Genomic DNA, 57,671 nt, shown 5'->3' with positions numbered 1-57,671 from the left:
AAATGTCCGATTTTTGTAATACGAGGGTCATTTTTAAGTTTAAAATCTTTTTCCCATTCAGCACGGGCTTCAGGATCATTTGCTAAAAGTTCTTCTAAAACCTCTTTAGAATTTACCACCATAGATCTAAATTTAAGGCAATCAAATGGCTCCCCATTACGCCCAATTCTACTATGACCATAAATTGCATCACCACCATCTCGCTTAATTAAGAAATATAGCGTTAATAATACAGGTGATAACAACAGAATAATCAAAATAGAACAAACGATATCCATTGTTCTTTTTAAAATACGGGAAGATCGTTTAGCTAAATTATTATTCACCCTTAATAAAATCATTTCATAGCTAAATAAAAACGACATATTAGTACTGTATAATGGCAAACCTCTTATGGTAGGGATGACTGATATAGAACGAAACTTATTCAATGCAAGTTTACGCAACCAATGTTCTTGTAAATCGCATTCCTCATTTTCCAATGCAATAATAAATTGAGTATATCTTTGAGAGAATTTTTCTTTAAGATTAAATTCGTCCTCATTTAACACAGGAATATTAAAATGTGAGACTAATTCTTTATTTGATGATATAAAATATTTAATATCTAAACCTAAATAGGTTTCACTTCGTAGTGCAACATAGGCATCTATCGCATTTTTCGCACTACCAATTATAACGGTTTCTTTTAGATACCATTTAGCTTTTATTAAATAAAGTTTAACTGCAATTCTAGTTAGAGGAAATAATATTAAATTAATTAACCATACAGATACGAAAAGATAACGTGAAATATATAATTTGGAAAAAGCCATCACTGACAGCTCAATAATAAAGAATATCAATAATGTTCTTATTATTTCCTTTAGTTCAAACCAAAATGGTTTACGGTAAGTATAATGTCTTAATCGTATAGCAAACCAAGTAACACAAAGAGCGCCTAAAAACAAATGTAAAGAAAATACATCTAGTATTTGCGCATCTGGCAAATACACATTTATATTTCCATAAACTATCTTTAATATATATATAGCCATAAACAAGGAAAAAGAAAATGACAATATATCCGAAATAAGTAATAATAATTTACAAACTAGTTCCTTCTGCCGTCTCATATACCCTACACCTCCAACAAATCAATTATAAATTACAATTAACATCAAATATATCTACTATACCAAAACGTTCTATTAATTTAGAGTGACAATTAGTACCGTAAAAATCTATTTTTTCTTTTGGATATTGTAAAACAGCTGTAGAAAATAATGTAATCACTCGCTCAAAGTCTACTCCCAATAATTCTAAAAGCTCAGCAGGAAGAGCATCTTCAAATATGTAAGTTTGTGGAAATAAAATGCTATAATTCGTTTTTTCTCTAGGATGAGGTTTGATCACTAAAGAGGTTTTATCATATTTTTTAACTATTTTAGAGTATAAATCTACCTTTTCTTCTTCTGTTAAAACTCCATCTTCCGATAGTGGTTGAGTGAATAAAATATGCTTCTTTTGTTTTAAGATAGATAATTTCATATCATCAATATTAAAAAAACTTAATATATAATCTTTTTCCTCTGATGTTTTTTTATTCCAAAGTTCTCTAACATCAACAAAGTCGACCTTATTTTTTATAATATCAGGGATATTCTTTTTCTGTGTAAGATAAATCTTCGTTACATTTTTATATACACCAAAAGTAGGGATAGAAAACAATTTATTTTTCCAGCTACGTTGATATGATTTAGGGTCATAATTTGCCGTACCATCCTCAATCAAGATAAAAGGAAAACGCCTTAAGAAATATTTTGCTCCAATAATATGATCACTTCCATAGACAACTCTATTAACTCTACTCCCCCTATTCAATATAAAAAACGAGTATATATTTAAATAAATCGTCATAAATATACTCTCTATTATACTTTTAGGCTTCTTGACGAAAACAGTTTTCTTTCTATAATTAAGCCACTTAAGTGATTTCAAGTTAAAATCAGCAACAAACAAACCATTTTCAATAGAATCTTTCGGAAGCAACAACAGAATTAATAATAAATTCCTAAAGCCACTAACTATAAATATAAAATTATTTTTAATTACCATTTATCCTACCTATCAAATAACACATTTTTATATGGTATATGAGTATATATTTCCTTATCCTTATGATAAGTATGAATATCTTTATAAAAAATTGAAGAACCATATAATATTAAAAAAATAAAAATAAATGGTTTTAACTTTATATCCTTGCTTAATAACCCCCCAAAATAGATCAAGTAAAAAACAAGAAAAATAGCTGATATTCTACCTGCCAAAACTCCTACATTAGAAAAAATAAAATAGGTTATTGGATAAAACAATATAAGTTGTATAATTTTATCTTGAAATAGATTTCTATAGAACAAGGCTATAGATATAATAATGAATCTCTGTAAATACGCAACAAACCCTATTGTTAGGCTTGGATCATGCTTAATAAAATAATAAAGGTGAACTCTTTTTACTAAAGAGCTATCCCCAAAATATAAAAATAAAAACTCGATAAATTTACCAACCAAATCAAAATAAGAAATCAAAAACGACAATACTATTAATACTATTAGAAATGACACCTTTCTAAAAATTGTAATTCTAACAAGAAAATATAGAGGCAACAACAACAAAGATACCTTATGGAATAGAAAACCAACAAGAACCCAAAAAGAGTATTTATATAAATTCCCATTTAATAAATTTTTAGAGTTATACAGAAATATAACCATAGCCATTGCTTGCCTATATGCTTCTATAGCATAAATCGGAAGTATAAAACAATAAAACAAAAATAACTGAATATTGTAATTTGAATAATTTTTAATACCTTTATATAAAAAATAAAATAGTATAAAATTATAAATAAGTAGAAAAATAGCATAATCTGGAGTAAAGGACTTTATTAACGATTCTAGAAGTAAATAACCCCATTCTATACTATGCTGATTATACAGAAAATAATCTAACGATAGATCCCATATAGGATAAGCATTATCAAATAAATTCTCATACTGAAAATAATCCACTCCAACCCCATATCTTAGGGTAGCTAATAGAAAAACAAAAAAGAAATGGACATTAAATATAATATTTTTTATACGGCTATTATATAAATCAAATATAGAACCTAAAATTAAGAGCAGCAAAATAAAAATATATATACTCATTAATAGTACACCCTACTTCTTAATTTCTTCATTCTTAACAATGTTTTTTCTGATATTGTGTTTCTAGTAATTTTTTTCACTTCATTAAGAACTGTAACTATCTTAAACAAACTACCTTTCATCCTTAATAAATAGAATAAACTCCAAAATATATTTGAAGTAATTCTATATTTGAATGGCATATAACGATTAAGAACAACTAGTTGATTACGATAGCGATAAAAATTTTCTTCTTCTTTTTTCATACGACCATAAGGAGAAACTTTATGATAAATAACAATATCACTTACATATAAAATATCATATCCAGCTTCCAATATTCTAAAAGAGAGGTCTCTTTCTTCACCACCATATTTACCTAAATCATTCGGATAAAGCCCTACTTGATTATAAACATCTTTTCTTATTGCATGACCTGCTCCAATATAGTAATAAGTAAGCATATTCTTAGAAAAATCAAGATTTTTATTACCATGAGGGATTTCATGACGAAGACTTTCTCTTGAATAAAAGTTCTTTATATTAAAAGCCAAAGCTCCAACATTTCTATTTTCAGAAAAGTAACTTTCAACTTTATTAACTAACTGAGTAATATTATCAATTTCAATATCATCGTCTAACGTAATTAATATATCTCCTCTAGATTTTTCAATTAAATAGTTTCTTCCTTCAGCAACACCATAGTTAACTCCATCTTGAAAATAAATAAATCTAATATTAGAATTTGATATTAACTCTTTCACTGCAGCTTCTAAAGCATTACTAGGATTATTATCAAGTAATAGTAATTCTATATCTTCACCTTGATATTGGTTTATACATTTTAAGGTTTCAAATAATTCTTCTTTGCGTCCATAAGTAATGATTATGATTGAAATCATAAAACTCCCCTAAGAAAATCAACGATATTTCATAAAACCATTATAAGCATAATGGATAAAATAATAACAAGATCTAACTACCCCTAACTTCTGATGTTTGTGATAAATATCCCAAGTCCAAACCGCACTTTTTATTTTATTTGAAGATACACTGACACCGCTTCCAATGCGGCAATATGAATCAATAGATGAATGATCTGTTAAAGAATAATTTGTTCGTTTTAAACATTCCAAGAAAAATGCATAATCTTCATGTTTGATATTCTCAAATCGATGATTTCCTATTAAATCTTTTGATAACATCATTGACATTGTTTTAAACTGATTACCTTTTAACAAACAAAAGTAATCTATCTTAGGAGTAACATTGATGGATTTGATAATATTACCTTCTAGATCACAAAAATGATAATTACCATGACTAATTTGGAGATTATTATCAATCATAAATCTTAGTTGATTTTCTAAGTGTTGTTTAGACCAGAAATCATCACTATCTAAGAAAGTAATATAATCACCTGTAGCATTATCTAATCCTACATTTCTAGTCAATGCTGGACCTAAATTATTTTTATTTTTAAATAATTTAATACGAAAATCAAAAAGATATTTGGATATAATATCAACACTTGTATCTTTAGAACAATCATCGATTAAAATTAATTCCCAATTAGTATGAGTCTGTGATAATACTGATTCAATACATTGTTGAATATACTTTTCCGAATTATATACTGGAGTAATAATACTAATTAATGGTTCCATTATCATAACCTCTATTAACTCTTATTGTCACCATATATAAAATAGGTAGCATAGATACAGCTCCGATTATACTCGCATAAGGAATATATTTAACACCAATATCTGTGAAAAACAACAAACACACTAGATATATCATTGTAGATAACACAGAACAAAAAGATATCATTTTATTTTTACCATAGTAAAATAAATAATTTACTAATATAAGATATGGAATAACTAAAATTGAAGATATAAGAAACATAATAAAATAATATTTAACACCTTCAAACTTATCTCCTAGAATCCATAATATCCATTGTTCTGGAATAAAATATGAAATCAATATTGGAAATGGCATTAGGAAAAAAGACAAAAATACTAATTTATGCAGTTTATTTAATGTTAATTTATTCTTTTTTAGGCTATCAAATAAATATGGCACTAGAGCTTTGTTAACTGACATAATAAGAACTGTCAGAATTGTGGCCAATTGAGCACCCATTGCATATAATCCCAACTCACTTTCTGAAAATTTATGGTAGATGAACATACGATCTACTTGCCCCTTAAGAAAGAAACTTACATGGTGAAATAATAAAGGGAAACCAAAGCCAACCAAATAAAGGAAATATTTCTTATATTTTATATAACTCAGTATTTTCCTTGTTTTCATTTCCTTTTTATAAAAGAAATACGAAATTAAGCATACAATGATATTAGCAAATAACATGGCTAATATTCTCTTTTCTACTAAATTAGTATCATAAAACTCTAGCATTATAACTGTTGTAATAGCTAATGCAATTGCTGACATAAATTGAATAACTGTATAAGAGATAGCCTTTTTCTGACATTGCCTAACAGAAAGTTGAACAGATAAAATAGACTGAAATACAGCTATCCAAACAGTATAAAAAAGAATTTCAGAATGAACTAGATAAGCGATAATAGAAAGAAATATTCCTAAGGTAATTGTATAACTATATCCTGTTTTTAAAACCAAATCTAAAGAACGTTTACCATAGAAATAGAAATAGCGAGCGATAGCACCATCTTGACTTAAACCTAACACTATGGCAAATAGTGAGATATAAGTCTGGAAATAACTTAATTCCCCAAACCCTTCTACTCCCAGCTTTCGAGAAAGATAAGGCAATAACAAAAATGGCATTGCCTTTGAGATTAGTTCTCCAATTAAATAAATAGCACTATCTTTGATTGCTTTCATTAATGTTCATTCTTAATTAAATTTTCTGCAATCTGCAGATCTAATGTCGAATCAATATCAATTGAACGATACGTTGGCATTAAATAAAAACGAATAGGCGAAATAAAGAAACATTTTTCTTTTAATAATGATGCAATATTATTAATATAAATCGCACCATTCGCTCGATAGGCTTTAGGTAGCCGTTGGCGTGGAGCCTCAAAATCACGTAGTTCTCGGCAAGGCATAATTTCATCGCCATCCATTGTGAAAGCCTTATATGGATGGTGTTCGCATTCACAGGCTGAAACAACAGATTTACAATGCCCACCTAAGAATATCTCCATGGCATTTCGAATATCTAGTGAGGTTCTTAAAGGACTTGTTGGTTGGAATAAAGCAATAGTCCCATCTTTAATACCTAATTCCAATAAACAATGGATTATTGTATCGATAGTCCGTGTATCACTTTGAGCTAATTCTACCGGGCGTAAAAACGGCATGGCTCCATATTTCTCTGCCTCTAATAATATTTCCTTTCCATCAGAAGTGACAACAATTTGATCAAACACGCCTGATTCTTTGGCGGCTAAAATCGCTCGACCGACTAGGGAAATACCGCCAACAGATTGTAAATTCTTATTTTTAATACCTTGTGAACCTGCTCTAGCAGGAATAATTGCAATTCTAGTCATATTATTTCTTTCTCAAAAAGTTAACCATTAAAACTAAAAAGCTTGATAAAATAAAACCAACAATACAACCAATTAATAAAATTAATGCTTTTTTCGGTTTATCCTTAATCACAGGATAATCAGGCGAACTTAAATAACTAAAGGCATTTAAATTTGCATCTTTCGTTTTTGCTGCTAGTCCATTCAATGCTCTTAATTGTGTTTGAATAGCGAGATATTCAGAAGGATACACAATAGGCTTTGCTTTTTCCATATCAATCTTCGCATTGACATATTGTTCCCCTAACACAAACAACTTAAAATCATCGTCTAATACCATTTCTGCTGAATTGTTTGACTCTGTTTTTGAACTCAATGTTGGTGATAAATCTTTGATGTCAGATTTTTTCATTGTATCCAAGATAACAGTAAGTTTTTCTAATTCAGCAGCTTTTTGATTTTTTAATTCTTCCTCTATTTTTTTAAGGGAAAATTCTAAATCAGCAATCTTTTGAGTTACCATCACATTGAAATCGTGTAACTGAGATTGACTTGCTTTAGCATTGATATGCTCAATAAATAATTTCAATGTATTTTGGGCTAATTCAGGGGTTTCTGCACTAAAACCAAAACGTTTACCGATGGCATTAGGATCTTTCTTAGGATCTGGAGTAGAAATACTAATATTTTCTCTTGCTAATATATTTAGTATTCTACGCTGAGCTTGTGTATCTTTACCTTCAGATAGTTGTTTATAAACTTCTGTTTGCACTAACATTCTTTCTCTTTCATCTAAAGAAAGAGAGAATCGCCCAAACTTTTCATATAATTCATCCGATAATTTATTGACATCTAGTTGGTTATCTATGATTCGTTCATATTCTTTTCGTAAGGCTAAATAACTGCCCATATCTGTTATGCTAGGTTTAATGATTTCAGTTCTTGATGTCCATTGCTCTTTCGCCGTAAACGCATAGGCTGCGGCTAATGCAGTACAAACAAAAGTTGATAAGATAATCCACCATTTTTTGTCCCATAACATTCTAATTAACTCAAGTAAATCAATCTCATCATTATTTACTTTTTCAGACATAAGTTCCTCACATAAAAAGACAATATCATTGATTTCAATTATACGTTCCTACCCCATACTATGCAAACATAAAAATATCTAAAACCAACTGCACTTTCAACCTAAAAACACTTTATTTTGTGAATTAGATTCCAAATTCATGACCACAAATTTGTTTTCTTTGTCGTTATGGATATGCTCAAGAAAAGCAAGGAGAGATTGACGATGAAATGGCTTAATATTATTTTTCTGAATATCCTATTTGTGCTTACCAGCTATGCAAGTTTGCCTGATTTAATGCTTGTTTCTACTTATCAAAACCAAGATTTATCTGGTTGGGTAATGAGTGAGAAATTAGATGGAGTGAGAGGTTATTGGGACGGTAAGCACTTGTACACACGCAATAAAAAGCAATTATTTCCACCGCACTATTTCACCAAGTACTTTCCCTCTTTTGCCATTGATGGTGAGCTGTTCAGTGAACGAAATCAATTCGAGAAAATCTCGTCTATTGTGCGTTCACAAAACGATACAGGTTGGGAAAATTTAACTTTACATGTGTTTGACGTCCCTCACGCAGATGGCAATTTATTTGAACGTTTAAAAACATTAGAAGATTATTTAGCCCAACATCCCATGCCTTATATAAAAATTATTCCACAAATTCCGATTAAAAATTCACAACAAGTGCAAGAATTTTTAAAAAACATAGAAGAAATGAAAGGTGAAGGCGTCATTTTGCGAGATCCACAAGCAGCTTATGAGTGGGGAATTCGCAGTCATAAAATTTTAAAATTAAAGACCGCACTTGATGAAGAATGTACGGTGGTTGCTCATCATAAAGGAAAAGGACAATTTGAAAATTTTATGGGATCACTCACTTGTGAAAATCATCGAGGTCAATTCAAAATTGGCTCTGGATTTAATTTAGCAGAAAAAAAAACGCCACCAGCTATTGGCTCCATCATTACATATAAATATCGAGGATTAACTAAAGATGGAAAACCGCGTTTTGCAACCTATTGGCGAGAAAGAAAATAACTTAATTCCCTCTTCTTATAAGAAATTTCACAAGGAGCAAACATGAAAAAATGTATTTGTTTTATGTTGTTACTGGCGCTTAGTGTAATATCAGGTTGTGTAACCCAACCGACACTGATGTTTGGTGATACTAGTCAGCGTCAGCTCAGTATCACTGAAGTGAAAAAGTTGCACAATGGCAGTTACATTAGTTTACAAGGCTATATTGTTGAGCAACTGAATCATCAAGAATATCAATTCAAGGATCTTACTGAAGATAAGATTAAAATTGAAATTGCAGACCATGTATGGAATGGGTTATCGGTAAGCTATAAAGATAAAATTAACATTCGAGGTAAACTAGATAAATCATTTGGCATAAGCGAAATTGATGTTTTGCACATTGAAAAAGTACAATAGATACTCATAAAAGTGCGGTGTAAAATTCAGTGATTTTACACCGCACTTTGCTTTATTCTTCCAAGACCACTTTGCCAATAAAGCCTAGGTTACGATGACGTTGTGCGTAATCTATGCCATATCCAACAACAAATTCATCTGGAATTGGGAATCCAATCCAATTAACTGGCACTTCCACTTCTCGACGAGATGGCTTGTCCAATAAAGTACAAATCGCTAAGCTGGCTGGCTCACGTAACAATAAAATTTGGCGAACTTTTTCTAAGGTATATCCTGTATCAATAATATCTTCTACGATAAGAACATGCTCATTTTTAATATCGCCTTCCAGATCCTGACTGATTTTGACATCATGATTTGTTGTCATGCCTGTGCCATAACTTGAAGTTGTCATAAACTCAATTTCAACAGACAATTTAATTTCTCTTACCAAATCTGCCATAAACATAAATGAACCACGCAACAAGCCAACGACAATTAACTTATCTATTTGTTTTTGTTGGTAATAGGTTGTAATTTCTTGTCCTAGTGCCTGAATTCGCTCTTTGACATCTTGTTCTGAAATAAGGACATCAACATGATGTTTTTTCATAATAATTCCTTTGTGTTAAAAAAGTAGTGCAATCATAACAAAAAAAGACCGAAGTTGTAACACTTCGGTCTTTTATACCCTAACGAATCTACTTTCTACCCTACCTGTTTAGCTATCTACGCCCTAACAGATGGGAGCATTTTAATTGAAATGGAATAATTTTGTCAATAAGAATTATTCTCATTTAAATTAATTACCTGAAATTTTCATTTCTTCTAATAAAATTGAGCCTGTTTGAATGTTAGAACGATGTTCAATATCATCGCCGACTGCAACTATGTTGCGTAACATGGATTTTAAATTGCCCGCAATGGTAATTTCGGAAACAGGGTATTGGATTTTGCCATTCTCAACCCAGAAACCTGAGGCACCACGACTATAATCGCCTGTCACCATATTAATACTCTGCCCCATCAAATCAGTCACTAACAGTCCAGTTCCCATTTGTCGTAAAAGTGCGGTTAAATTTCCTTGAGAATTTGGTTTCACCAGCCAGTTATGAATTCCACCCGCATGCCCCGTTGTTTGCATCCCCAATTTTTTAGCACTGTAACTCGTTAATAAATAGGTTTGCAAAATACCTTGCTTGATAATATCTAACGACTTTGTCCGCACGCCTTCACTATCAAATGGAGTGGAGGCTAAACGCCCCAACAAGTGCGGTCTTTCGTTGATTTCAAACCAATCAGGTAACACTTGTTGACCTAATTGATCCAATAAAAAGCTATTTTTACGATACAGGCTGCCACCACTCACTGCCGCCGCTAAATGCCCAATTAATCCTGTTGCAACATCATTTAAAAAGATCACTGGGCTTTGTTGCGTCACGATTTTTTGTGGATTTAAGCGTTTAATAGCTTTCTCTGCGGCATTTTTTCCTACCCATTCAGGCAATTCAAGTTGGTTAAAATTGCGTGAAATACTGTATTCATAATCACTTTCTAACTGTTCATCTTCACCAGCAAGAATAGAACAAGAAATAGAATAACGGCTTGATAAATAGCTTTGTAACATGCCATAGCTGTTGCCATATACGCGGATGCCAGAATGAGAATTAAACGCTGCACCATTGCTATTCACGATACGTTCATCAAATTCCAATGCTGCCGTTTCTGCTTGTAATGCTAATTCAGTCGCACGATCAACATCCACTTCTGTCGGATGATACAAATCTAAATCAGGCGCTCCAAATGCCATTAATTCTTCAGGTGCCAGTCCAGCACAATCATCAGGCGAAGTATAACGTGCTATGGCTAATGCAGCTTCTACTGTATTTTTTATGGCTTCAGGGCTTAAATCTGAAGTAGAGGCATTACCTTTCTGTTGACCTAAATAAACCGAAATACCCAAAGCGCCATCATTGTTAAATTCTACATTTTCAATTTCTTGTAAACGAGTAGAAACCGATAAACCATTGACTTTGGTCACTGCGACTTCTGCTGTTGCCCCTGCTTGCTGAGCAATTTCAACGGCATAACTCACCGCATGACGTAATTCTTGTTCTTGTTGTTTTAAAAGTGCGGTGGAATTCTGTTCAGTTTTCATTATTTACCTTTTTATTCAATCTCATCCAATGTCCTAAGTTTGTGGCATTTTAGCTTATTTGCTACAATGTCGCAAAATTAAGAAACATAGCGCCAAGCAATCAAACAGGATAAAAAATGAAAAAGCGTGGAAAAAAAGTCGACTTAGATTGGACTGATGATCAAGAAGAAATTATTTGGGTAAGTAAAAGTGAAATTAAACGTGATGCGGAAGATTTAAAAAAGTTAGGGGCAAAAATCGTTGAACTGACACAAACGAATTTAGAAAAAATTCCCTTAGATGAAACCCTATTAGATGCCATTAATTTAGCTCGTCGTTCTGAACGTGAAGCAAAACGTCGCCAACTACAATTTATTGGTAAATTGTTGCGTTCTATGGATGTGGAGCCAATCAAAGAAGCGTTAGAAAAAATTGAAAATAAACATAATCAACAACAAGCCATGTTGCATAAATTGGAATTATTGCGAGAGGAATTGATCGAGTACAATAACGAGGATTTAGCGGCTTTTTTTGAGCAATATCCACAAGCAGATCGCCAGCATTTGCGCAATTTGATTCGTTCAGCTAAAAAAGAAAAAGAGCAAAATAAACCAGCAAAAGCCTATCGTGAGATTTTCCAATATTTAAAAGAATTAATCTTAACTGACTAAATAAAATCCCCGCTATTGCGGGGATTTTTTTAATTGGTTAAATAAGCTTTCAACCCAGCCAATTCATTTTTTGCATCTGCCATACCCAAATCATACATTTTTTGAATCATTTTCGGATCTTTTTCCAATCTACTAATATTAATAGTTTGTGAAGGACGAATTACATAAATTTGTTTTTTATTATTGAGATCAATAATTTGTTCTACGGTCTGGTTGTATTCTAAGTAACGATTTTGCCAGCGTTCGATTAGTTTAGGGTATTTTTTATACATTAATTTAAACAACCACATTGAACTTGGTGTTTTGCGATAATCCAAAGGACGAGTTAACACGACAATCACTTTGTCATAGCCTAATTCAAAGCACTTTTGAATGGGAATACTGTCTGAAATACCTCCATCTAAATATTTTTTACCATTGATTTCTACTATTTTCGATACAAAAGGCATCGCCGAAGTCGCTCGGAAATACTCCATTTCCTTGAACACATCTTGAATTTTCACATATTCTGCTTCCCCCGTTTCAACATTCGTCAAAGTAAGCCAAAAATCAGTGTGGGATTGTAAAAAAGCGTCTTGATCAAAAGGGTCTAATTCAAAAGGTAATTGGTAAAAAGCGAAATCGCGATTCACAATATTTCCTGTCGTCAACAAACTATGCAACCCCATATAGCGTTTATCATTCAAATATTGTAGGTTGTAACGCAACACTCGCCCTTGCTGCTTTGAAGGATAATTAATACCAAATAATGCCCCCGCAGACACACCCACTATTCCATCAATATGCACTTGCTGTTGCATAAATACATCAAGCACGCCCGCAGTGAAAATGCCACGCATAGCGCCACCTTCAAGTACTAAACCTACCTTCATGCTGTTCCTCTTTTATTCTTAATAATCAAAAACATCTTCATTTTACACCGCACTTTTGTGTGATCAATATCACAGTTATTACTTTTTATCTTTGTTTTTTTGTTTTAATAAATTAGACTACCAAGGTTAGTCGGGGTGCTATCTACTAAATGGCTGAGATTATACCCGTAAAACCTGATACAGCTAATACTGGCGTAGGGAACTAATTTTTCTTTTTTACCGCTCCATTATTGCGTATCTTTCTTGTCGTTTTAATTAGGAAATTATATGCAGTTCAATTACTTAAATCTTGTTCGCGAACAAAACCCACTTATTCATTGTATCACCAATATTGTTGTCACCAATTTTTCTGCTAACGGTTTACTCGCTTTAGGCGCTTCGCCTTTTATGTCAACCATGCCCGAAGAAGTAGAAGAAATTCAAAATTTTGCAGGAGCATTATTGATTAATATCGGTACGATTAATAAGCTTGATGTTGAAGCAATGATACTCGCGGGTCAAGTAGCAAATAGAACTGGCGTTCCAGTGGTGTTAGATCCTGTTGGAGCAGGAGCAACTACTTATCGTCGTCAAGTCGTACAACAGATTTTAGATAAAGTTAAAGTATCCGCCATTCGAGGCAATGTCAGCGAAGTGGCATTTTTAGCGGGCGTAGAATGGGAAAGCAAAGGCGTTGACGCGGGTCAAGGCGAAGGAAATATTGCAGAAATTGCGCTAGCTGCTGCGCAAAAATATCAATGCATTGTTGCGGTTAGCGGCGAAATTGATTATATCAGCGATGGAAAACAAGTCGCGAAAATTGCCAATGGTACCGATTTATTTCCAAAAGTCACTGGTTCAGGATGTTTGTTAGGCGCTGTTGTTGGTGCTTTCTTAGCTGTAGCAGAAAAAGACGATTATTTTTCAGCTTGTGTTGAGGCTTGCACAACTTATGCTGTCGCTGGCGAATTAGCCGCTGCAGGTTTAACGACCGAAGTAGGTAGTTTCGCAGTAGAGTTTTTAAACAAATTGTCTTGTATCACAACAGAAGACATCACCAAGATTTCAAAGGTAAATTATGAATAATATTCCTCAAGCACTGACAATTGCAGGTTCGGATAGCGGCGGAGGCGCTGGTATTCAAGCGGATTTAAAAACCTTCCAAATGCGCAATGTGTTTGGTACAAGTGCAATTACGGCCATTACCATACAAAATACCATGGGCGTTTTTGGAATTGCGCCCATTCCCCTTGATGCAATTGCCGCACAAATTCGTGTAGTTGCCGAAGATTTCAATATCAATGCGGTAAAAATCGGTATGTTAGGCAATGCTGAAATTATTGAAACAGTGGCACAAAGTTTGGATACTCACAACTTTCCAGTAGTTGTGCTCGATCCTGTTATGGTAGCGAAAGGCTCAGAGCCTTTATTAGAAAAACAAGCGATTCAAGCGCTAAAACAATATATGCTACCCAAAGCACATGTGCTGACACCAAATTTACCTGAAGCTGAAGCATTAACAGGTATTAAAATTCATGATCACAAAAGCGCAGAAAAAGCCGCTCGTTTATTACAAGAGTTTGGCGTGGAAACCGTTGTGATTAAAGGTGGACACAGTGTAGATTCTCAAAGTGCGGTCTGTTTAGATTATGTTTTCACCCCAAACAAACAATTCTGCTTAGAAGCAAAACGCTTCCCAACGAAACACACTCATGGTACAGGCTGCACTTTCTCTGCTTGCATTGCCGCGGAATTAGCTAAAAGTAATAGCATAGAACAAGCTATTCGAACAGCCAAAGCATTTATAACTGCGGCAATTAGCAACCCGTTAAATATCGGACATGGTCATGGACCAACAAACCATTGGGCTTATAAAGATGAATAATATCAAACAAATGCTATCGGTGTATTTTATTGCAGGAACACAAGATTGTCGCCATTTAGCTGGCGATCCTTGCCAGAATCTATTGCACGTATTAAAACAAGCATTGGAAGCAGGAATCACTTGCTTTCAATTCAGGGATAAAGGCGAAGATTCACTGATCTCACAGCCCGAACAGCAAAAAATATTGGCAAAACAATGCTTGGAGTTATGCCGCCAATATAAAGTGCCCTTTATTGTTAATGATGATGTGGAATTGGCAATGGAAATCGGTGCGGATGGCATTCATGTGGGTCAACAAGATATGGCAGTCAGCGAGCTATTAAAACGCACCAATGGCAAATTTATTGTTGGCTTATCCACCAATAACCTTGAACAAATTCAAGACGCACAACAACTAGAGGACATTGATTATATTGGGGTAGGCCCTATTTTTGCGACAGCATCAAAAGCAGATCATTCCCAACCCATTGGTATAGAAGGTATTGAGCAACTTAAAAAAATTCCGCTTAATAAACCTTTCGTGGCAATCGGTGGCATTACCACAGAATCCGCGCCTCAACTGAAACAACTTGGTGCTGATGGCGTAGCGGTGATTTCAGCCATCACTCAAGCACAGAATATCAAAAGTGCGGTGCAAAAATTAAAAGAATTTTAAGTATATAAAAGGCATCCTAAGATGCCTTTTACTGTTCTTATAAACAAAAACGCGCGAATATTTCCTCAATGCGTTCAATCAAAATCGCTTTCGCCGCAACCTGTTCATTTTCCCAAGCGCTCATCAAAATTTCTGGGCTAAATTGCTGTTGCAATGGCTCCGCAATAGGAAAATAGCTTAAATGCCAAGGCTCTAAGCCAATTTCTTTATCTTCTTGTTCTAAAAAAGGAAAATAAAAACCAAATTGTTCTGCATTAACTAATAACCAATTAGTTAAACGTTGAAAATAGCCACCTGTTTGATATTCCCAAGGCTCAAGTTGCAATTGTTGGCCATCGGGAAGCAAATCAGGATCAAAAATATCAATTTCCGTTCCCCAATGATGACGACTAGCACCTGGCATTGCCGACCAGCGTAAAATGGCTTGGCATCTTTGCCAATCATCTAAACAGCTCAAATCAATCGCTATTCCTTTATCATCATGCACTTTCCGTTCGCCACAAAATTTGCTATTCCAAATCAGTTGTTGGCGTGCAAAATCGCGATAAGTGCTGGCGGGTTGCAAATTAAATCCCGCTTGTTTTGCTGCCTGCTGCATAGCTACAAAAGCAGATACCACTTCTGCTTGCAAAAAATAGTTAGGCGAAAGCTCGTTTGGTAACGCCAACAAATGTTCACGACTTTTACCTGTGAGAATTAACTGATTATTCATTGAGTAACTGTTCTAAAATTTGATAATAAATCTCACCGCACTTTTCTAAATCATCTATGTTTACACACTCATTCACTTTGTGAATAGTATGATTTAGCGGTCCAAATTCAATCACTTCTGTTCCCATTTGTGCGATAAAACGTGCATCTGAAGTGCCGCCACCTGTATCTAACTGCGGTGTAATTTCAGCGACTTTTTTGACTGCCTGTATTGCTGTTTCCACCAACAGTCCTTTCTCTGTTAAAAAAGGTTTTCCCGACAAATTCCACTCAATTCGGTATTTTAATCCGTATTTTTGCAACATTTCAGTGACTTTTGTTTTAATGATTTCATCCGTCACTTCGGTGCAATAACGTAAATTGAACTGTACATAAAGTTCACCAGGGATCACATTATTACTGCCTGTTCCTGCTTGAATATTCGCAATTTGTAAGCTAGTTGGTGGGAAAAAATCGTTGCCTTTATCCCATTGATAAGTGGTTAGTTCTTGTAAAAAGGCAAGGGATTTATGCACTGGATTTTCGGCTAAATGCGGATAAGCAACATGCCCTTGAATGCCTTGAATGTAAAGATTTGCAGTGATTGAGCCTCGACGACCATTTTTTATGGTATCGCCAAATTGCTTCGCACTTGATGGCTCACCAACCACACAATAATCCACTTTTTCCTGACGAGCCATTAAGGTTTCCACCACTTTGACCGTTCCATCTTTCGCAGCCGCCTCTTCGTCAGAAGTAATCAGTAATGCGATTTTGCCTTTATGATCTGGATAATTTTTAACAAAGGTTTCTGCTGCCACGACCATTGCTGCAAGCGCACCTTTCATATCAGCTGCCCCTCGTCCATAAAGCATATCGTCCACAATCTCAGCTGCAAATGGCGGATGTTGCCATGCACTTTCATCACCAACTGGCACCACATCTGTATGCCCGGCAAAAGCAATGCAAGGTTCGCCTTGACCATGCGTTGCCCATAAATTAAGAGTGTCACCAAAAGGCAACCATTCTAGCTGAAAACCAATAGCTTCCAATTTTTCCCCAATAAGTTGCTGACAATCTTGATCATTTGGGCTAATCGATTTTCTCTGAATTAATGCTTGAGCTAAGTCAAGAATATTCTGTTTCATTTTGCACCGCACTTTTAAGCAAAAGCCGCTTCATATTGCTTCACATCAAAACCCATTAATGCTTTACCATCTTGTAAAATAATAGGGCGTTTAATCAAGGTCGGTTGCTCAGTTAACACTTTTAGCGCGCTTTCACGATTAAGGTTATTTTTAATTTCCTCAGACAAATTACGCCAAGTGGTGCTGCGTTTGTTGACTAAACTTTCCCAACCAAATTGGCTTTCCGCTTGCAACAGCCAAGCTTCATCTAATCCATTTACACGAAAATCATGTAGTTGATGTTCAATATTATTATCAGCCAACCATTTCAATGCTTTCTTTACAGTATCGCAATTTTTAATGCCATAAACGGTGATCATATTACATTCCTTTATTACAAATTATGTGGGTTAGTATAGCGACAAAAATAAAGTGCGGTCAAAATTTTCCTTTTTTTGACCGCACTTTTCATTCATCCCAAATTATTTCAATAAGTAAGCTCGCAAGGAAGCAAAATCATTTTCCATTTCATCGGAAAGCAATGGCAATTTATTGTGCTTATCCAATGCTTCTGGTAAAGGTAGCTCAATATTTAAAATTCGCTCTACACTTTCTTTGAATTTCGCTGGATGCGCAGTACATAAGAAAATACCCGTTTCATCTGCTTGTAGCTGATCTTTCAACGCTTGATAAGCAATGGCACCATGAGGCTCACATAAATAACCTGTCGCATATTGCGCTTTTAAGGTTTGCTCGGTTTCAGCATCACTCAATGCAGCCGCGCCCAATTCCTTAAGTTGCCACCCATTGCGTTTAAATAATTCTTCCACACGAGGCCAGTTATTTGGACGACTCACATCCATTGCGTTTGAAAGTGTCGCAACTGTAGCATTCGGTGCCCATTCACCTGTTGACAAATAGCGTGGAACAGTATCATTTGCATTAGTTGATGCAATGAAACGTTTAATTGGTAAACCTAAACTTTTCGCAATTAAACCCGCTGTGAGATTACCAAAATTGCCACTTGGTACAGAAACCACTACATTTTCACGTTCTTGTTTTGGTAACTGGGCAACTGCTTCAAAATAATAGCAAATTTGCGCTAATAAACGGCTAATATTGATGGAGTTCGCAGAGTTCAAACCAATAGTTTGACGCAATTCCACATCATCAAATGCTTGTTTCACTAAAGCTTGGCAATCATCAAAATCACCATTGATGGCAACGGTACGAATATTGCCACCAAGGGTACAGAATAATTTTTCTTGTAATGGGCTGATTTTTCCTTTTGGATATAAAATCACCACTTCAATATTATCTAAACCGTAAAACGCATGCGCTACCGCAGCCCCTGTATCACCTGAAGTCGCGGTTAAAATCGTGATTTTGCCATCACCACGAACGGTTGCTAGCGCTTGTGCCATAAAGCGTCCACCAAAATCTTTAAACGCTAACGTTGGTCCATGAAATAATTCTAAGGCATAAATATGCTCTTCCACTTTGGCAACTGGCGCTGGAAAAGTGAATGCATTTTTAACCATTGCATTTAATTTATCCGCTGGAATTTCATCGCCAATGAAAGCAGAAAGAATTTTTTGGCTACGTTCCACTAATGGCAAATCTAATAGCGCATTAATATCATCAAAGTGCGGTATATTTTCAGGGAAAAATAATCCTTGATCCTTACCTAATCCTTGACGCACCGCTTGGCTAAAATTCACTTTTTCCTCTGGGTGCTTGATGTTATATAAATTCATTATTGTTCCTTAAATTATTTTAATGTATCGCAATAGGCAAATTCATTTCTATCATTCCACAGATTGAAATCGCCTTACATAATCCGTTCTAGTGTTTATATTCAAAAAAGTGCGGTCAATTTTTTGAACATTTTACGCAATCTCCCTTGCCCCTGCATTATCCACTCGACAAATATGCACAAAACCTTCGTTATTTTGTAAATAATGTGCTTCCAAATAGTTGGCAATTTTGGTTGCGGTTTGTAAATCTGCCGCAATGCTAAACATGGTTGGTCCTGAACCAGAAATACCGCTAGCTAAAGCACCTAAATCGCGCGTCGCTTGTTTGACTTCAGCAAAATTTGGCAATAAAGTGGCTCGATAAGGTTCCGCAATCACATCTTTCATCATCAACGCAGCAAGTACATCTTGCCCTGTGTGACAAGCATGAACAAAGCTGCCTAAATGACGCCCATGAGAAATCATATCTTGTCTAGTATAGCTTTTTGGCAAAATCGCGCGTGCTTCGGCAGTGGAGACTTCAATCCCCGGATAAGCAAGCACCCAGTACCAATGATCAAAGAATGGTAATGTTTGACTGATATTTCCCAAACTCTCTACCATTAATTGCACGCCGCCTAAATAGCAAGGCGCAACATTATCATAATGAATGGAGCCAGAAATACGACCTTCTAATTCCCCCATCATTTCCAATAATTCCATTTTAGAGAAAGGATCATTATGAAAACGATTGAGAGCCACCAATGCAGCTACAATAGAACAAGCGCTTGAGCCAAGCCCTGAACCTATTGGCATATTTTTTTCTAAGGTTAAACGTAGCGGTTTAACCGTAACGCCACGCAATTTTACTCGTTCACTAAAAAGAACATAGGCTTGATAAACGATATTCTTTTGCGGTTCTTTGGGTAATTTACGCACAAAATAACCCGCACTTTCTAGCTCAAAACCCTGTTCAATTTCTTCAATTTGAACGACATCGCCTAATAAAGATCCATCAATGGGGGATATTGCCGCCCCCAATGTATCAAAACCTACGCTAATATTTGCACTTGATGCTGGTGCATAAATTCTTAACATAATTTATCCTTAAGCTTTTAGCGTTCTCAGAATATCAGCAAAAATACCTGCCGCAGTTACTGCGTTACCTGCGCCATAGCCACGAAGTAATAACGGAATCGGTTGATAATAACGCGTATAGAAGGCTAAAGCATTTTCACCATTTTTCACTTTATACAATGGATCATCTGCATCCACTTCAAAAATGGAAACGGAGCATTTATCGCCCTCAATTTGTCCAACATAGCGTAACACTTTACCTTCGGATTTTGCTTTTTCTACACGTGCGCTAAATTCTGCGTCTAATGATGGCAATATTGCCATAAATTCATCCGCATTTTTACCTTCACTGAAACCTTTTGGTAAAACGCTATCAACTTCAATATTTTCAAGTTCCAAATCCAATCCTGTTTCACGTGCAAGGATTAATAATTTACGCGCAACATCCGTACCAGACAGATCATCACGAGGATCTGGCTCAGTGAAGCCTTTTTCACGTGCAAGTGCGGTGGCTTCTGATAAAGTATAACCTTCTTCTAACTTACCAAAAATAAATGATAACGAACCCGATAAAATACCATTGAATTTCACCACATCATCGCCTGCTGCAAGTAAATTTTGTAAATTTTCAATCACTGGTAAGCCTGCGCCTACATTAGTATCATAAAGGAATTTACGTTGGTTCTTACGTGCATTCTCGCGCAATACATTGTAATAATCCATTTCACGTGTATTCGCTTTCTTATTTGGTGTCACAACATGGAAACCTTCTTTTAATGCTCTTGCATATAAGGCAGGCACGCTTTCCGAGGAAGTACAGTCAACAAAAACAGGATTCACCACATGGTGTAATTTAATAAATGACAATAACACATCAAAATCTGATGGCTGCATTGCATTATCTAAATCCTCTTGCCAATTCTCTAAATTGAGACCATTTTCATTTAATAACATTTTGTTGGAATTCGCTAATGCACAAACGCGGATTTCAATGTCCTTCTTTGCCAAATAGTCGCGTTGGCGTTTAATTTGCTCAATTAATTCGCCACCTACACCGCCGACACCGACAAGAAACATATCAACGACTTTTTTGTTATTAAATAATGCTTGGTGTGTTGCTTTTACTGCTTCAATTGCTTTATTTAAAGGTACAACAGCTGAAATTGAACGTTCTGATGACCCCTGAGCAATTGCCACAATACTGATATTCGCATTTGCTAATGCAGAGAAGAAGCTAGCCGCGATCCCTTTTGATTGTTTCATGCCATCCCCAACAACAGAGATGATTGATAAATCGCCTGCTACCTCAATAGGATCAAGATCTTTCGCTGCAAGTTCATGGGCAAATTCAACTTCTAACGCAGATTTTGCTTTATCGACTGCTTTAGTTGGTACACAGAAACTAATACTATATTCAGAAGATGATTGGGTGATTAAAATAACGGACACACCCGCTTTTGACATAGTTGAGAAAACACGAGCAGCCATACCAACCATGCCTTGCATACCTGGACCTGATACGTTGAACATCGCCACATTATCTAAGTTAGTAATCCCTTTAACTTCTAAACCTTCGCTTGCACGTTCGTTACCATCAATAACAGAACCTGGCGCAGATGGATTGCCCGTATTTTTGATTAAACAAGGAATTTTTGGTTCAACTAATGGACCAATTGTACGAGGATGGATGACTTTCGCACCGAAATAAGAAAGTTCCATTGCTTCACGATAAGAAAGACTAGAAAGTAAACGCGCATCTGGCACTAAACGTGGATCACAAGTGAAAACACCATCCACATCAGTCCAAATTTCACACACATTAGCTTTTAAACAAGCTGCTAAGCAAGCTGCAGAATAATCTGAACCATTACGCCCTAAAAGCACCAACTCACCTTTTTCATTACCTGCTGTAAAGCCTGCCATTAGTACCACATTTTTGGTTGGAATAGATTTAGCATCCACACGTTTTGTTGATTCTTCAATATCGACGCTGCTTTCTAAATAAGAACCATGTGCTAATAATTTTTCTACTGGATTGATAACAGTTACATCATAACCACAAGCCTCAAACCAAGCTTTCATCATTGCAATTGATAATTTCTCACCACGACAATCAATCGTTGCTTTAACCGCATCTTCTACTTTACCTGCTTGACGAATCTGCTCAACTAATTGCTTAATTTGTGCAAATTCCGCATCAATTAATGCTTTAGTATTTTCTAAATCAAACTGATTATTTTTAGCATGCAATCCATTGATAATATTATAGAAAATATCAAGTGCTTCGGTGAAATGGGATTCGGTAGGTTGGTTAAGCGTCGCTTTTTCAGATAATGCAACTAAGTGGTTGGTGATTTTTGCAGGAGCAGAAAGAACGCCTGCGGCTTGTTCTTCTAAATGGGCTTTTTCGATAAGCTCCGCAGCCTGTAAAAATCGCTCTGGGTTTGCTAATGATGTGCCACCAAACTTGAGTACTCGCATAGAATTTCCTTATGTATATATGTTGTGAATATTTAAAATAAAAAAAAGACTACAAAAAAACCCGCACTTTATTTGAAAGTTGCGGGTTTTACCGAATTTGATTACGCACTAACCCGCCCCATTAATCATCATAATGGTGGTGGTCATAATAATGAAAGTGCGGTTCATTTTCATAAAATATTTCCTTCGTGAGAATGACTGTTAGAAATACCGAAATTTAATGGGATTGTCAAATAGAAAATAAAAAAATAAGCAAGAATTTTTCAATTCTTGCTTATCCTTTATCAATTCCAATTATTTAATTACGCCACAAGCCATTCTTGCACCGCCACCACCTAATTTGGCTGGATGATCTGAATGGTTATCTCCACCGGCATGAATCATTAAAGCATGTCCTTTCACTTCATCTAAGGATTTCAAACGAGGTGCCAATACAGGATTTGCAGCTTTTCCTTCAGCATCAACATATAATGCTGGCAAATCACCTAAATGAGCATCATCAGACCATGGAAAACCATGCGCTTCCGCTTTATTTGGGTTCCAATGCCCACCAGCAGCCAAACCAGCAACTAATTTGCCCTCTTTTTCTTTTGCATCACAGCTTGCATTTTCATGAATATGGAAACCATGTAACCCTGCAGTAAGCCCTGTTAATTCAGGTGTAAAGACTAAACCATATTTAGATTCAGTAATATAAACATGACCAACAGCAGTATTACCTTTTACAGGATCTAATAATTCAACTGCCACTTCTAATCCTTCCATTTTATGTTTGTCAGCATGAGAATGCCCATGTTCATGCGCAAAAGCAGAAACAGAAACGGCAGCTAAAGTGAATGCTAATAATGCTTTTTTCATAAATTTACCTACTCGCGAAAGTGTAATTAAGATAGAATGTGTTCTAACTTGTAGAACATTTCCCAATATAAAGACAAACCAGCGAATATGCAAATAAAAAACAATTTAACCCAAATTCATCAACAAATTGAACAAGCTTGTTCACAAGCGGAACGTGATAAAAGTGCGGTCAAATTATTAGCCGTTTCTAAAACCAAACCTGTTGAAGCAATTTTTGAAGCATACCAAGCGGGGCAATGCGCATTTGGCGAAAATTATGTGCAAGAAGGTGTGGAAAAAATTGATTATTTCAACCAACAAGGTATCCAACTAGAATGGCATTTTATTGGTCCATTACAATCCAATAAAAGTCGTTTAGTGGCCGAAAATTTCGATTGGATGCAAACCCTTGATCGTCAAAAAATTGCTGACCGTCTGAATGAGCAACGCCCACAAAACAAAGCACCACTGAATGTATTAATTCAAATTAATATCAGTGATGAACAAAGTAAATCAGGGATTAAACCTGAGGAAATGCTAGCATTAGCAAAACACATTGAAAATCTACCGCACTTGTGTTTGCGAGGCTTAATGGCAATTCCTGCACCAACGGAAAATACGGAACAACAAAAAGCTGTTTTTGACAAAATGTATGCGCTATTTTGCCAATTACAACAAGTACTCCCGTCACAGAAAATTGATACACTTTCAATGGGAATGTCTGATGATCTCAATGCTGCTATTTGTAGTGGTTCAACAATGGTGCGTATTGGTACGGCTATTTTTGGCCAACGAGATTATTCAAATCAATAAATATAAGCATTTAACAAATGCTGTGTTATAATTTCCACGTTTAACTTTAAAGAGCATTGAACAAATACATGAATATTCGTTGGACAGTTATTCTCTCCGTAATTGCGTTGGTATTATTAGGTTGGTTTTATTCGTTAAATCAATCAGATACAGGTCTGAGTGGTTTAATTAAAAAAGAAGAAAGCCCTGAATATATTGGCAAGCAAATGAAAACTATCGTGTATTCTCCGACTGGTGCCAAACAATATGTTGCCCATTCGCCCAAAGTAGAATATTTCGAAAACGATGGTCATACTAACTTTGAGTCGCCGTTGGTATATCTTTTTGATATAGAAAACGCAAAAACACAGCAAAAAGAAAGCTGGAAAATCAGCGCGAACAAAGCGACATTAACCAAAAATAATATGTTGTATTTAGAAGGAAATGTATTACTGCAAAGTTTATTGCCATTATCTAAATTACAACGTGTTGAAACAGAAAATGCCGTTGTTAATTTAACTACTCAGGATATTAGTTCTGATACACAAGTTAAAATTAATGGACAAAATTTTACTTCCACAGGGTTAAAATTAACCGGTAACTTACAACAACAGATTGCAACATTAAAAGAACAGGTAAAAACCTATTATGAAATCAACAAAGCAAATAACTAAAACTGCGGTAGTTTTAACCACACTTATGCTAACCTCTTTTTCTACTTTTGCTTTAAAAAGTGATACAAATCAACCGATTAATATCGTTTCTGATAATCAATCACTGGATATGGAAAACAGCGTTGTGACATTTACAGATAATGTGGTGATTACACAGGGTTCGATTTTAATCAAAGCAAGTAAAGTGGTGATTACTCGCCCACCTGAAAATTCAAATAAGAAAGAAACTGTTGAGGCTTTTGGTAGCCCAGTGACTTTCCATCAATTACTTGATGATGGCAAACCAGTTGATGGCAAAGCCAGTAAAGTACATTACGATTTAGGCGCTGAATTTTTAACCTTGACAGGTAATGCTGAACTGAAACAGCTCGACAGTAAAATTAATGGCGAACGCATTACTTACGATGTAAAAAAACAGCAATTGAAAGCAAATGGTTCAACAAAATCACGCGTAAAAACCGTACTTATTCCTAACCAACTTAATAAAAAGAAATAATAAGGTAACAAAACATGCCTATTTTATATGCTGAGAATTTAGCAAAAAGCTATAAAAGCAGAAAAGTAGTATCTGATGTCAGTTTTACTGTTCATTCGAATGAAATTGTTGGTTTATTAGGTCCCAATGGTGCGGGTAAAACCACTTCATTTTATATGGTAGTTGGTTTGGTTCGACACGACCAAGGCAGAATTTTAATTGATGACGAAGATATTAGCCTATTGCCAATGCATAATCGAGCACAAAAAGGCATTGGTTATTTACCACAAGAAGCCTCTATTTTCCGTCGTTTAAGTGTCTATGATAATTTAATGGCAGTATTGGAAATTCGCAAAGATCTCAATTCTGCACAGCGTCGCGCAAGAGCTGATGAACTCATTGATGAATTTAACATTGGCCATATTCGCAACAGTTTAGGTCAATCGCTGTCTGGTGGAGAACGTCGTCGCGTTGAGATTGCTCGCGCATTAGCCGCTAATCCAAAATTTATTTTATTAGATGAGCCATTTGCAGGCGTTGACCCGATTTCCGTTATTGATATCAAAAAAATCATTACTGATTTACGTGATCGTGGATTAGGTGTGTTAATTACCGACCACAATGTACGTGAAACCCTTGATGTATGCGAACGTGCTTATATTGTAAGTGAAGGACATATTATCGCGACAGGCACACCGAATGAAGTAATGAATAACGATCAGGTTAAACGTGTTTATCTTGGTGAAGAGTTTAAGTTGTAATTAAAGATCACAAAACAATGGCAAAATTTACCGCACTTTTAACCCCAGAATACATTCGTCAAGGTGTAATTTGTTCAAGTAAAAAAGTGGCGCTCGAAATGGCAGGTCGCCTTTTAGCGGAACAAACTCAACAACTTGGTGTTGAGTTTGATGAAGTTGAATGTTTTGAGAGCTTATTTAGCAGAGAAAAACTCGGCTGTACTGCTATTGGTAACGGCGTAGCTATGCCAAGAGCACGTTTGCTCGAAGGGGATAAGCCTGTTGCTGTTTTCTTGCAACTCGCTAATCCCATAGATTATGGTGCGGCGGATAACCGAGAAGTCGATCTCATATTTGCGATTTTAATCCCTGAAAATCTTTGTCAAACTTATTCGCCGATGCTTATTGAACTGAGTGAGCAATTAAAAGATAAAGCACTTGATAAACAGCTCCGAGCTGCACAAAGTGCGGTTGAAATTTGGCAAATTTTTGAATATGCTGACAATCATATTGAAGACAACCCTATTTCTCTAACAGAATAAACGCATTTAATCCTATGGAATTAATCATTATTAGTGGTCGTTCAGGTTCAGGTAAATCTGTTGCATTACGCACCTTAGAAGACATTGGCTATTATTGTGTTGATAACTTGCCAATTGAATTATTACCAGAACTCGCGAATATTCTATCTCAAAGTCAAAAAATGGCAGCAATTAGTGTTGATATCCGTAATCTGCCAACATCTTCTTCCTCTTTGGAACAAATTGTTAATCATCTTTCTGTAGAACATCAGATAAAAATCATTTTCCTCGATACTGAGCGCGCCGCCTTGATCCGTCGTTATAGTGATTCTCGTCGCCCACATCCACTCTCATCTATCCAGGATTTATCCCTTGAAGCCGCCATTGATGCGGAAAGAGATTATCTGGAACCCTTATTCCAACAAGCGAATATTATTTTAGACACCACCGAGTTATCAACTCATGAATTATCAGAGAAATTACGCAATTTCTTACGTGGAAAAGATGATAAAGAACTCAAAATTATTGTGGAATCTTTCGGCTTTAAATATGGCATTCCTCTTGATGCAGACTATGTTTTTGATGTTCGTTTCTTGCCCAATCCACATTGGGATCCAACACTTCGTCCAATGACAGGATTAGACCAACCTGTAATTGAATTTTTAGCACGCCATACTGATGTACATAATTTTATCTATCAAACACGTACCTTTATTGAAAACTGGTTGCCTATGCTAGAAAAAAACAACCGCAGTTATTTAACCATTGCGATTGGTTGTACAGGTGGAAAACATCGCTCTGTTTATATTGCTGAACAAATTGGGCAGTACTTCAAAGACAAAAATAAAAATGTCAGTATTCAACATAAGTCATTGTCTAAACATAAAAAATAGGATGCCATCGCATCCTATTTTTTTACTCAAACTTAATCAAAAATGACCGCACTTTTCTTAAGATACATCAACAGGTTTTACAATCTCACTTGGATAGCAGCCTAACACTTTCAAAAATTCACTATGATTTTTAAGCATTTCCAACGCCTGCTGCGTATTAGGATGATGTATATTCGCCTCAATTTCCAAATAGAACATTTCTTCCCAAGGCTTACCATAAATTGGGCGCGATTCTAATTTTGTCATCTTAATTTGATGTTGTTTAAACACCGTTAAAGCATCCACTAATGCGCCGGCTTGCTGACTGGTTGTCATCAATAAAAGCGTTTTGCTTGCAATTTGAGGTGATACAGAAAGCGGTTCACGCGCAATTACAATAAAACGTGTAATATTATTAGGTTGGTTGGCAATATCTGTTTTTAATACACGTAAACCATATAAATTACCGCCATCTTCGTTGCCTAATGCGGCAATATTTGGTTTATTTAAGCCCGAAACCAACTGCATAGCGTGTGAACTGCTCTCACAATATTCAATGTGTACTCGATTTAACCCTTTGATAAATTGACTACATTGTTGAATCACTTGAGGATGGCTATATAACGTATCGATTTGCGCTAAATCATCCTGATCATTGACCAACACGCAATGTTTAATAGGATAAGCAAGCTCACCAACTAAACATAAATCCGTATGTTGCAATAAATCGTACACTTCATTAATAGAACCAGAAGTGGTATTTTCTAAAGGTAATACACCGAAATCAGCCTCTCCAGATTTAACACGTTCAAAGACTTGCTCAAAAGAGCTGCAACTTAATTCAACCATTTGCTCCTGATAACGCATCGCATAATTACGCGAAGCTAAATGTGAATATGAACCTCTTTTACCTAAAAAAGCAATGTGAATACTTTTCTCACGTTGCTGATTCAACTTTTTCTGCAAGTACACTTGCTGCGTTAATACTGAATCCTCAATAATACGTTGAAATATTTGTGTAATATACTGAGGTTCAAGTTGATAATTTTCATTCTGTGAAAATTGAATCAGTTCTTGTAATAGCTGTAACTCACGCTCCGTATCACGCAGTGGTTTCTTCGTAATTTCTTTACTTCTCGCCACATCAAAAGCTAAACGATGACGCTCTGACAATAGCTTTAATAAACTGCGATCAATTTGCGTTATTTGTTGGCGAATTTCCGTTAAATCCAAAGACATAAATCATCCTAAATAAAAAGTGCGGTCTTTATAATACAAGATTACAGCGCCATTTGTAAAATACGCTCAACCGCTGACACATCAATATCATTACGTTCGCCAATTTTAGTAGGTCTATGTTCTGCAAATTTCTGTAATATCAACGGGAATTGGCTATTATCTAATCCACAATGAGAAAGACGCGTTTTTAAGCCCATTTGCTCAAAGAAACAACGAGTAGCATCAATAGCAAATTGCACAGCCTGTGCATCCTCATTACCAGAATAATGCCATACACGTTTGGCATACTGCACGAGTTTTTCCCATTTTCCTGTTTTTTGATGCTCTAATAATGCAGGGACAACTATAGCTAAGGTTTGTGCATGATCTAAGCCATGAATTGCTGTTAACTCATGGCCAATAGCATGAGAAGCCCAGTCTTCTGGCATTCCCACTGATAAAATATCATTTAATGCCATTGTCGCTGCCCACATCACATTCGCTCGTGCATTATAATTTGTTGGATCAACTAACAATTTCGGACCATCAGCGATAAGTGTTGATAATACACCTTCAGCAAAATAATCTTGGATTTTGCCATCAACAGGATAAGTAAGGTACTGTTCTAAAGTATGAACAAAAGCATCAACAACGCCATTCGCTGTTTGATGAGGTGGTAAAGAATAAGTCGTGGTTGGATCCAAAATAGCAAACTGAGGTTTAACGAATTCTGAGGCCATTGAGATTTTATCTTGCGTAGCACGACGACTGATTACTGCAATCCCATTCATTTCTGATCCTGTTGCAGGCAATGTCATCACACAACCGATAGGAAGTGCGGTGTAAATTTCTGCTTTTTTAGCCATCAGTTCCCAAGGATCATTTGGATAATTTACCGCTGCAGCAATAAACTTACTGCCATCAAGTACAGATCCTCCACCCACAGCAAGAATGAAATCTAACTTTTCTTTCTTCACTTTTTCAACAGCTTTCATTAAGGTTTCATATTCAGGATTAGCTTCAATTCCTACAAATTCAACCACATAATGTTCGCGTAATGCATCAATAACTTGTTGATATACCCCATTTGATTTGATACTACCACCACCATAAGTCAATAGAACCCGAGAGTTTTTCGGTATGGCATGTTCAATTTGAGCAATTTGTCCTTGACCAAAATACACTTTTGTTGGTAAGTGAAAGTAGAAATTATTAATCATATAAACCTCTTATTTAGATAAAAAAAGCTATACTTTGCAGTATAGCTTTTTCTTTATAGACCAAATTAAATTAACACTTGTTGTGTTGCCATATAGCTTTGAGGAACAGTTTGCTTATCTTCAAAGGTCACAAATTCCCAAGATGATTGATTTTCTAACAAGGCACGCAATAGTTTATTATTCAAACCATGACCAGATTTATATGCACTAAACTCACCAATGAGGTTATAGCCACACATAAATAAATCACCAATAGAATCAAGCATTTTATGACGCACTAATTCATTGTTAAAACGTAAGCCATCTTCATTTAATACACGATAATTATCCAATACAATCGCATTATCCAAACTACCACCTAATGCTAAACCTTGGGATTGCAAATATTCAATATCCTTCATAAATGCAAAGGTTCTTGCTCGGCTGATTTGGTGCACAAAATTCTGCGCGGAAAACTCTAAACTATAATAACTTAAGTTTTTAGTAATGGCAGGATGATTAAAATCAATAGTGAAATTTAAACGGAAACCATCATAAGGCGCAATTTCAGCCCATTTATCGCCATCTTCCACGCGAATTTTCTGTTTTACACGAATAAATTTTTTCGATGCATTTTGTTCTTCAATGCCAGCATCTAACAGAAGATACACAAATGGACTTGCACTACCATCCATAATTGGAATTTCAGGCGCATCCACTTCAATAATGAGATTATCAATACCTAATCCTGCTAAAGCTGCATTTAAATGTTCAACAGTAGAAATACGTACGCCATCATCATTTATTAAACAAGTACAAAGCATGGTATCACGCACAGCTTTAGCATCCGCAGGGAAAACTACTGCAGGATTTAAATCTGTACGGCAATAAACAATACCTGTATTAACAGCAGCTGGACGTAAATTAAGGGTTACTTTATTCCCACTATGTAAGCCTACGCCTGTTACTTTAACACTTTGTTTTAACGTTCTTTGTTTAATCATAATTTGTCTCAACTTTATAAACTTAAGTTGTTTATATTAGTTATTATTCCCACGTAAGAATGCAGGTTTAAAAATATCATTGTTGCCTAGGCTAGTTGGCTTCTTCAACACTTCTGGCACATCCTGAGCTACTCTATTCTCCACTTGACTTGGAGTGTCTTGAGGAATACGCGGAGGTGGTTGAATTTGACTAACAGGTTCATCATCACCAATTCCTGTTGCAACAATAGTCACTCGAATTTCATCTACCATTTCTGGTACTAAAGTCGTACCAACAACCACAGTCGCATCTTCAGATGCAAAAGCACGAATGGTATCACCCACTGTATAGAATTCATCTAAACCTAAATCCATGCCAGAAGTAATATTTACTAACACACCTTTCGCACCTGAGAGATCAACATCTTCAAGTAATGGACTTGCAACTGCTTCTTGCGCTGCTTTTTCTGCTCGACCATCGCTTGGTGAACCTTGAGCAATACCTGCCCCCATCATTGCACGTCCCATTTCAGACATAACGGTACGTACGTCCGCAAAGTCCACGTTAATTAAACCTGGAGAGGTAATCATATCTGAAATACCACTTACCGCATTACGTAAGATATCATTTACCGCAGAGAATGCTTGAACTAATGTTGTATTTTTACCTAATACTTTTAATAATTTTTCGTTAGGAATAATAATTAACGAATCCACATGTTTAGATAATTCTTTAATACCTAATTCAGCAAACGCCATGCGTTTTTTACCTTCAAAAGAGAAAGGTTTTGTCACTACAGCAACAGTAAGAATACCAAGTTCTCTCGCTACTTGCGCCACGATAGGAGCAGCACCTGTACCTGTACCACCGCCCATACCAGCAGCAATAAATACCATATCAGCACCTTCTAACATATTACGGATAGCGTCCTGATCATCTTCAGCTGCTTGACGCCCCACATTAGGGTTTGCACCAGCCCCTAATCCTCGGGTTGTATTGGCACCAATTTGAACTGTTTGTTGAACCTTACTTTTACGTAACGCTTGAGCGTCAGTATTGACTGCATAGAAAATAATTTCCCCATGCTCATCACTAATCATAGTATCTTCACCAAGAAGGACACCGCCGTTGTTGAGCATATTATCAACCATGTGGTTTACAGCATTACCGCCACCACCGCCAACACCGACAACTTTGATCAGCGTGCGACCGACTTCATCATCAAAATCATATTGTACAGGTTCAAACATTTGTATTCTCCGTAATGCTAGGCGCCCTAACATTTAAATTATTCTAAAATTCTTCCTATTGTAGATGAAAAAGCAGAAATTATCAAAATTCTGATTTCACTTTATTCAAAATTTTCTTAATTCCACCCCAAGTTTTGCCTAAAATACCGTCTTCATTCACAGAGGGTCCAAAAATTGGTGCATCTTCTTCATTGTTATAAAAACTATACTGTAATAAACCAAGCACTGTTGCATATTGAGGTTTATTAACATAATCAGTCAACCCAGCAATATTTTTAGGGTAGCCGATACGAACATGAGAGCCAAAAATTTCACTCGCACATTTAGCGATTTGATCCATATTTGAAGAACCACCCGTAAGTACTACACCAGCAATAAGGTCTGCTTTCACGCCTTTTGCAATTAATTCATGGCGTAATTTTACTAATTCATTTTGCACTACACGTAAAAAATCGCTATAACATCTTGATGTTACATCCACAATTTGTGCTTTTGTAAAGGTACGAGAGGCAGTTCCGCCTAACCCCATTACTTCGACTCTCTTCTTAGCAAATTGTTCCGCTAAATCTTCATTTGGTTTGACCGCACTTCCATAGGTAATTTTAATATTTTCCGCTTCACCACGAGAAGTCGTTAAACTTTGCGCTACATAATCTGTAATATCATTACCACCATAAGGGACAACCTTGCTGTAACGTAATGCACCGTTGGTGTAAACCATGATATTCATGGAGCCACCACCGAAATCGATCATACAAACACCAAGATCTTTATCTTCTTCATCAAGCACAGAATAAGTTGATGCTAAGCCTGAAAAGACAATTTGATCCACTTTCAAACCGCACATTTCAACGGCTTTTTGTAAATTATTTAACCAAGCTTGATGACAACCAATTAAATGTGCTTGCGCAGTTAAACGGACACCTTGTAAACCCAATGGATTTTTAATATTTTGTTGCTTATCTACTGAGTATTCCTGTGGAATCACATGCAATAAGGATAAACCTTCAGGTAATTTTACTGAACTTGCTGTATGCATAGCAGAATCGATTTCGTCTTGTGTCACTTCATTATCAACAATTGGCACAAAACCACTTTCGTTTAAACTCTGAATATGCTCGCCTGAAATAGACAGAGTAACAGAAATAATTTGGCAATCAGCAACAGCTTCCGCATTTTCAATCGCACGCTGAATAGATTTCACAACAGCATTAAGATCAGTGATATTACCTTTATCAATGCCTTTCGATGGACAACTGCCATAGCCCAACACATTAATAACACCATCACTCAAGACTTCACCTACAATAGCCACAACTTTTGAGGTGCCGACTTCTAATCCTACAACCATTTTTGAATCTACGATTTTTGCCATTTTATCACTTCACTATTCTATTCTTATTTAACGTGCATCAGTAAAATTTACCGCTGCGCCAACTTTATATCTTAAATCAACATAGTTAATTTTTTTATTCTCAGGTACTTCAATTTGTGGAAAGATAGTCACAAAACGATCAATCTTACTTTTCCACTCGCCTTTTCCTAATTTGAGAATAATATCATTATCTAGCATGACCTCCCAAGAGCCACGTTCGTCAATGGATAATGTTTTTAAATTTAACGCTTTATCCTTCAGATCTGCGTAAATTTTATGCCAAGCTTCTAAAACAACCGCACTTTGATAATCAGGTCCAAACAAACGCGGCATATCCGTTTTGGTCAATTTATCAAAAGGTAATTGAAAAATTGTGCCATCGCTAGACAATAACTGATCCTTATTCCAATAAGCAATAGGCATATATTCGGAAACAATCACGCTCACTTTATCAGGCCAAATCTTGCGCACAACCGCCCCCTTAATCCAAGGCATCATTTCAATTTGTTGGCGCACTTTATTCACATCTTGTCCAAAGAAACCTTTGAGCTCAAGCATACTTAGAATACGATCTCGAATATCCGCATGGGTAGTATATTGCGGTTTACCTAATAAAGCGAAAGAACTAATTGGGCGATCATCCAGTTTTTCTAACCAACTATTCCAGTTTGCATAAACATAATAAGCCATAACGCAAGAAAACAATAATAACAATGGTTTTACTTGAATAATATTTTTCCATTCAAAATGCGGTAACTTAATACTGCTTTGTTTTGGTTTATGCTTAATTACAGCCATTAAACACTCAACTCCAAAATTCGTTCAACAAGCTGTTCAAATGAATATCCTACTGTTGCTGCTGATTTTGGAAATAAACTATGACTTGTCATGCCCGGCGTTGTATTCACTTCTACTAAACGAAAACGACCTTGTGCGTCTGTCATCACATCAATACGGCTCCAACCACGACAACCAACCACATCATAAGCTCGTTTCACTAAGGTTTTTAATTCTTGCCAACGTTCCTCACTTAAAGGCATTGGGCAAATGTATTTTGTGTTATCTGAAATATATTTAGCATTATAATCATAAAATTCGCCTTCAGGTACGATCTGTACCGCAGGCAACACTTCGCCACCTAAAACTGGCACCGTCAATTCGTCACCGGCCAACCATTCTTCGATTAGCACCGTATCATCATGCTGCAAAGCAATATCGACAGCCTGTTTTAATTCGGTTACAGCCTTAACTTTAGTCAAGCCAACACTTGAACCTTCGCGAGATGGTTTCACCATTAAAGGTAAACCTAAACGCGCTACCACAGCTTCAGGATCTAAAGAAAGCGCGGTGTCTTTTGTGACAATTTCCATATCCGCAATAGGCAAACCAAAACCTTTCCACAACATTTTTGTGCGCATTTTGTCCATGGTTAATGCCGAAGTCATCACACCACAGCCGGTATAAGGTAAACCAATTTGTTCTAAAACTCCTTGCACAACACCATCTTCACCACCACGTCCATGCAAAATATTAAAAGCGCGGTCAAATCCTTGTTGTTTTAATGTCGCTACTTCCACTTCTTTTGGATCAATTGGATGAGCATCGTAACCTTGGTTACGCAAAGCATCTAATACCGCAGCACCAGAATTTAATGACACATCTCGTTCAGCAGAAGTTCCGCCTAATAATACTGCGATTTTTTGTTGTTTTAATTGTTTCATTTTTATTAATCCTGAATTATCGATTCACTAAGCGCGGTCTATTACGCTTTACTCCATTGTTCTGCTAATTGACGAGAAAGTTTGGTCACATTGCCAGCACCTTGCGACAAAATCAAATCGCCATCTTGTAAAACTTGATCCATAATTTCTGCTAGCTGATTATGATCAGCTACAAAGATTGGATCAACTTTGCCTAAATTGCGGATGGAACGAGCTAAAGAACGGCTATCCGCCCCAGCAATAGGTTGCTCGCCAGCCGCATACACATCTAATAAAATCAGCGCATCGACTTGTGATAACACTTGTACAAAGTCGTCAAATAAATCTCGAGTGCGCGAATAACGATGTGGTTGGAAAATCATCACAATGCGTTTATCAGTCCAACCAGAGCGAGCCGCTTGAATAGTCACGCCCACTTCTGTTGGGTGATGACCATAATCATCCACCAACATCACTTTTCCATTTGGACGAATAAATTCACCCAATTGATCGAAACGACGACCTGCACCTTGGAAATCCGCTAAAGCAGCTAAAATCGCTACATTATCAATGCCTTCTTCTTTTGCTACCGCTAAAGCAGCTGTAGCATTTAACGCATTGTGTTTTCCAGGTACATTGAGCAATACGTTAATGCGCTCGCCAGTTGGCGTAACCACATCATAATGTCCCTGAAAACCAGTTTGTTCATAATTTTCAATACGATAATCTGCTTTTTCGCTAAAACCATAAGTAATCACTTGGCGTCCCACTTGAGGCACTAAATCCATTAGCACATTATCATCCGCACACATAACAGCTAAACCATAAAATGGTAAATTATGTAAGAAATTCACATAAGTGCGTTTCATTTCTTCAAAATCGCCATGGTAAGTTTCCATATGATCTGGCTCAATGTTAGTCACCACAGAAACCATTGGCTGTAAATGTAGGAAAGAAGCATCACTTTCATCTGCTTCTGCAATTAAATAACGGCTTGCACCTAAATACGCATTAGTGCCTGCGGATTTGACTAAACCACCATTAACGAAAGTTGGATCTAATCCTGCTTGAGTATAAATCATTGAGATCATTGCCGTTGTTGTGGTTTTGCCATGTGTTCCCGCAATAGCAATACCATGACGGAAACGCATAATTTCTGCTAACATTTGCGCGCGTTGAATGACAGGAATGCGCTTTTCATGTGCCGCAACCACTTCCACATTATCTTGTTTAATGGCACTTGAAACTACTACAACACTCGCATTAAGCACATTTTCCGCTTGATGAGAAAAATAAATCTTTGCACCTAAAGAAATTAAACGATTTGTCACCGCACTTTCTGCAATATCAGAACCTGTTACGGTATAGCCTTCATTCAATAGCACTTCAGCAATACCGCCCATCCCTGCACCGCCAATTCCCACAAAATGAATTTGTTTTACGCGGCGCATACTTGGCACTGCCTGTCTAATTTTTTCTTGTCGTTGTTTCATTTATTTTCTCACTTTATTTACTCGTTAGTTCGCATTCGCCATAATCACTTCTGCTACGCGTTGTGCAGAATGAGGCGTAGCCATAGCTTTCGCTCGCTCTGCCATCTGTAACAATTTCTCACGATCTAACTGATTAATTAAATCCACCAAAATATCTGCATTTAAATCAGCCTGTTCTACAATCTTAGCCGCACCTACATCAGCCAAATATTTGGCGTTCAAATACTGTTGTCTGTCTTTGTGTCGGAACGGAACAAAAATCGCAGGCGTTCCCACCGCAGCTAATTCACAGACTGTTAAAGCACCAGAACGGCAAATAACTAAATCAGCCCAAGCATAAGCCTCAGCCATATTGTCAATAAATTCGGTAATTTTAACCGCACTTTTGCTTTGTTCATCGTAAAGTGATTCTACCATTTCTACCGCGTTAGCACCAACTTGATGGCGAACTTCTAATTTATCCGCTAAACGAGCAACCACTTGAGGAATGCATTGATTTAAAACGCGTGCGCCCTGACTTCCTCCTACTACTAATAATTTTAATCTACCTTCTGATTGTACAAAACGTTGCTGTGGTTCTGGCATTGTAAATAATTCAGCACGCACTGGATTCCCTACGACTTCTGCTTGTTGAAAAGCAGTTGGAAAAGCTTGTAACACTGATTTTGCAATTTTGGCTAACCAACGATTCGTTAAGCCAGCTACTGCGTTTTGCTCATGTAGAATGACTGGCACGCCACAAAGTTTTGCCGCAATGCCACCCGGTCCTGAAACATATCCCCCCATCCCTAAAACCGCATGTGGTTTGTAATCTTTAATAATTTCTCTTGCTTGTAATACTGCTTTGGTAATGGCAAATGGTGCTTTTAATAAGGCTTTTATTCCTTTGCCACGTAACCCTGAAATTTGAATAAATTTAATCGGAATACCATGTTTGGGCACAAGCTGTGCTTCCATACGGTCTGCGGTACCAAGCCAACAAATTTCCCACCCCTGTTGCTGTAAATACAGTGCAACAGCAATAGCTGGAAACACATGTCCACCAGTGCCTCCAGCCATAACTAATAAACGTTTTTTTTCTGAATTATTTTGCATAATTTACTTAATCATCCCTTAATCGAGCTTGTCCGCCTCTCATTAGGCGATTTTCGTGATCAATACGTAACAAGATCGCAATACTTATCGACATAATAATCAAACTTGAACCACCATAACTCACTAAAGGAAAAGTTAATCCTTTAGTTGGTAGCAAACCTAACGCCATACCTAAATTGACAAAGCCTTGGAAGAAGATCCAAAAGCTGATACCAAAAGCAAAGAATCCTTTAAAACGTTGTTCTAGCAAGAGAGACTCTTTACCAATTTTCATGGCTTTGAAAATAAGTAGCGCTAATAAAAATACAATAAATAATACGCCAAGTAAGCCAAACTCTTCGCCAACCACTGCCATAACAAAGTCAGTATGGGCTTCAGGTAAATATTCCAATTTTTGAATTGAGTTACCTAGCCCTTCGCCCGTAAATTCGCCACGTCCAAACGCCATTAAGGAATTTGATAACTGGAAACCTTTACCATAAGGATCTTTAAAAGGTTCCATAAAACTAGTCATACGATCGATACGATAAGGCGAGCTCAATACGAGTACAATAAAAAGAAAAATACCAAGAACAATCAAACCTAAAAATTGTAAGAAATGCGCACCAACAATAAAGAGTAAGCCAAAAGTAATCACAAATAATACAATGGTACTGCCTAAATCGGGTTGTTTTAATAAGAATAGTCCGAATAAACCGACTACGAGAAAAGGTTTTACAGAACTTAACTTACGACTACGCACTTCATTGTAACGACGGGTAAAATAACCCGCTAAAAAACAAATCAGTGCTAATTTAACAAATTCAGCAGGCTGGAATTGGATAATACCCAATGGAATCCAACGGCGCGCTCCATTTATGCTTTTACCAATTCCCGGGATGGCTACTAAAATAAGCAGCGCAAGAGCAATAAAGAAAATATGTACATGCCATTTCTGCCAACGATCCATTGGAATTTTCATAAAGAAATAACAGGTAAAAATAGAAACGGCGATATAAGCCGCATCTCGTTTAGCAAAATAAAAAGCGTCATTATGCAGTCTTGAACCCACAGGAATTGAAGCCGAAGTTACCGCAATTAACCCAACTAATAACAAAATAACAAATAACCACATTAAAGTGCGATCATAAAGTAAATTATTTGGGGTCATAGTTGCCCAACGGCGATAATCTTCTTTGATATTTTCAATAAACTGCATTCAATCACCTAATTAAGCTAATTTAGCTAAACGTGTAAATTCATCGCCTCGCTGCTCAAAACAACTAAATTGATCTAGGCTAGCGCAAGCCGGCGATAATAAAACAATATCCCCTGATTGTAATGTAGGGCGCAATGCGTTAATGGCTTGCTCCATCGTGTCAAATAATTGGCTTTGTTGTGATAATTTCGCTAATTCAGCACCATCTTGTCCAAAGCAATAGCAGAAAATATGAGGTTGATTCACTAATTCTTTGAGCTCAGAGAAATCAGCTTGTTTGCCATCACCACCCAATAATAAATGCAATTTACCCTTCACTTGCAATCCTGTTAAAGCCGCAACAGTACTGCCCACATTAGTGGCTTTACTGTCATTGATCCAACGAATGCCATTATTAAAATATGCTAACTGGAAGCGGTGATCCAAACCAGAGAACGTACGAAGTGCGGTTAAAATTCCGTTATTTTTTACCCCAGCCGCTTTCACTAATGCAATGGCTGCTAGCGCATTCATGTAGTTATGACGCCCCACTAATTTCACTTCATCACAAGGTAAAATCACTTCATCTTTTGCCATTAAATATTGCTGACCATTTTCTGTTTTCAGCCAATAATCAGCATTATTTTCAGCGAAACTCACTTGATATTTAGCACTTTGTTTATCATCTTCTTTAGTTAATAAATCTTCGTTATTAATCACCGCAGTTTCTGCATTATGGTAAATTTTTAACTTCGCTTGACGATAATCTTCTAAATCCTCATAGCGATTCATATGATCTTCACTAATATTTAATACGGTGGCAGATTTCGCTTTTAAACTGTAAGTGGTTTCTAACTGGAAACTAGATAGCTCTAACACATAAAGGTCATAATCGTCATTTAATAAAGACAACGCAGGAATACCAATATTACCACCCATACCAACGCGTAAGCCATCAGCTTTTGCCATTTCCGTTGCTAAAGTCGTTACCGTACTTTTGCCATTCGATCCCGTAATAGCAATAATTGGTTTATCAGCTTCACGACAAAATAATTCAATATCGCCGACCACTTCAACGCCTGCATTAAGTGCGGTCTGAATTTCCGGTGTTTTTACAGCTAATCCAGGACTAATGACGATTAAATCACTCTCCAATAACCATTGTTGATTTAAACCGCCTGTATGTAATGGAATATCTTGCCCTAATTGTTCAGCGCCAGCTGGGGTTGTTCTCGTATCAATCACACGAATTTGGGCTTGTTTTTTACGCAGGAAATCCACACAAGATAAGCCTGTTTTACCTAAACCAATTACGGTAACTTTTTTATTTTGATATTCCATAATATTCTCTTATTTATTCAGCAGTTAATTTCAATTAACGTAGTTTCAACGTAATCAAACCAAGCAATACAAGCATTAAAGAAATAATCCAGAAACGGATGATAACGCGAGGTTCTGGCCAGCCTTTTAATTCATAATGGTGATGAATCGGCGCCATACGGAATATACGTTTTTTGCGTAATTTGTAAGAGCCAACTTGTAAAATCACCGATAGGGTTTCCATAACAAACACACCGCCCATGATCACCAATAAAAACTCTTGGCGAACTAATACTGCGATAGTACCTAAAGCACCACCTAGTGCAAGAGAACCCACATCACCCATAAAAACTTGAGCAGGATAAGTATTAAACCAGAGGAAACCTAAACCCGCTCCAACAATAGCAGTACAGAAAATAACCAGCTCTGCACTATATTTCACATAGGGAATATACAAATATTTAGCAAATTCAATATTCCCTGTTGCCCAAGCAATTAAAGCAAAGGCCGCAGCAACCAATACAGTAGGCATGATCGCTAATCCATCTAAACCATCGGTAAGATTAACTGCATTACTGGTTCCTACAATAACAAAATAGGCTAACAGAATATAAAACAAACCTAATTGTGGCATGATTTCTTTGAAGAATGGCACCACTAAACGCGTCGCATCGGTGTCTTTCCCCACAATGTACATACCAATTACTGCAATCAATGCAATAACAGATAGCCAAAAATATTTCCAACGCGCAATTAAACCATCAGTATTTTTATATTTAATTTTGCGATAATCATCCACAAAACCAACAGCACCATAGCCAAGCAATACAAACAGGCTAAACCAAATGTAAGGATTACTTAAATCACCCCATAATAATGTACTTACCGTAATGGTAAACAAAATCATCAAACCACCCATTGTTGGTGTGCCGCGTTTTTGGAAATGACTTTCGGGCCCATCATTACGCACTTCTTGTCCAAATTTAAAAATTTGTAGACGACGAATCATTTTTGGACCAATCCATAATGATAATAAAAGTGCGGTTAATAATGCTAATGTGGCTCGCACAGAAAGATATGAAATAACATGGAACCCACTAAAATATTGCTCCAAATAAGAAGCTAGCCAAACTAACATAGTTAATTATCCTTCCCAAAATGATTTTTTAACATCTCAATAATCTCTTCCATTTTCTGACTACGCGATCCCTTCGCTAATAAAACAACACGTTGATGATGTGCTAATTTTTCTTCAATAATTTGTGTCAAATGTTTTGCCATTTCTGCTTTATCGACAAAATGCTGTCCAAAACAAGCTGCAGAAATCACCGTACTTTGTTGACCAAAACTAGCCACAAAATCCAATTTCGCCATAGAGGCATGCTCAGCGACTTCCTGATGACAAAGTTGTGTATTTTCGCCTAATTCTGCCATATCGCCAACAACTAAAATGCGAAACGCTTGATATTTTGCTAGCACATCAATTGCTGATTTCATTGATACCACATTCGCATTATAGGTATCATCTAATAATAAAAGATTCTGGCAAGGCTCAACTGGATATAAACGTCCTTTTACTTGCGATTTTTGCTCTAATCCTGCTTTTACATCATCAAGGGTTGCACCAACATTCATCGCTAAGGCAGCAGCAGCTAATGCATTACTTACATTATGTTCGCCTAAATAAGGTAAATTAATCTGAATTTGACCTTGTGGACTATGTAAAACAAAATGAGATCCAGTTTCTGACATCTGAACATCAGTGGCATAAAAATCAGCTTGCGAATTATCCGCAGAAAACGATTGCACTTCATGTTCTGCAATCTCTTTTTCCCACATAGATAAATACTGGCAATTTAAATTCACAATGGCTTTGCCCTTTTCTGCTAAGCCACGATAAATTTCGCCTTTTGCTTGAGCAACGCCTTCAATAGAACCAAAACCTTCTAAATGCGCGGCAGCAACATTATTTACTAACGCCACATTAGGACGCACCAACTCGGTGGTATAAGCAATTTCACCTTGATGATTTGCCCCTAACTCAATGACTGCAAATTGATGTTGTGGCTCAAGGCGCAATAAAGTCAGAGGCACGCCAATATCATTATTAAAATTACCGTTGGTAAATAAAACTTTGTCAAAATCCACCGCAGTTTTTTGTAAAATCGACGCTGTCATTTCTTTGACCGTTGTTTTACCTGAAGACCCTGTCATCGCGACGGTCAACGGATTCATCTCAGCTTTTAACCATTGTGCCAAACGTCCTAAAGCCAATCGGGTATCTTGAACAATTAATTGTGGTACTTGAATATCGCATTGTTTTTCTACCACAACAGCAACATTGCCTTGCTCAACCGCTTTATCCAAATAATTGTGTGCATCAAACTTCTCGCCTTTTAAAGCAAAAAACAAACTGTGTTTTGTTGATTGGCGCGTATCTGTGCTGACATTTTCAACTTCAACATCATCTTGCCCAATTAATTTGGCTTCTAAAATTTCGACCAGTTTTTTTATACTTAGTTTAATCATTTTTTTATATCTTATTTAATTCTATGTCATATTAGGCTAAATATTGACGAGCTGTTTCTTGATCAGAGAAATGCAGTTTTTCCGTACCAATAATCTGATAATCCTCATGCCCTTTGCCAGCAACTAAAATCACGTCATTTTGATCCGCACTTTTAATCGCTGTTTCAATCGCTTTTGCACGATTGTGAATAATTTGCACTTGTTCTTTATTGGTAAAACCCGCAACAATATCTTGCATAATTTTTGTCGGATCTTCTGTACGAGGATTATCATCCGTTGCAATCACGTTATCGGATAACTGTTCGGCAATCTGCGCCATCAATGGTCGTTTGCCATTATCCCGATCACCACCACAACCAAAAATACACCACAGTTTACCATGGCAATGTAATCTTGCTGCAGCTAACGCTTTTTCCAATGCATCTGGTGTATGGGCATAATCCACGATCACTGTTGGCTTATTGGTAGCAGTAATCATTTCCATACGACCACAAACACCAGTCAATTTTGAAACGGTTTGAATAAGCTCCTGTAATGGATAGCCTAAAACGAGCAAGGTCGCCATCACAACCATTAAGTTACTCACATTAAAAGCACCGATTAAATGGCTTTCTAAGTTGCCATCGCCCCAACTTGAAGAAAACTGAATTTGCGCGCCTTTATTGGTAAAAGAAACCGCGGTGGATTTTAACCAATTTTTATGCGAAGGTTGATAATCAGAATTTGTACTGACTGCAACCGCATGTGGTAATTCTGCTAACCAGCTGGCGCCAATTTCATCATCAGCATTGATCACTTGATGCTTAGAAGACAAATCCGTAAACAAGCGTTTCTTCGCTAAGGCGTATTCTTCCATACTGCCATGATAATCCAAATGATCACGACTTAAATTGGTAAATAATGCGGCGGAAAATTGCAACGCTTCCACTCGATGTTGCACTAAGCCATGAGATGACACTTCGATAGCTGCAAAATCAGCGCCCTGTTTCAAAAAACTTGCTAGTGACGCTTGGATTTCAATGGCTGATCCTGTTGTATTATTAGCCGGTTGCACTTGCCCAAATAAACCATTCCCAATGGTCCCCATGACTGCTGGGGTTTTACCTAAAAGTTGTGTCCATTGGGCTAATAATTGTGCAATGGTGGTTTTGCCATTGGTACCTGTGACGCCAACTAAGGTCATTTTTCGAGATGGGTGTTGATAAAAATGATCAGCAATTTCAGAGAGATGTGGCGATAAATTTAAATAAGAAATAATCGGAACATTATCTTGCCAAGTATATTGTAAATGTTCACTAGCATGTTCTGTTTCTTGTAATACAGCGCTTGCACCATTTGAAATAGCTTGGGGAATAAATTGACGACCATCAACGGAATGGCCTTTTATAGCAACGAAAAGACAGCCGGTCTTTACACAACGGCTGTCTAATGTCATATCGGTGAGTGAAATAGAATCTAGCAACGCCAGTTTTTCACCCCAAAGTGCGGTGAGTTTTTTCATTATTTTCTCGATTAATTCGTTTGTCTATCGGTATTTTTATTTAAACGCACGATACGTTTTGGCGATTTTAAATTTTGTGCCACAGAATCTGCATCAGGCGTAACATTATAAGTACGTAACGCATATCCCATAATGCTTGAGAATATTGGGGCAGAAACCGCACCACCATAATATTCACCCGCTTTTGGATCATCAATTAAAATGACTAAAGCAAAGCGAGGGTCAGTAACAGGTGCTACACCAGCGGTATAAGCCATATATTTATCAACATATCGACCTTTTTCTAATTTTTTCGCTGTCCCTGTTTTAATGGCTACGCGATAATTATCCACCATGGCTCGTTTATTTTTAATCGCCACTTTTTCCATCATGTTAACCACATCACGAGTAATTTTCTCGGAGAAAACACGATTACCAATAATTGGCGGATCCACTTTCGTAATCGACAATGGGCGATAAATACCGAAACTGCCTAAAGTGACATAAGCACGAGCAATTTGTAATGGCGTAGCATTAATACCATAACCATAGGCAACGTTAGCACGTTCAATATCAGACCAAGTTTTACGATCCGCATTTAAGAACCCTGATTGCTCACCACCTAAACCTAATTCAGTGGATTTACCTAGACCTGCGCTCTTATAACTTTCCATCAACGCTGATGGCGGCATACGCAATGCTAAACGGCTCACGCCTCGGTTAGAAGAATTCTCTAAGATTTGGTCTAAGGTTTGTTTATCGCGCGGCGCAACATCTTTAACCTCTTTACCCGTTAAGACTAATGGCCCCGTATTAATGACTTCATTACGACGAACGGCGCCACGTTGAAGTGCGGTTAAAACAACGAATGGTTTGACCGTTGAACCCGGCTCAAAGGTATCGGTAATCGCGCGGTTACGCATAATATCCGCTTTTACATTAGCACGATTATTTGGGTTGTAAGAAGGTGCATTCGCCATTGCTAACACTTCGCCAGTTCGAACATCAACTAATACCGCAGTCCCTGAAGTCGCGTTATTTTTCTCTACCGCATTAGCAATCTCACGATAAACCATAGATTGTAATTTTTCATCAATACTTAAGGTGACATTGTGAGCTTCGCGTTTACGGATATCCGAAATTTCTTCCACAACATTCCCTTTTTTATCTTTACGGAATGTGCGTAAACCAGCTTGGCCTTCAAGCAACGAATTAAAGCTTTTTTCAATGCCTTCAATACCGTTGTTATCTACATCAGTAAAACCAATTAAATGCGCAGTTTCTGCTGAACGAGGATAAAAGCGACGGAAATCATTTTCAAATACAATACCCGGAATTTTGAGCTTCTGAACATAATCCACCACTTCTTTCGTCACTTGACGTCCCAAAATAATATCTCTGGCTTTTGGTTTATTCTCAATTTTAGCTACTAATTCTTTATGGCTAATATTTAACGCTCTTGCCAAAGCTTTCCAACGTTCTTTATCGCCTAAATATTCACCTTCAATAATGAGTTTTGGATCTGCTTTAATATTATAAACTGGCACGCTAACAGAAAGCATTTGTCCATTACGATCTAAAATAGAACCTCGTGCAGATAACACTTTGACTTCGCGTAAAGAACGCTTGTCAGCTTCATCATTAAAATTTTCTACATTAACAACCTGAACAAAGGCAGCACGTGCGACTAATGCAAATAAACCCAAACAAATACAACCGACTACAAAACGATAACGCCCTTTTAGAAAGCTCGTTTCATAAGTTACTTTCGGTTTATTCGGTTTCACACTTTGTGAATTTACCGTTTTTTTCACCGCACTTCGCGGTTTCGCTGATTTGCGTGCTGAATTAAACTTAACCATTATTCTAAAATCACCACTTCTTGTACAGGATCAATTCGTTTCATACCGATGTTAGTTGCCATGGTTTCAATATATCTATTGTCACTTAAAGTTGTTTCTTCCAATCTTAAATTGACATATTCATTTTCAAGCGCTTGTTTTTCAAAGACTAATGCACCTTTTTCCGAAACTAATACGCGGGTTTGATAAGTTACCCAAATAGTGCCTAATGCAGTCAATACAATCGCTAATAAAAGAGCAATCACCACTTTATTAGCTGAGAACATGTCTTCTAAAAAGACTTCTTGTAGCGGATAGCGCTGACTATTTAATACGGGTTCATTCATATTAGATTTTCTCCGCTACACGTAAAACCGCACTACGAGAACGCGGGTTTAACGCAATTTCTTGTTCACTTGGTTGAATTGCTTTACCAATCACTTTCAATGTTTGATTGCGTTGAATTTGATCTTCGCGTAATGGTAATCCTTTAGGAATTGCCTCGCCTTTACTTTGCTTACGCATAAAATGCTTCACCATGCGATCTTCTAAAGAATGGAAGCTAATGATGGATAACCGCCCTTGAGGTGCTAATAAACTAACTGCGGAATGTAAAATGCTTTCGAGTTCATCCAATTCTGAATTAATAAAAATACGGATCGCTTGGAAAGTTCTTGTTGCTGGGTGCTTATGTTTATCTTTGAAAGGAACAGCGTTCGCAACCAGTTCAGCCAGTTGCAAAGTGCGGTGTAAAATTGGCTCGTTTTTTTGCTGAGCATTTTTATTATAATCCACGATTGCAGCAGCAATGCGTTTAGCAAAACGCTCTTCCCCAAAAGTTTTCAACACCCAAGCTAAATCTTCAACACTCACCTGTGCGAGCCATTCTGCCGCAGAAAGACCTTTTGAAGTATCCATTCGCATATCCAATGGACCGTCTTTCATAAAGCTGAAACCACGTTCTGCATCATCTAACTGTGGGGAAGAAACGCCAAGGTCAAGCAAAATACCATCAATCTTACCGATTAATCCGTATTTTTCACAGATTTCAGGCAGCTCGGAAAAACTATTATGCTCAATTTGAAAGCGATGATCTTGAATTGTTTCCGCTTCAAGAATAGCTCGAGGATCACGATCGATTGCGATTAATCGGCCATTTTGCGATAGTTGAGAAAGGATTAAACGAGAATGTCCGCCACGTCCGAATGTGCCGTCAATATAAATACCATTTTCTTTCAGCGCTAAGCCATTCACTGCTTCGTGAAGTAAAACAGTGATGTGCTCAGGGTGTGAAAAGGTATTTGCCACATTCATAAAACAACCGAAAAAATTTAACGTTAAAAAGAAAGGAAATATTTATTTTTAAGATAATGCGGGACTAGAAAACTAGCCCGCTTACCTTTTATTATCTCGCCTCAGCGAGTTGCTAGTGCCACTGTTCTCTATAATGACAGTGTTTTTAATGCTTCGGATAAGGCAAATTGCTCTGATGAACCTAATGCAATATCTTGTTCAATTTGAGCATTCCATTCAGCCTCAGACCAAATTTCAAATTTATTAAGCTGCCCCACTAACATAATATTTTTTTCTAATTTTGCGTGTTGGCGTAGCGGTGCACTTAATAAAATGCGTCCTGAATTATCTAATTCACATTCTGTTGCATAACCCAACATTACTCGCTGTAAACTGCGTTGCATTGGGTCGAAATTGGATAATTCTAATAAGCGTTTTTCAATAATTTCCCATTCATTTAATGGGTAAAGTAATAAACAAGGTTGGCGAATATCAACGGTACAAACCATTTGTCCTTGATTTAATTCAATAATTTCAGGGCGATAGCGAGTAGGAACAGCAAAGCGTCCTTTTGTATCTAAATTTACCGCTGATGCGCCACGAAACATTATGTAACCTTAAAAATAATTGATATTGGTTTCTTTTGAGTGATGATTTTGGGTCTGATTACCAATTATTACCACAAAACCCCACTTTTCCCCACTATTTGCTTCATTCTATAATCAGTTGGGTCAAGTTGCAAGTAGTTTATTAATTGAACATGATTTAGGCATAAAAAAACCGCACTTTAAAAAGTGCGGTTAATTTGAATGAAGTTCTATTATTCAGTTACAACCGAAGCTTCAGGATCTTTATCACCCAATGGTTTTAATAGAGTGAAGAATAAAATCACACAAAGAGCAGTTAAACCGAAACCGATATAGCAAGATAATTGATAATCTAAACCGAAACCAATTTTGTTATAAGCTAAATATGTGAAACATACGGTTGAAATGAACCATGCAGGGATTGAACATACCCAGTGGAATTTATTGTAACGGTATAAGTATGCCGCTGCAGTCCATAACATGATCATTGCTGTAGTTTGGTTTGCCCAAGTGAAGTAGCGCCATAATACGCTGAAGTCAATTTTTGAAACCACATAACCTAAGGCAAATAATGGAATCGCAATCATTAAACGTTTTACTAATGAGCGTTGTTCAATATTAAAGATTTCTGCTAATTGTAAACGTGCTGCGCGGAATGCTGTGTCACCAGAAGTAATTGGTAATACAACCACACCTAACACCGCAAAGATACCACCAACAATACCTAAGAAATGACGTGAGCTATCATATACCACTTTAGATGGTGAACCTGCAGAGATCGCATCTTGTAACATTTGTGGGTTTTCATAGAATGATAAACCAACCATACACCATACTAATGCAATTACACCTTCAGTAATCATCGCACCATAGAAAATGAAACGACCTTCTTTTTCATTTTGTGCACAACGCGCCATTAATGGGGTTTGTGTTGCGTGGAAACCTGATAATGCACCACAAGAAATGGTTAAGAATAATAATGGCCAAATTGGTACATTACCTTTCACTTGGAAGTTTTGTGTAAATTTCGCCCAAGTTAAACCTTCGCCATCAACATTGACAGTACGGAAGAATTCAATTGGATCAACTGCGCTGAAGTGAGAAGTCACTAGACCATACACCATACCGATTGACATGAATAACAACAAACCACCGAAGAATGGGTAGATACGACCAATGATTTTATCTACTGGTAATAAAGTCGCTAAAATGTAGTAACCGAAAATAGCGAATGTCCACACAGAAATCACAGTGGCTTTATTCATCCCCCAAACCGTTAATTCTGTTGCATCCGCAGCGGTTGCACCGAATACATCCATGGTAATGGTACTTAATAATTGAGCCGGGCTTGATACGAAAACAACACCTACTAATAATAATAGGACTAATGCCATCGCATTGATAAATAATTTAACAGGGCGACCTAAGTATTTACCCGCTAAATATGGCATTGTTGCACCGCCATGACGAATACTTAACATACCGCAGAAATAGTCATGTACAGCACCAGCAAAAATACAGCCTAGTACAATCCATAACATTGCAACAGGTCCGTATAAAGCACCAAGAATTGGACCAAAAATAGGACCAGTTCCCGCAATATTTAATAATTGGATAAGCCAAATCTTTGTTTTAGACATTGGCATATAGTCAACGCCATCTTTCATTGTGTAAGCTGGTGTTGCACGTTTTGGATTAATAACAAAGATCTTCTCAATGATCTTGCCATAAATAAAGTAGCCAGCCACAAGTGCTGCTACACAGAAAAAGAACCATAAAATAGTCATGGTTGTCGCCCTCTAATAATGATTAAAAAAAGAATCGGTAGAATTTTACGAAAATTCTTGGCAGTTGTAAAAATAAAGTAAATAAAGATCCCTCTTCATCAAACCTCAATAATAAAATTTGTGACAAAGATCACATTTATTCCTTTTTCTCTTTTACTTTATCCTCAGGTTCTGGATCAAATTTCACAACAGGAACACATCCTCGACAAGCACCTTGATTTACACCAAGTTCATCACAAAAACGGTCATATTTTTCTAATGCTTTGCGAAACCAACTTTTTTCTTTCGTTTGCTTATCCATTTTGCCCTCACTGTCAAAAAATTTGCGCAATATTAAAGAACATTGCACTTTTTTTCAATAATTTTTCAGCATCCTTACGACATTGGCTCAACCAATGTTTTTTGCCCCCCCACTTTTCCGTATTCATTTCCTGCGATAGCGCATAGTCTTGCAAGGTTTGTAACTGGTCTAATAACGCCACATCATGTTGGAAAAAATATAATAAACGCCTTATAGCAGGAACAGTTGCCGATAAAGTGCGGTAATTTTTGACAAAGTTTTGTAAATGACAAATATCTTGTGGTGTAATCTGCCAGTGAATCTCAGTAGAAAAATGTTGAGAAAATGGATGAAAACACAAAGGGAAATTACGTTTGAAATCCGCTTCTGCTTGAGAAACAAGCTGTCGCCCTTTTTCTGATATTGCGCGCAAGGCAATGGCTGAAAAACAACCGCTACTCGCTTCTTTACTATCACCAATATGCACTAAAATAAAACCGCACTTTTGCCAAAAATGCGCAAGCTCTTGGTTATAACCAAAGCTAACCGACAAAAAATCCACCGGCGTATCTTGGGCTATTTGTTCAATTAATTGCAACCCAATACCATGACGTTGCCAATTGGGTTGCACCGCAATACGCGAAATACGTAACGAATTTAATCGACAAAAATCACCATTGTGTTGGTAAGCTGCTAGCTTTTGAGCCACTAGATTGCCTTTGGGGCGACGCTCTCCATCACTAATCTGTTGAACTAACAGCTCGTCGTTAAAATTTCCTTCTTCCACCAACCAAACACCAGCAATCAGATTTTCTTCGGCGTGGGCTACCCAAAACTGCTGATGAGGCGCATCCAATAAGCGTCGCAAATCCAATGGTGATGTTCGATAATGAGCAAGCGTCAATAAACCATAAAAATCTGTGATGCGTTGTACGATTTCAGATTGCAAAACGGGTTGAAATTGCACCGCACTTTGTGGATTAAAGCTGGGTTGCTCTAATTTATCTTCAGCTTCCAATAACAATAATTCATCAATAAATTGTTCTAAAGGATCATTTTGCTGCCAACGTAAAGGCTCGACCAATTGAAAAGCTTGATAAGTGCGGTTTAAATTTGCTAAGAATTTGATTAAAAATCCTCGCCCTGTGCCCTCATAGCTATGCACTGTTGTAGAAATCACGATGTGTTTGAAACTGTGGGTTAAACGATTTAAGCTATCAATCGGTAACATAGCGGCTTCATCAATCAATAACCAATGTTGTTGAAATTGCTCTGGTTGGCGTTCAATCTGTTGAATAAGTTCGTCAGGTGCAATGAACTCAAGTGGCATTTGTACAACATCTTGCAAAATTTTCACCGCACTTTTATTCGGCGCAGTTAAGATGATTGGCGTTGAATGTTTATATAATTGTTGCGCAAGAAAACCCACAAGCGCAGACTTTCCTCGCCCACGTTTTGCAGTCAAAATAAAAATATCCGCTTGTTGCTTTAAGATTTGTTCAATAATGTGAGATTGAGATGTTGTTGGTTGATAGCCTTTGCATTGAGTGGAAAATGTGGATTGGCACGTCATTCGTTCTTGATAAACAGTCGCATATTTCTTTAATAGCGATTGAAAATGTCGCTGAAAATTAGGTGTCGGGATTCCCGTTTCGACACCCGACCAGCGCAAGCTATCCTGATCAATATGGCTTTGATCATTCAACCATAAAATTAAACGACCATTCGCTCGCAAGGTGCCTGCTGCCATAGCGAGGGCATCCAAATTGATACCTTCACGTGCATCAAATAAAATTTGGTCAAATTCTTGCCCTAATAAATTCCTCGCCTTATGAATGTTGCTAGCATCAATCACCAGCAAATTATCAGAGGCAGCTACAAAGTGCGGTGTTTTTTCAGCACAATAGACTTCAAGTTGGCGAGCAGGCAACATAATTATTCTTCGTCGTAAGAATAAGGATCTTCAAATCCTAAACCAAGCATAATTTCTGTTTCGAGACTTTCCATTTCCTCGGCTTCATCATCTTCAATATGATCATAGCCCAACAAATGCAAGCTACCATGCACCACCATATGCGCCCAATGTGCTTGTAATGGTTTACCTTGTTCTGAAGCTTCTCGTTCCACCACTTGACGACAAATAATTAAATCACCAAGCAAAGGCAATTCCACTTCGTCAGGACATTCAAAGGGGAAAGAAAGCACATTTGTGGGTTTGTCTTTGCCTCGATAAGTGCGGTTTAATTCTTGGCTTTCTTGTTCATCCACAATGCGAATTGTCATTTCGGGTTCAAGATTTTCTGCTCGTACTGCCTGCGTTGCCCAATGCGTAAATTCAGCTAAACTCGGTAACCCCGTTTCTTGCTGGCTTGCAATTTGTAAATCGACAATAACCGTTTTCATTTTTACTCGCCTTCTTGATTGGATAATTGCTTCTCGGCACGCTCTTGGCGTTTTAACTCCGCCAATTGTTGTTTACGCACTTCATCTTCGGCTTCCCATTTTTCGTAGGCTTGTACCACTTTTGCCACCACCGGATGACGCACAATATCTTGGCTATCAAAATAATTAAAACTCAGTTCAGACACTGCTGATAAAACTTCAATGGCATGTTTCAACCCTGATTTTTGGCTACGCGGTAAATCAACCTGCGTCACATCACCAGTAATTACTGCTTTTGAATTAAAGCCGATACGAGTTAAAAACATTTTCATCTGTTCTACTGTGGTATTTTGGCTTTCGTCTAAAATAATGAAACTGTCATTTAATGTTCTGCCTCGCATATAGGCTAAAGGTGCAATTTCAATCACATTACGTTCCATTAATTTTTCGACACGTTCAAAACCCAGCATTTCATATAAGGCATCATATAATGGGCGTAAATAAGGCTCAATTTTAGATCCTAAATCCCCAGGCAAGAAACCCAGCTTTTCCCCAGCTTCAACCGCAGGGCGCGTTAACAAAATACGACGAATTTCTTGACGTTCCAAGGCCTCCACCGCAGCAGCTACCGCTAAAAAGGTTTTCCCTGTTCCCGCTGGGCCAATACCAAAACTAATGTCATGGGTTAAGATATTATGCAAGTATTCAATTTGATTTTTACCCCGCGGTTTAATTAACCCGCGTTTTGTTTTAATGGTTGTCGTGTAAACTTTACTTTCAGCACGCGTTTCGGTTTCTGCTTGTGATAACATTCGACTTTCTTGAATGGCAATATGCACATCTTCCAAATCAAGTTCTTTGATTTTTCCTTTCACTGCCGCAGTTTCCACATACAAATCTTGGATTAATTTCACCGCACTTTGAATTAATTTAGCATGATAAGGTTGTTGCTTTTCTTCATTGGACTCAATAGTGAAATCAAAATTACGGCGAGAAATATTCAGATTAAATTCTTTCTCAATAAGTTTTAAATTATCATCATAAGCGCCACAAAGGGATTGTAAACGTGCATTGTCCTGTGGCTCCAAACTAAATTGTTGTTTAATTGATTCTGTCATTGTTACTCTAAAGTCGAAAAATTTGTGGCTATATTAGCAATATATTGGCTGGAACTCTAGCCTTAGAAATGGCATACAAAAAGAGCCGACTATCAATCGGCTCTTTATTTTCAATTATGGCAGTTCAGGGAATAGCATTTTAATCACATTTTGCGTTAAACGACGAGATTTGCCACTATAAGGGAAAATATGCATCATCATCATTGGGTTGAAATTAGCTTCAATCACACCCCAAGAGCTTAACTCCGATTGCGCTGGCTGTTTTAAATCAGGAATAATTAAATCTACACCACAAACTGCGGCGCCCATGGCTTTGGTAATGCCTACAGCCAATGTTTTATAACTTGGATGCATTTCATCCGTCATATCAATACTGTCACCACCAGTACTAATATTTGAATTCGCACGCAATTGAACAACTTGATCTTTGGCTGGAATAGAATCAATGGTCAATCCCTGTTCTTTCAGTTGTAATTGTTCAATTTCGCCAAGAGCAATTTTTTTCAGCGGCGTTCTGCTACCATCACCACGCAGTGGATGATTATTTTTCTCCGCCACTAATTCAGCAACGGTATTTTTGCCATTTCCAACGACATTTGCTGGCACTCGTAACAACACAGCAAGCGTTTCATCCCCTAACACAAAGAAACGATATTCAGTACCGACCAAATAATCTTCCACCATAATTTCTTTGTCTTCACGAAAAGCGATTTCCACTGCTTTGGCAAAATCATCGCGATTTTGCACACCTTGTTGGAAAATGGTAATGCCTAAACCATAATTGGTAGTTTTTGGCTTAATCACAACAGCTTTGCCTTCAAATAAAGCGTAACTAGCAATGGCTTGGTTAACATTGGTGAACTCAATACTTTGAGGCACATTAAAGCCAGCTTTCGCTAACACTTTTTTTGTCACCACTTTATTTTCCATAATCAATGGCGAAATATAGCTATCATGGCTTGTCATATTGCCATTTTTTACATATTCAAAATGATCACCAAATTGCAAACGCAGGAATTGATCGTTCTCATCCAAGATCTCCATTTGCAACCCTTTTTGAATCGCATCAAACATCAAAGCTTGCGTGGAAAGTTCCATATTGTCAAAAGCCGATAAGGCATAGAAACGCTCAAAAGCCTGTGCTTTATATTTTTTCGCTAATTTAGCACCAACTTTTTGATAGCTGCCTTCCTCATAAATTGCTTTGATTAATCTGCCACAAACAGTTTGCATTGGGTCGCCAAATTGGCTTAATTTTTCTTGTGCAATTTTCACCGCACTTTCTTCTGCACCAATAGTTTTTAACATTTCAATCATTTCTAGCAGCAACATTTCGCCTTCAACAGCATAGGCAGTTTCACAACGTGGATCTTCCAACGCTACTTCAGCCAAACGTGCTCTACCTAGTTGCACATCTTCTTGTGTTGCAGTTTCTTCAATCCATAGCATTAATAACAAGAAATGATGAATAAATCGTGCATCCGCTAAATTAATGCCATAAGGCTCGAAAGGGTTGAGGTCGAACAAACGGAATTCTAAATAACGAATACCGGTTTTTAAGAACTCACGTGCTTTCTTAGCACCACGTAAACGCACATTGGAATAAAATTCTTTTTCCGCAATTAATTTGCCTGAATTTACCCAATGCTCCAAGCTTTCCACATAAGCAGGAATACTATCAAAGGAAACGATCACTTCAGGATCGTTCACATAACCATATTTACTTGAACGTAGGCTGCGAACATATTGATTTTCACGTAAAGGCGAACCACCACGAAAATACTTATCTTCTACGGTTGGCGTAGCTGAAAGCAAATACAATAACACCCATTGATAACGTAAAAAGTTCTTCGCCATTTTCAAATACAGATTATTTTGAAAATCAAGCAAATCCTTATATTCTGATTGCGCTTTAAATAACGCTTTGATCAATTCCTCATCTAATTGAAAATTATAGTGAATACCGCTCACCATTTGCTTATTTTTGCCATAAATTTTCACAAGATATTCACGATAAGCCACATCTTCAGGATTATCTAATTGCGCCACTTTAATTTTATCTTCCTGTGGCAATCCTGCGGGCATACTCAATGGAAATACATATTCATCTTCAGGAATTGAACGTAGCACAACTTCATGAATTGCCGACAACCAACGCAGAGAATCTTCCAATTTTTTATTTGGCGGGGTAATTAATTCAAGCTGACTTTCCGCAAAATCGGTTTGAATATAAGGGTGAAAAGAACGGTTACCAAAACAATTCGGGTGAGCAGTTGTGACAATAGAACCATTCTCATACACACGCTGACTTTCTTTTTCCAAACCAAAAGAGGCTTGTTGAAATAATAAACCAAGACGATTTTCTTTGATAATTTGTTGTAAATTCATGTGGTTATCCTTATTAATACAGGGGAACATGTTTCTCATGCGCTGTTACAGTTGCTTACCATACCATTGTTTTGTTTTTTGTGCTATACAAAAAGTGTGGTGAAATCCACCGCACTTTTAAAAACGAGAATGACAAAGATGTATGTATCAGATCACAGACATAACACTTATGATTTGTGTCAAAGCAATCTATTCGCCAAATAAAAACCGTACTTTCGTACGGTTTTATTCGTTACTAATGAATTACCACTGATAGCCTACACTACCACCGTAAGTAACATCATTGCGGCTATTCACACCCACACCAAGTTTAATTGATACCTTGTTATTGTCCGAGTTACGAGAATAACCTACAGCCACAGCAGATTCACCTTTGTATCCACCAACAGCCATTGAAACCATACTCTTACCAGCTTCATTTGGACGTTGAAGGAATGCCATAGCTGTTGCACCAGCAATACCCGCACGCAAACTACGATCTAACTTGTCAATTTTATTACCAACTTGCTTGATGCTCTTATCAACATAACCGCGATTCGCTGCATCAGTATCCTTGATCGGCGTACCAACATTTTGAATACGGTTTCCGCCCATATTCACATTAGTACCTTTCACAATTTCAAGGTTTTTGCCTTGACCACCAATAGTTGTGTTCCCTTTCGATGAGAAGTCACCGTTTACTACTGTATTTTTAAGGTTAGTGTTACCATTTACAGTTAAATCTTTCTCAATAACTTGGTTTCCGCCAACTTTGCTATTGCCTTTGATGTTCGCATTGCCTTTTACAGTCAAGTCTTTCTCAATAGTTTGGTTGCCACCAATTTTGCTGTCACCTTTTACTGATTGATTTCCACCGATCACAGTATCGCCTTTAATGTTAGCTTTACCTTCAACAGTTAAATCTTTCTTCACAGTTTGGTTGCCATCAACAGTTTGGTTACCTTTAACGTGAGCATCACCGCCAACAGTCACACCAGCAATAGTTTCTAAGCTTGAGAACGTTGGGTTATCAGCAATTTGAATTTCAATCTTACCTTCAGAACCCACTGTTTTCACGTTCTTCGTACTGTATGAGCCAGTACCATTACCACCAGTAATATCTAAAGTTTCACCTAATTTACGATTCACAGTGAAATTAGAGTTATCGCCACGGAATTTCAAACCTTTATCTTCTAAGGTATCTATTGCGTCTTGAACATTTTGCATATTCGCAGCATCCGTTGGAGCTGTACCTTTACCAATATTGGTGATAGTGTTTCCACCCATATTTACAGTCGTATTTCCTGCAATATTAAAAGTTTTACCTTCACCACCAATGGTTGTATTACCATTAAGGTTAGTGTCGCCATTAACTGTTAAGTTCTTAGCAATTGTTTGGTTACCACCAATATTGCTATTGCCTACAACGGTTTGGTTACCTACGGTCGTACTATCGCCCATAACTGTCTGATTACCATCTACAGCCTGGTCACCACGAACTAACTGGTCACCGTTAATAGTGCTATTACCTGCAACTGTTTGGTTGCCACCAATGTGTGTATCACCATTTAGGTTAGTTGTACCATTAACCGTTAAGTCTTTCTCAACTGTTTGATTTCCGCCAATATAGCTATTGCCCACAACAGTTTGGTTACCTACGGTCGTACTATCGCCCATAACTGTCTGATTACCATCTACAGCTTGGTCACCACGAACTAACTGATCACCATTAATGGTGCTATTACCAGCAACTGTTTGGTTTCCACCGATATGGGTAT

General features: G+C 37.0%; 55 protein-coding genes and 1 riboswitch (1 of these 56 running past the window's edge). Of the genes, 12 read left to right on the top strand and 43 right to left on the bottom strand.

From position 1 onward, the window contains the following. The 8 genes in view from wbaP to ACT2CV_RS01080 are tightly spaced (at most 25 nt apart) and all read right to left on the bottom strand, a layout consistent with a single transcriptional unit that may run on beyond the window. Nucleotides 1-1,115, bottom strand: the 5' portion of a protein-coding gene (wbaP, locus tag ACT2CV_RS01115; RefSeq protein ID WP_464973779.1) for an undecaprenyl-phosphate galactose phosphotransferase WbaP. The gene continues 307 nt to the left of window position 1, outside the view; 1,115 of the gene's 1,422 nt are visible here — the first part of the coding sequence; the start codon lies at nt 1,113-1,115; its stop codon lies beyond the left edge, outside the window. A gap of 25 nt (nt 1,116-1,140) precedes the next feature. Next, a complete protein-coding gene (locus tag ACT2CV_RS01110; RefSeq protein ID WP_464973778.1) occupies nt 1,141-2,097 on the bottom strand; it encodes a glycosyltransferase family 52 in 957 nt (318 codons plus the stop codon). A 5-nt stretch (nt 2,098-2,102) separates the two neighbouring features. After that, a complete protein-coding gene (locus ACT2CV_RS01105; RefSeq protein WP_464973777.1) occupies nt 2,103-3,197 on the bottom strand; it encodes an EpsG family protein in 1,095 nt (364 codons plus the stop codon). Further along, nucleotides 3,197-4,078: a glycosyltransferase family 2 protein gene (locus ACT2CV_RS01100; RefSeq protein ID WP_464973776.1), complete on the bottom strand. Its 882-nt coding sequence runs from the start codon at nt 4,076-4,078 to the stop codon at nt 3,197-3,199. Before ACT2CV_RS01100 ends, ACT2CV_RS01105 begins: the two co-directional genes overlap by 1 nt. 18 nt (nt 4,079-4,096) lie before the next feature. Further along, nucleotides 4,097-4,843: a glycosyltransferase family 2 protein gene (locus tag ACT2CV_RS01095; RefSeq protein WP_464973775.1), complete on the bottom strand. Its 747-nt coding sequence runs from the start codon at nt 4,841-4,843 to the stop codon at nt 4,097-4,099. Then, complete coding sequence (locus tag ACT2CV_RS01090; protein ID WP_464973774.1) at nt 4,827-6,053, bottom strand: oligosaccharide flippase family protein; 1,227 nt, start codon at nt 6,051-6,053, stop codon at nt 4,827-4,829. Before ACT2CV_RS01090 ends, ACT2CV_RS01095 begins: the two co-directional genes overlap by 17 nt. Continuing rightward, a complete protein-coding gene (locus tag ACT2CV_RS01085; RefSeq protein WP_464973773.1) occupies nt 6,053-6,727 on the bottom strand; it encodes an acylneuraminate cytidylyltransferase family protein in 675 nt (224 codons plus the stop codon). The genes ACT2CV_RS01090 and ACT2CV_RS01085 overlap by 1 nt, the downstream gene beginning before the upstream one ends. A 1-nt stretch (nt 6,728) precedes the next feature. Next, entirely contained in the window at nt 6,729-7,799 is a 1,071-nt protein-coding gene (locus ACT2CV_RS01080; protein WP_464973772.1) for an LPS O-antigen chain length determinant protein WzzB, read from the bottom strand. Between the two features lie 204 nt (nt 7,800-8,003). Between ACT2CV_RS01080 and ACT2CV_RS01075 the strand changes: the two genes are divergently transcribed. Both ACT2CV_RS01075 and ACT2CV_RS01070 read left to right on the top strand, forming a co-directional pair. Next, a complete protein-coding gene (locus ACT2CV_RS01075) occupies nt 8,004-8,819 on the top strand; it encodes a DNA ligase (protein WP_464973771.1) in 816 nt (271 codons plus the stop codon). A 42-nt stretch (nt 8,820-8,861) separates the two neighbouring features. After that, the gene (locus tag ACT2CV_RS01070) at nt 8,862-9,218 is read left to right on the top strand and encodes a YgiW/YdeI family stress tolerance OB fold protein (protein WP_464973770.1); all 357 of its coding nucleotides are present in this window, start codon (nt 8,862-8,864) and stop codon (nt 9,216-9,218) included. Nucleotides 9,219-9,270: 52 nt separating this feature from the next. Here the strand turns inward: ACT2CV_RS01070 and hpt are convergent, their stop codons facing one another. Both hpt and pmbA read right to left on the bottom strand, forming a co-directional pair. Then, a complete protein-coding gene (gene hpt / locus ACT2CV_RS01065; protein WP_464973769.1) occupies nt 9,271-9,810 on the bottom strand; it encodes a hypoxanthine phosphoribosyltransferase in 540 nt (179 codons plus the stop codon). Between the two features lie 189 nt (nt 9,811-9,999). Next, nucleotides 10,000-11,355, bottom strand: coding sequence for a metalloprotease PmbA (pmbA, locus tag ACT2CV_RS01060; RefSeq protein WP_464973768.1), 1,356 nt, complete (start codon nt 11,353-11,355; stop codon nt 10,000-10,002). Nucleotides 11,356-11,471: 116 nt separating this feature from the next. On the opposite strand from pmbA, the gene yjgA reads away from it, so the two are divergent. Beyond that, on the top strand, nt 11,472-12,005 hold the full coding sequence (yjgA, locus tag ACT2CV_RS01055) for a ribosome biogenesis factor YjgA (RefSeq protein ID WP_464973767.1): 534 nt from the start codon (nt 11,472-11,474) through the stop codon (nt 12,003-12,005). A 29-nt stretch (nt 12,006-12,034) separates the two neighbouring features. Here the strand turns inward: yjgA and ACT2CV_RS01050 are convergent, their stop codons facing one another. After that, the gene (locus ACT2CV_RS01050; RefSeq protein ID WP_464973766.1) at nt 12,035-12,877 is read right to left on the bottom strand and encodes a patatin-like phospholipase family protein; all 843 of its coding nucleotides are present in this window, start codon (nt 12,875-12,877) and stop codon (nt 12,035-12,037) included. A gap of 121 nt (nt 12,878-12,998) precedes the next feature. Continuing rightward, a riboswitch (TPP riboswitch) is annotated at nt 12,999-13,095 on the top strand. Between the two features lie 49 nt (nt 13,096-13,144). On the opposite strand from ACT2CV_RS01050, the gene thiM reads away from it, so the two are divergent. Genes thiM through thiE form a run of 3 tightly spaced genes read left to right on the top strand, consistent with a single transcriptional unit; the run spans nt 13,145 to nt 15,396 of the window. Next, nucleotides 13,145-13,942 (top strand): hydroxyethylthiazole kinase, encoded by a 798-nt coding sequence (gene thiM / locus ACT2CV_RS01045; RefSeq protein ID WP_464973765.1) that lies wholly within the window; start codon nt 13,145-13,147, stop codon nt 13,940-13,942. Further along, nucleotides 13,935-14,741 carry a bifunctional hydroxymethylpyrimidine kinase/phosphomethylpyrimidine kinase gene (gene thiD / locus ACT2CV_RS01040; protein WP_464973764.1) on the top strand — a complete coding sequence of 269 codons (807 nt, stop codon included), beginning with the start codon at nt 13,935-13,937 and terminating at the stop codon, nt 14,739-14,741. The genes thiM and thiD overlap by 8 nt, the downstream gene beginning before the upstream one ends. Beyond that, the gene (thiE, locus tag ACT2CV_RS01035) at nt 14,734-15,396 is read left to right on the top strand and encodes a thiamine phosphate synthase (RefSeq protein ID WP_464973763.1); all 663 of its coding nucleotides are present in this window, start codon (nt 14,734-14,736) and stop codon (nt 15,394-15,396) included. The genes thiD and thiE overlap by 8 nt, the downstream gene beginning before the upstream one ends. Nucleotides 15,397-15,433: 37 nt before the next feature. On the opposite strand, the gene ACT2CV_RS01030 is transcribed toward thiE, so the two are convergent. The 7 genes from ACT2CV_RS01030 to sodC all read right to left on the bottom strand — a co-directional run bounded on the left by ACT2CV_RS01030 (nt 15,434) and on the right by sodC (nt 23,365). Continuing rightward, nucleotides 15,434-16,108, bottom strand: coding sequence for a M15 family metallopeptidase (locus tag ACT2CV_RS01030; protein WP_464973762.1), 675 nt, complete (start codon nt 16,106-16,108; stop codon nt 15,434-15,436). Next, nucleotides 16,101-17,234 carry a succinyl-diaminopimelate desuccinylase gene (gene dapE / locus ACT2CV_RS01025; RefSeq protein WP_464973761.1) on the bottom strand — a complete coding sequence of 378 codons (1,134 nt, stop codon included), beginning with the start codon at nt 17,232-17,234 and terminating at the stop codon, nt 16,101-16,103. Before dapE ends, ACT2CV_RS01030 begins: the two co-directional genes overlap by 8 nt. Nucleotides 17,235-17,248: 14 nt before the next feature. Continuing rightward, nucleotides 17,249-17,593, bottom strand: coding sequence for an ArsC family reductase (locus tag ACT2CV_RS01020; protein ID WP_464973760.1), 345 nt, complete (start codon nt 17,591-17,593; stop codon nt 17,249-17,251). A 102-nt stretch (nt 17,594-17,695) separates the two neighbouring features. Further along, entirely contained in the window at nt 17,696-18,970 is a 1,275-nt protein-coding gene (gene thrC / locus ACT2CV_RS01015; protein WP_464973759.1) for a threonine synthase, read from the bottom strand. Nucleotides 18,971-19,102: 132 nt separating this feature from the next. Continuing rightward, complete coding sequence (thrB, locus tag ACT2CV_RS01010) at nt 19,103-20,047, bottom strand: homoserine kinase (RefSeq protein WP_464973758.1); 945 nt, start codon at nt 20,045-20,047, stop codon at nt 19,103-19,105. Between the two features lie 9 nt (nt 20,048-20,056). Next, nucleotides 20,057-22,507, bottom strand: coding sequence for a bifunctional aspartate kinase/homoserine dehydrogenase I (thrA, locus tag ACT2CV_RS01005; protein WP_464973757.1), 2,451 nt, complete (start codon nt 22,505-22,507; stop codon nt 20,057-20,059). A 294-nt stretch (nt 22,508-22,801) separates the two neighbouring features. After that, nucleotides 22,802-23,365, bottom strand: a complete 564-nt coding sequence (gene sodC / locus ACT2CV_RS01000; protein WP_464973756.1) for a superoxide dismutase [Cu-Zn] SodC — start codon at nt 23,363-23,365, stop codon at nt 22,802-22,804. A gap of 87 nt (nt 23,366-23,452) precedes the next feature. Between sodC and ACT2CV_RS00995 the strand changes: the two genes are divergently transcribed. From ACT2CV_RS00995 to rapZ, 6 genes are all read left to right on the top strand, one after another. Continuing rightward, on the top strand, nt 23,453-24,157 hold the full coding sequence (locus ACT2CV_RS00995; protein ID WP_464973755.1) for a YggS family pyridoxal phosphate-dependent enzyme: 705 nt from the start codon (nt 23,453-23,455) through the stop codon (nt 24,155-24,157). Nucleotides 24,158-24,225: 68 nt separating this feature from the next. Next, nucleotides 24,226-24,810 (top strand): LPS export ABC transporter periplasmic protein LptC, encoded by a 585-nt coding sequence (gene lptC, locus ACT2CV_RS00990; protein WP_464973754.1) that lies wholly within the window; start codon nt 24,226-24,228, stop codon nt 24,808-24,810. Then, nucleotides 24,785-25,306, top strand: a complete 522-nt coding sequence (gene lptA / locus ACT2CV_RS00985) for a lipopolysaccharide transport periplasmic protein LptA (RefSeq protein WP_464973753.1) — start codon at nt 24,785-24,787, stop codon at nt 25,304-25,306. The genes lptC and lptA overlap by 26 nt, the downstream gene beginning before the upstream one ends. Before the next feature lie 14 nt (nt 25,307-25,320). Beyond that, on the top strand, nt 25,321-26,046 hold the full coding sequence (gene lptB, locus ACT2CV_RS00980; RefSeq protein WP_464973752.1) for an LPS export ABC transporter ATP-binding protein: 726 nt from the start codon (nt 25,321-25,323) through the stop codon (nt 26,044-26,046). A gap of 17 nt (nt 26,047-26,063) precedes the next feature. Next, entirely contained in the window at nt 26,064-26,567 is a 504-nt protein-coding gene (locus tag ACT2CV_RS00975) for a PTS sugar transporter subunit IIA (RefSeq protein ID WP_464973751.1), read from the top strand. A 14-nt stretch (nt 26,568-26,581) separates the two neighbouring features. After that, the gene (gene rapZ, locus ACT2CV_RS00970; RefSeq protein ID WP_464973750.1) at nt 26,582-27,439 is read left to right on the top strand and encodes an RNase adapter RapZ; all 858 of its coding nucleotides are present in this window, start codon (nt 26,582-26,584) and stop codon (nt 27,437-27,439) included. 57 nt (nt 27,440-27,496) lie between these two features. Here the strand turns inward: rapZ and ACT2CV_RS00965 are convergent, their stop codons facing one another. From ACT2CV_RS00965 to ACT2CV_RS00845, 25 genes are all read right to left on the bottom strand, one after another. After that, complete coding sequence (locus ACT2CV_RS00965; RefSeq protein WP_464973749.1) at nt 27,497-28,657, bottom strand: chorismate mutase; 1,161 nt, start codon at nt 28,655-28,657, stop codon at nt 27,497-27,499. A gap of 41 nt (nt 28,658-28,698) precedes the next feature. After that, entirely contained in the window at nt 28,699-29,853 is a 1,155-nt protein-coding gene (locus tag ACT2CV_RS00960) for an iron-containing alcohol dehydrogenase (protein ID WP_464973988.1), read from the bottom strand. 68 nt (nt 29,854-29,921) lie between these two features. Next, nucleotides 29,922-30,839: a UDP-3-O-acyl-N-acetylglucosamine deacetylase gene (gene lpxC / locus ACT2CV_RS00955; protein WP_464973748.1), complete on the bottom strand. Its 918-nt coding sequence runs from the start codon at nt 30,837-30,839 to the stop codon at nt 29,922-29,924. Nucleotides 30,840-30,875: 36 nt separating this feature from the next. Further along, nucleotides 30,876-32,069, bottom strand: a complete 1,194-nt coding sequence (gene ftsZ / locus ACT2CV_RS00950) for a cell division protein FtsZ (protein ID WP_464973747.1) — start codon at nt 32,067-32,069, stop codon at nt 30,876-30,878. A gap of 82 nt (nt 32,070-32,151) precedes the next feature. Continuing rightward, a complete protein-coding gene (ftsA, locus tag ACT2CV_RS00945; RefSeq protein ID WP_464973746.1) occupies nt 32,152-33,444 on the bottom strand; it encodes a cell division protein FtsA in 1,293 nt (430 codons plus the stop codon). A gap of 27 nt (nt 33,445-33,471) precedes the next feature. Then, on the bottom strand, nt 33,472-34,242 hold the full coding sequence (locus ACT2CV_RS00940) for a cell division protein FtsQ/DivIB (protein WP_464973745.1): 771 nt from the start codon (nt 34,240-34,242) through the stop codon (nt 33,472-33,474). Then, nucleotides 34,242-35,165, bottom strand: coding sequence for a D-alanine--D-alanine ligase (locus ACT2CV_RS00935; protein WP_464973744.1), 924 nt, complete (start codon nt 35,163-35,165; stop codon nt 34,242-34,244). The genes ACT2CV_RS00940 and ACT2CV_RS00935 overlap by 1 nt, the downstream gene beginning before the upstream one ends. 41 nt (nt 35,166-35,206) lie before the next feature. Further along, nucleotides 35,207-36,637, bottom strand: a complete 1,431-nt coding sequence (gene murC, locus ACT2CV_RS00930) for a UDP-N-acetylmuramate--L-alanine ligase (RefSeq protein WP_464973743.1) — start codon at nt 36,635-36,637, stop codon at nt 35,207-35,209. Nucleotides 36,638-36,661: 24 nt separating this feature from the next. Then, nucleotides 36,662-37,732, bottom strand: coding sequence for an undecaprenyldiphospho-muramoylpentapeptide beta-N-acetylglucosaminyltransferase (gene murG / locus ACT2CV_RS00925; RefSeq protein ID WP_464973742.1), 1,071 nt, complete (start codon nt 37,730-37,732; stop codon nt 36,662-36,664). 7 nt (nt 37,733-37,739) lie between these two features. Further along, nucleotides 37,740-38,930, bottom strand: a complete 1,191-nt coding sequence (gene ftsW, locus ACT2CV_RS00920; RefSeq protein ID WP_464973741.1) for a putative lipid II flippase FtsW — start codon at nt 38,928-38,930, stop codon at nt 37,740-37,742. Nucleotides 38,931-38,942: 12 nt separating this feature from the next. Further along, a complete protein-coding gene (gene murD, locus ACT2CV_RS00915; RefSeq protein WP_464973740.1) occupies nt 38,943-40,250 on the bottom strand; it encodes a UDP-N-acetylmuramoyl-L-alanine--D-glutamate ligase in 1,308 nt (435 codons plus the stop codon). A 34-nt stretch (nt 40,251-40,284) separates the two neighbouring features. Beyond that, on the bottom strand, nt 40,285-41,367 hold the full coding sequence (gene mraY, locus ACT2CV_RS00910; protein ID WP_464973739.1) for a phospho-N-acetylmuramoyl-pentapeptide-transferase: 1,083 nt from the start codon (nt 41,365-41,367) through the stop codon (nt 40,285-40,287). A gap of 2 nt (nt 41,368-41,369) precedes the next feature. Continuing rightward, nucleotides 41,370-42,758 (bottom strand): UDP-N-acetylmuramoyl-tripeptide--D-alanyl-D-alanine ligase, encoded by a 1,389-nt coding sequence (gene murF, locus ACT2CV_RS00905; RefSeq protein ID WP_464973738.1) that lies wholly within the window; start codon nt 42,756-42,758, stop codon nt 41,370-41,372. Nucleotides 42,759-42,789: 31 nt separating this feature from the next. Continuing rightward, nucleotides 42,790-44,259 carry a UDP-N-acetylmuramoyl-L-alanyl-D-glutamate--2,6-diaminopimelate ligase gene (murE, locus tag ACT2CV_RS00900; protein ID WP_464973737.1) on the bottom strand — a complete coding sequence of 490 codons (1,470 nt, stop codon included), beginning with the start codon at nt 44,257-44,259 and terminating at the stop codon, nt 42,790-42,792. An 11-nt stretch (nt 44,260-44,270) separates the two neighbouring features. Beyond that, entirely contained in the window at nt 44,271-46,100 is a 1,830-nt protein-coding gene (gene ftsI / locus ACT2CV_RS00895; RefSeq protein WP_464973736.1) for a peptidoglycan glycosyltransferase FtsI, read from the bottom strand. Next, entirely contained in the window at nt 46,100-46,426 is a 327-nt protein-coding gene (ftsL, locus tag ACT2CV_RS00890) for a cell division protein FtsL (RefSeq protein WP_464973735.1), read from the bottom strand. The genes ftsI and ftsL overlap by 1 nt, the downstream gene beginning before the upstream one ends. A gap of 1 nt (nt 46,427) precedes the next feature. Further along, on the bottom strand, nt 46,428-47,393 hold the full coding sequence (gene rsmH, locus ACT2CV_RS00885) for a 16S rRNA (cytosine(1402)-N(4))-methyltransferase RsmH (RefSeq protein ID WP_464973734.1): 966 nt from the start codon (nt 47,391-47,393) through the stop codon (nt 46,428-46,430). Between the two features lie 128 nt (nt 47,394-47,521). After that, nucleotides 47,522-47,980, bottom strand: coding sequence for a division/cell wall cluster transcriptional repressor MraZ (gene mraZ / locus ACT2CV_RS00880; protein WP_464973733.1), 459 nt, complete (start codon nt 47,978-47,980; stop codon nt 47,522-47,524). Nucleotides 47,981-48,192: 212 nt separating this feature from the next. After that, the gene (locus ACT2CV_RS00875) at nt 48,193-49,740 is read right to left on the bottom strand and encodes a carbon starvation CstA family protein (protein ID WP_464973987.1); all 1,548 of its coding nucleotides are present in this window, start codon (nt 49,738-49,740) and stop codon (nt 48,193-48,195) included. Between the two features lie 142 nt (nt 49,741-49,882). Further along, complete coding sequence (locus tag ACT2CV_RS00870) at nt 49,883-50,047, bottom strand: DUF5363 domain-containing protein (protein ID WP_464973732.1); 165 nt, start codon at nt 50,045-50,047, stop codon at nt 49,883-49,885. Between the two features lie 13 nt (nt 50,048-50,060). After that, complete coding sequence (locus ACT2CV_RS00865; RefSeq protein WP_464973731.1) at nt 50,061-51,959, bottom strand: tRNA(Met) cytidine acetyltransferase TmcA; 1,899 nt, start codon at nt 51,957-51,959, stop codon at nt 50,061-50,063. Nucleotides 51,960-51,961: 2 nt separating this feature from the next. Then, nucleotides 51,962-52,429, bottom strand: coding sequence for an rRNA maturation RNase YbeY (gene ybeY, locus ACT2CV_RS00860; protein ID WP_464973730.1), 468 nt, complete (start codon nt 52,427-52,429; stop codon nt 51,962-51,964). Between the two features lie 2 nt (nt 52,430-52,431). Next, nucleotides 52,432-53,526, bottom strand: a complete 1,095-nt coding sequence (locus ACT2CV_RS00855; RefSeq protein WP_464973729.1) for a PhoH family protein — start codon at nt 53,524-53,526, stop codon at nt 52,432-52,434. A gap of 114 nt (nt 53,527-53,640) precedes the next feature. After that, a complete protein-coding gene (gshAB, locus tag ACT2CV_RS00850) occupies nt 53,641-55,914 on the bottom strand; it encodes a bifunctional glutamate--cysteine ligase GshA/glutathione synthetase GshB (protein WP_464973728.1) in 2,274 nt (757 codons plus the stop codon). Between the two features lie 243 nt (nt 55,915-56,157). After that, the coding region (locus ACT2CV_RS00845) for a YadA family autotransporter adhesin (protein WP_464974040.1) at nt 56,158-57,671 on the bottom strand (1,514 nt) is incomplete at its 5' end.

The organism is Reella acinonychis (genome assembly GCF_052384575.1).
Lineage (GTDB): Bacteria > Pseudomonadota > Gammaproteobacteria > Enterobacterales > Pasteurellaceae > JBQSUQ01.
Note: the sequence above shows the minus strand (reverse complement) of the source record. Positions and strands in the feature narration are given on the sequence as shown.

Bases quoted from the DNA above. Each gene is read 5' to 3' on its own strand.
- ACT2CV_RS01110 (WP_464973778.1), bottom strand. From the start codon at position 2,097: ATGGTAATTAAAAATAATTTTATATTTATAGTTAGTGGCTTTAGGAAT.
- ACT2CV_RS01105 (WP_464973777.1), bottom strand. From the start codon at position 3,197: ATGAGTATATATATTTTTATTTTGCTGCTCTTAATTTTAGGTTCTATA.
- ACT2CV_RS01100 (WP_464973776.1), bottom strand. From the start codon at position 4,078: ATGATTTCAATCATAATCATTACTTATGGACGCAAAGAAGAATTATTT.
- ACT2CV_RS01095 (WP_464973775.1), bottom strand. From the start codon at position 4,843: ATGGAACCATTAATTAGTATTATTACTCCAGTATATAATTCGGAAAAG.
- ACT2CV_RS01090 (WP_464973774.1), bottom strand. From the start codon at position 6,053: ATGAAAGCAATCAAAGATAGTGCTATTTATTTAATTGGAGAACTAATC.
- ACT2CV_RS01085 (WP_464973773.1), bottom strand. From the start codon at position 6,727: ATGACTAGAATTGCAATTATTCCTGCTAGAGCAGGTTCACAAGGTATT.
- ACT2CV_RS01080 (WP_464973772.1), bottom strand. From the start codon at position 7,799: ATGTCTGAAAAAGTAAATAATGATGAGATTGATTTACTTGAGTTAATT.
- ACT2CV_RS01075 (WP_464973771.1), top strand. From the start codon at position 8,004: ATGAAATGGCTTAATATTATTTTTCTGAATATCCTATTTGTGCTTACC.
- ACT2CV_RS01070 (WP_464973770.1), top strand. From the start codon at position 8,862: ATGAAAAAATGTATTTGTTTTATGTTGTTACTGGCGCTTAGTGTAATA.
- hpt (WP_464973769.1), bottom strand. From the start codon at position 9,810: ATGAAAAAACATCATGTTGATGTCCTTATTTCAGAACAAGATGTCAAA.
- pmbA (WP_464973768.1), bottom strand. From the start codon at position 11,355: ATGAAAACTGAACAGAATTCCACCGCACTTTTAAAACAACAAGAACAA.
- yjgA (WP_464973767.1), top strand. From the start codon at position 11,472: ATGAAAAAGCGTGGAAAAAAAGTCGACTTAGATTGGACTGATGATCAA.
- ACT2CV_RS01050 (WP_464973766.1), bottom strand. From the start codon at position 12,877: ATGAAGGTAGGTTTAGTACTTGAAGGTGGCGCTATGCGTGGCATTTTC.
- thiM (WP_464973765.1), top strand. From the start codon at position 13,145: ATGCAGTTCAATTACTTAAATCTTGTTCGCGAACAAAACCCACTTATT.
- thiD (WP_464973764.1), top strand. From the start codon at position 13,935: ATGAATAATATTCCTCAAGCACTGACAATTGCAGGTTCGGATAGCGGC.
- thiE (WP_464973763.1), top strand. From the start codon at position 14,734: ATGAATAATATCAAACAAATGCTATCGGTGTATTTTATTGCAGGAACA.
- ACT2CV_RS01030 (WP_464973762.1), bottom strand. From the start codon at position 16,108: ATGAATAATCAGTTAATTCTCACAGGTAAAAGTCGTGAACATTTGTTG.
- dapE (WP_464973761.1), bottom strand. From the start codon at position 17,234: ATGAAACAGAATATTCTTGACTTAGCTCAAGCATTAATTCAGAGAAAA.
- ACT2CV_RS01020 (WP_464973760.1), bottom strand. From the start codon at position 17,593: ATGATCACCGTTTATGGCATTAAAAATTGCGATACTGTAAAGAAAGCA.
- thrC (WP_464973759.1), bottom strand. From the start codon at position 18,970: ATGAATTTATATAACATCAAGCACCCAGAGGAAAAAGTGAATTTTAGC.
- thrB (WP_464973758.1), bottom strand. From the start codon at position 20,047: ATGTTAAGAATTTATGCACCAGCATCAAGTGCAAATATTAGCGTAGGT.
- thrA (WP_464973757.1), bottom strand. From the start codon at position 22,507: ATGCGAGTACTCAAGTTTGGTGGCACATCATTAGCAAACCCAGAGCGA.
- sodC (WP_464973756.1), bottom strand. From the start codon at position 23,365: ATGAAAAAAGCATTATTAGCATTCACTTTAGCTGCCGTTTCTGTTTCT.
- ACT2CV_RS00995 (WP_464973755.1), top strand. From the start codon at position 23,453: ATGCAAATAAAAAACAATTTAACCCAAATTCATCAACAAATTGAACAA.
- lptC (WP_464973754.1), top strand. From the start codon at position 24,226: ATGAATATTCGTTGGACAGTTATTCTCTCCGTAATTGCGTTGGTATTA.
- lptA (WP_464973753.1), top strand. From the start codon at position 24,785: ATGAAATCAACAAAGCAAATAACTAAAACTGCGGTAGTTTTAACCACA.
- lptB (WP_464973752.1), top strand. From the start codon at position 25,321: ATGCCTATTTTATATGCTGAGAATTTAGCAAAAAGCTATAAAAGCAGA.
- ACT2CV_RS00975 (WP_464973751.1), top strand. From the start codon at position 26,064: ATGGCAAAATTTACCGCACTTTTAACCCCAGAATACATTCGTCAAGGT.
- rapZ (WP_464973750.1), top strand. From the start codon at position 26,582: ATGGAATTAATCATTATTAGTGGTCGTTCAGGTTCAGGTAAATCTGTT.
- ACT2CV_RS00965 (WP_464973749.1), bottom strand. From the start codon at position 28,657: ATGTCTTTGGATTTAACGGAAATTCGCCAACAAATAACGCAAATTGAT.
- lpxC (WP_464973748.1), bottom strand. From the start codon at position 30,839: ATGATTAAACAAAGAACGTTAAAACAAAGTGTTAAAGTAACAGGCGTA.
- ftsZ (WP_464973747.1), bottom strand. From the start codon at position 32,069: ATGTTTGAACCTGTACAATATGATTTTGATGATGAAGTCGGTCGCACG.
- ftsA (WP_464973746.1), bottom strand. From the start codon at position 33,444: ATGGCAAAAATCGTAGATTCAAAAATGGTTGTAGGATTAGAAGTCGGC.
- ACT2CV_RS00940 (WP_464973745.1), bottom strand. From the start codon at position 34,242: ATGGCTGTAATTAAGCATAAACCAAAACAAAGCAGTATTAAGTTACCG.
- ACT2CV_RS00935 (WP_464973744.1), bottom strand. From the start codon at position 35,165: ATGAAACAATTAAAACAACAAAAAATCGCAGTATTATTAGGCGGAACT.
- murC (WP_464973743.1), bottom strand. From the start codon at position 36,637: ATGAAACAACGACAAGAAAAAATTAGACAGGCAGTGCCAAGTATGCGC.
- murG (WP_464973742.1), bottom strand. From the start codon at position 37,732: ATGCAAAATAATTCAGAAAAAAAACGTTTATTAGTTATGGCTGGAGGC.
- ftsW (WP_464973741.1), bottom strand. From the start codon at position 38,930: ATGCAGTTTATTGAAAATATCAAAGAAGATTATCGCCGTTGGGCAACT.
- murD (WP_464973740.1), bottom strand. From the start codon at position 40,250: ATGGAATATCAAAATAAAAAAGTTACCGTAATTGGTTTAGGTAAAACA.
- mraY (WP_464973739.1), bottom strand. From the start codon at position 41,367: ATGTTAGTTTGGCTAGCTTCTTATTTGGAGCAATATTTTAGTGGGTTC.
- murF (WP_464973738.1), bottom strand. From the start codon at position 42,758: ATGATTAAACTAAGTATAAAAAAACTGGTCGAAATTTTAGAAGCCAAA.
- murE (WP_464973737.1), bottom strand. From the start codon at position 44,259: ATGAAAAAACTCACCGCACTTTGGGGTGAAAAACTGGCGTTGCTAGAT.
- ftsI (WP_464973736.1), bottom strand. From the start codon at position 46,100: ATGGTTAAGTTTAATTCAGCACGCAAATCAGCGAAACCGCGAAGTGCG.
- ftsL (WP_464973735.1), bottom strand. From the start codon at position 46,426: ATGAATGAACCCGTATTAAATAGTCAGCGCTATCCGCTACAAGAAGTC.
- rsmH (WP_464973734.1), bottom strand. From the start codon at position 47,393: ATGAATGTGGCAAATACCTTTTCACACCCTGAGCACATCACTGTTTTA.
- mraZ (WP_464973733.1), bottom strand. From the start codon at position 47,980: ATGTTTCGTGGCGCATCAGCGGTAAATTTAGATACAAAAGGACGCTTT.
- ACT2CV_RS00870 (WP_464973732.1), bottom strand. From the start codon at position 50,047: ATGGATAAGCAAACGAAAGAAAAAAGTTGGTTTCGCAAAGCATTAGAA.
- ACT2CV_RS00865 (WP_464973731.1), bottom strand. From the start codon at position 51,959: ATGTTGCCTGCTCGCCAACTTGAAGTCTATTGTGCTGAAAAAACACCG.
- ybeY (WP_464973730.1), bottom strand. From the start codon at position 52,429: ATGAAAACGGTTATTGTCGATTTACAAATTGCAAGCCAGCAAGAAACG.
- ACT2CV_RS00855 (WP_464973729.1), bottom strand. From the start codon at position 53,526: ATGACAGAATCAATTAAACAACAATTTAGTTTGGAGCCACAGGACAAT.
- gshAB (WP_464973728.1), bottom strand. From the start codon at position 55,914: ATGAATTTACAACAAATTATCAAAGAAAATCGTCTTGGTTTATTATTT.